52 protein-coding genes, 2 tRNA genes, 1 rRNA gene and 1 riboswitch (1 of these 56 running past the window's edge) are annotated in these 57,671 nt (G+C 55.9%); of the genes, 20 read left to right on the top strand and 35 right to left on the bottom strand.

Features of this window, described 5'->3' with window-relative positions; all coding sequences use genetic code 11:
* The 3 genes from C7433_RS18710 to C7433_RS18700 form a co-directional block, all read left to right on the top strand.
* Window positions 1-413: the final stretch of an extracellular solute-binding protein gene (locus C7433_RS18710; RefSeq protein WP_033738282.1), read on the top strand. The gene continues 691 nt to the left of window position 1, outside the view; the window shows 413 of its 1,104 coding nt (coding positions 692-1,104); its start codon lies beyond the left edge, outside the window; it ends in the stop codon at window positions 411-413.
* A 37-nt stretch (window positions 414-450) separates the two neighbouring features.
* Window positions 451-1,197, top strand: a complete 747-nt coding sequence (locus tag C7433_RS18705; protein WP_110268704.1) for a glycerophosphodiester phosphodiesterase family protein — start codon at window positions 451-453, stop codon at window positions 1,195-1,197.
* Window positions 1,198-1,387: 190 nt separating this feature from the next.
* Complete coding sequence (locus C7433_RS18700; RefSeq protein WP_050504762.1) at window positions 1,388-2,467, top strand: porin; 1,080 nt, start codon at window positions 1,388-1,390, stop codon at window positions 2,465-2,467.
* Window positions 2,468-2,584: 117 nt separating this feature from the next.
* Here C7433_RS18700 and C7433_RS18695 read toward each other — a convergent pair whose 3' ends face one another.
* The 4 genes from C7433_RS18695 to C7433_RS18680 all read right to left on the bottom strand — a co-directional run bounded on the left by C7433_RS18695 (window position 2,585) and on the right by C7433_RS18680 (window position 6,676).
* Complete coding sequence (locus C7433_RS18695) at window positions 2,585-3,523, bottom strand: alpha/beta hydrolase (RefSeq protein ID WP_110268703.1); 939 nt, start codon at window positions 3,521-3,523, stop codon at window positions 2,585-2,587.
* Between the two features lie 170 nt (window positions 3,524-3,693).
* Complete coding sequence (locus C7433_RS18690; RefSeq protein ID WP_006121127.1) at window positions 3,694-4,032, bottom strand: hypothetical protein; 339 nt, start codon at window positions 4,030-4,032, stop codon at window positions 3,694-3,696.
* A 30-nt stretch (window positions 4,033-4,062) separates the two neighbouring features.
* Complete coding sequence (locus C7433_RS18685; RefSeq protein WP_006121128.1) at window positions 4,063-5,406, bottom strand: sodium:proton antiporter; 1,344 nt, start codon at window positions 5,404-5,406, stop codon at window positions 4,063-4,065.
* Window positions 5,407-5,467: 61 nt separating this feature from the next.
* Entirely contained in the window at window positions 5,468-6,676 is a 1,209-nt protein-coding gene (locus tag C7433_RS18680; protein ID WP_110268747.1) for an MFS transporter, read from the bottom strand.
* A gap of 94 nt (window positions 6,677-6,770) precedes the next feature.
* Between C7433_RS18680 and C7433_RS18675 the strand changes: the two genes are divergently transcribed.
* A complete protein-coding gene (locus C7433_RS18675; protein WP_006121130.1) occupies window positions 6,771-7,703 on the top strand; it encodes a LysR family transcriptional regulator in 933 nt (310 codons plus the stop codon).
* 60 nt (window positions 7,704-7,763) lie between these two features.
* Here the strand turns inward: C7433_RS18675 and C7433_RS18670 are convergent, their stop codons facing one another.
* From C7433_RS18670 to C7433_RS18635, 8 genes are all read right to left on the bottom strand, one after another.
* A complete protein-coding gene (locus C7433_RS18670) occupies window positions 7,764-8,267 on the bottom strand; it encodes a TIGR00645 family protein (RefSeq protein ID WP_006121131.1) in 504 nt (167 codons plus the stop codon).
* Window positions 8,268-8,321: 54 nt separating this feature from the next.
* Entirely contained in the window at window positions 8,322-10,997 is a 2,676-nt protein-coding gene (gene kdpD, locus C7433_RS18665) for a two-component system sensor histidine kinase KdpD (protein WP_110268702.1), read from the bottom strand.
* A gap of 13 nt (window positions 10,998-11,010) precedes the next feature.
* Window positions 11,011-11,580 (bottom strand): potassium-transporting ATPase subunit KdpC, encoded by a 570-nt coding sequence (kdpC, locus tag C7433_RS18660; protein WP_006121133.1) that lies wholly within the window; start codon window positions 11,578-11,580, stop codon window positions 11,011-11,013.
* A gap of 10 nt (window positions 11,581-11,590) precedes the next feature.
* Window positions 11,591-13,636 (bottom strand): potassium-transporting ATPase subunit KdpB, encoded by a 2,046-nt coding sequence (gene kdpB, locus C7433_RS18655; protein ID WP_110268701.1) that lies wholly within the window; start codon window positions 13,634-13,636, stop codon window positions 11,591-11,593.
* Window positions 13,637-13,638: 2 nt separating this feature from the next.
* Window positions 13,639-15,321 carry a potassium-transporting ATPase subunit KdpA gene (gene kdpA, locus C7433_RS18650; RefSeq protein ID WP_110268700.1) on the bottom strand — a complete coding sequence of 561 codons (1,683 nt, stop codon included), beginning with the start codon at window positions 15,319-15,321 and terminating at the stop codon, window positions 13,639-13,641.
* Entirely contained in the window at window positions 15,321-15,410 is a 90-nt protein-coding gene (kdpF, locus tag C7433_RS18645) for a K(+)-transporting ATPase subunit F (RefSeq protein ID WP_033738296.1), read from the bottom strand. The genes kdpA and kdpF overlap by 1 nt, the downstream gene beginning before the upstream one ends.
* Window positions 15,411-15,521: 111 nt before the next feature.
* Window positions 15,522-16,688, bottom strand: coding sequence for an HD-GYP domain-containing protein (locus C7433_RS18640; RefSeq protein ID WP_110268699.1), 1,167 nt, complete (start codon window positions 16,686-16,688; stop codon window positions 15,522-15,524).
* A 159-nt stretch (window positions 16,689-16,847) separates the two neighbouring features.
* A complete protein-coding gene (locus tag C7433_RS18635; RefSeq protein WP_058708212.1) occupies window positions 16,848-17,348 on the bottom strand; it encodes a GNAT family N-acetyltransferase in 501 nt (166 codons plus the stop codon).
* A 73-nt stretch (window positions 17,349-17,421) separates the two neighbouring features.
* Between C7433_RS18635 and C7433_RS18630 the strand changes: the two genes are divergently transcribed.
* Window positions 17,422-19,254, top strand: coding sequence for an ABC transporter ATP-binding protein (locus C7433_RS18630; RefSeq protein ID WP_006121138.1), 1,833 nt, complete (start codon window positions 17,422-17,424; stop codon window positions 19,252-19,254).
* On the opposite strand, the gene C7433_RS18625 is transcribed toward C7433_RS18630, so the two are convergent.
* Window positions 19,251-20,375, bottom strand: coding sequence for a GNAT family N-acetyltransferase (locus C7433_RS18625; RefSeq protein WP_110268698.1), 1,125 nt, complete (start codon window positions 20,373-20,375; stop codon window positions 19,251-19,253). The two genes, C7433_RS18630 and C7433_RS18625, sit on opposite strands and share 4 nt — an antisense overlap.
* Window positions 20,376-20,567: 192 nt before the next feature.
* Between C7433_RS18625 and C7433_RS18620 the strand changes: the two genes are divergently transcribed.
* Window positions 20,568-21,173 carry an alpha/beta hydrolase gene (locus tag C7433_RS18620; protein ID WP_110268697.1) on the top strand — a complete coding sequence of 202 codons (606 nt, stop codon included), beginning with the start codon at window positions 20,568-20,570 and terminating at the stop codon, window positions 21,171-21,173.
* A 23-nt stretch (window positions 21,174-21,196) separates the two neighbouring features.
* Here C7433_RS18620 and crcB read toward each other — a convergent pair whose 3' ends face one another.
* Window positions 21,197-21,574: a fluoride efflux transporter CrcB gene (gene crcB, locus C7433_RS18615; protein WP_006121140.1), complete on the bottom strand. Its 378-nt coding sequence runs from the start codon at window positions 21,572-21,574 to the stop codon at window positions 21,197-21,199.
* A gap of 93 nt (window positions 21,575-21,667) precedes the next feature.
* Window positions 21,668-21,744, bottom strand: a riboswitch (Fluoride riboswitch).
* Window positions 21,745-21,977: 233 nt separating this feature from the next.
* Between crcB and C7433_RS18610 the strand changes: the two genes are divergently transcribed.
* A complete protein-coding gene (locus C7433_RS18610) occupies window positions 21,978-22,901 on the top strand; it encodes a nucleoside hydrolase (RefSeq protein ID WP_054632907.1) in 924 nt (307 codons plus the stop codon).
* 36 nt (window positions 22,902-22,937) lie between these two features.
* On the opposite strand, the gene C7433_RS18605 is transcribed toward C7433_RS18610, so the two are convergent.
* Window positions 22,938-23,966, bottom strand: coding sequence for a zinc-binding alcohol dehydrogenase family protein (locus C7433_RS18605; protein WP_039342818.1), 1,029 nt, complete (start codon window positions 23,964-23,966; stop codon window positions 22,938-22,940).
* A gap of 139 nt (window positions 23,967-24,105) precedes the next feature.
* Between C7433_RS18605 and C7433_RS18600 the strand changes: the two genes are divergently transcribed.
* Window positions 24,106-25,008, top strand: a complete 903-nt coding sequence (locus tag C7433_RS18600) for a GntR family transcriptional regulator (RefSeq protein ID WP_054632905.1) — start codon at window positions 24,106-24,108, stop codon at window positions 25,006-25,008.
* 169 nt (window positions 25,009-25,177) lie between these two features.
* Entirely contained in the window at window positions 25,178-26,530 is a 1,353-nt protein-coding gene (locus C7433_RS18595) for an MFS transporter (RefSeq protein WP_199227868.1), read from the top strand.
* Between the two features lies 1 nt (window position 26,531).
* On the opposite strand, the gene C7433_RS18590 is transcribed toward C7433_RS18595, so the two are convergent.
* From C7433_RS18590 to mntP, 5 genes are all read right to left on the bottom strand, one after another.
* Window positions 26,532-27,917 carry a hypothetical protein gene (locus tag C7433_RS18590; RefSeq protein ID WP_110268696.1) on the bottom strand — a complete coding sequence of 462 codons (1,386 nt, stop codon included), beginning with the start codon at window positions 27,915-27,917 and terminating at the stop codon, window positions 26,532-26,534.
* Window positions 27,910-28,830, bottom strand: a complete 921-nt coding sequence (locus C7433_RS18585) for an alpha/beta fold hydrolase (protein ID WP_172913593.1) — start codon at window positions 28,828-28,830, stop codon at window positions 27,910-27,912. Before C7433_RS18585 ends, C7433_RS18590 begins: the two co-directional genes overlap by 8 nt.
* 71 nt (window positions 28,831-28,901) lie before the next feature.
* Entirely contained in the window at window positions 28,902-29,738 is an 837-nt protein-coding gene (locus tag C7433_RS18580) for a fumarylacetoacetate hydrolase family protein (protein ID WP_110268695.1), read from the bottom strand.
* Between the two features lie 253 nt (window positions 29,739-29,991).
* On the bottom strand, window positions 29,992-30,069 hold the full coding sequence (gene azuC / locus C7433_RS24160) for a stress response protein AzuC (protein ID WP_112900613.1): 78 nt from the start codon (window positions 30,067-30,069) through the stop codon (window positions 29,992-29,994).
* Between the two features lie 109 nt (window positions 30,070-30,178).
* Complete coding sequence (gene mntP, locus C7433_RS18575) at window positions 30,179-30,751, bottom strand: manganese efflux pump MntP (protein ID WP_033738352.1); 573 nt, start codon at window positions 30,749-30,751, stop codon at window positions 30,179-30,181.
* Between the two features lie 304 nt (window positions 30,752-31,055).
* On the opposite strand from mntP, the gene C7433_RS18570 reads away from it, so the two are divergent.
* The 3 genes from C7433_RS18570 (at window position 31,056) to C7433_RS18560 (ending at window position 36,035) form a co-directional block, all read left to right on the top strand.
* Window positions 31,056-31,298: a DUF1158 domain-containing protein gene (locus C7433_RS18570; RefSeq protein ID WP_033738354.1), complete on the top strand. Its 243-nt coding sequence runs from the start codon at window positions 31,056-31,058 to the stop codon at window positions 31,296-31,298.
* Between the two features lie 617 nt (window positions 31,299-31,915).
* Window positions 31,916-33,529, top strand: coding sequence for a malate dehydrogenase (quinone) (mqo, locus tag C7433_RS18565; RefSeq protein ID WP_033738313.1), 1,614 nt, complete (start codon window positions 31,916-31,918; stop codon window positions 33,527-33,529).
* Between the two features lie 121 nt (window positions 33,530-33,650).
* Window positions 33,651-36,035 carry a phosphoketolase gene (locus C7433_RS18560; protein WP_033738315.1) on the top strand — a complete coding sequence of 795 codons (2,385 nt, stop codon included), beginning with the start codon at window positions 33,651-33,653 and terminating at the stop codon, window positions 36,033-36,035.
* On the opposite strand, the gene C7433_RS18555 is transcribed toward C7433_RS18560, so the two are convergent.
* The gene (locus tag C7433_RS18555) at window positions 36,032-36,619 is read right to left on the bottom strand and encodes a LysE family translocator (RefSeq protein ID WP_033738356.1); all 588 of its coding nucleotides are present in this window, start codon (window positions 36,617-36,619) and stop codon (window positions 36,032-36,034) included. The genes C7433_RS18560 and C7433_RS18555 overlap by 4 nt on opposite strands.
* A gap of 135 nt (window positions 36,620-36,754) precedes the next feature.
* Here C7433_RS18555 and C7433_RS18550 point away from each other — a divergent pair, with 135 nt between their 5' ends.
* On the top strand, window positions 36,755-38,245 hold the full coding sequence (locus tag C7433_RS18550) for a PLP-dependent aminotransferase family protein (protein WP_110268745.1): 1,491 nt from the start codon (window positions 36,755-36,757) through the stop codon (window positions 38,243-38,245).
* Here C7433_RS18550 and C7433_RS18545 read toward each other — a convergent pair.
* The gene (locus tag C7433_RS18545; protein WP_033738317.1) at window positions 38,212-38,835 is read right to left on the bottom strand and encodes a glutathione S-transferase family protein; all 624 of its coding nucleotides are present in this window, start codon (window positions 38,833-38,835) and stop codon (window positions 38,212-38,214) included. The genes C7433_RS18550 and C7433_RS18545 overlap by 34 nt on opposite strands.
* A 105-nt stretch (window positions 38,836-38,940) precedes the next feature.
* Between C7433_RS18545 and C7433_RS18540 the strand changes: the two genes are divergently transcribed.
* A complete protein-coding gene (locus C7433_RS18540) occupies window positions 38,941-39,795 on the top strand; it encodes a PhzF family phenazine biosynthesis protein (protein WP_033738318.1) in 855 nt (284 codons plus the stop codon).
* 32 nt (window positions 39,796-39,827) lie between these two features.
* Here C7433_RS18540 and C7433_RS18535 read toward each other — a convergent pair whose 3' ends face one another.
* Complete coding sequence (locus tag C7433_RS18535; RefSeq protein ID WP_006121151.1) at window positions 39,828-40,586, bottom strand: SDR family NAD(P)-dependent oxidoreductase; 759 nt, start codon at window positions 40,584-40,586, stop codon at window positions 39,828-39,830.
* 115 nt (window positions 40,587-40,701) lie between these two features.
* Here C7433_RS18535 and C7433_RS18530 point away from each other — a divergent pair, with 115 nt between their 5' ends.
* The 3 genes from C7433_RS18530 (at window position 40,702) to C7433_RS18520 (ending at window position 44,251) form a co-directional block, all read left to right on the top strand.
* Window positions 40,702-41,601: a LysR family transcriptional regulator gene (locus C7433_RS18530; RefSeq protein WP_033738321.1), complete on the top strand. Its 900-nt coding sequence runs from the start codon at window positions 40,702-40,704 to the stop codon at window positions 41,599-41,601.
* A 39-nt stretch (window positions 41,602-41,640) separates the two neighbouring features.
* The gene (gene yhjD / locus C7433_RS18525; RefSeq protein WP_110268694.1) at window positions 41,641-42,657 is read left to right on the top strand and encodes an inner membrane protein YhjD; all 1,017 of its coding nucleotides are present in this window, start codon (window positions 41,641-41,643) and stop codon (window positions 42,655-42,657) included.
* 262 nt (window positions 42,658-42,919) lie between these two features.
* Entirely contained in the window at window positions 42,920-44,251 is a 1,332-nt protein-coding gene (locus C7433_RS18520; protein WP_033738323.1) for an MFS transporter, read from the top strand.
* Window positions 44,252-44,322: 71 nt separating this feature from the next.
* On the opposite strand, the gene C7433_RS23955 is transcribed toward C7433_RS18520, so the two are convergent.
* Both C7433_RS23955 and ilvC read right to left on the bottom strand, forming a co-directional pair.
* Entirely contained in the window at window positions 44,323-44,628 is a 306-nt protein-coding gene (locus C7433_RS23955; protein WP_233255800.1) for a hypothetical protein, read from the bottom strand.
* Window positions 44,629-44,811: 183 nt separating this feature from the next.
* On the bottom strand, window positions 44,812-46,287 hold the full coding sequence (gene ilvC, locus C7433_RS18510; protein WP_033738325.1) for a ketol-acid reductoisomerase: 1,476 nt from the start codon (window positions 46,285-46,287) through the stop codon (window positions 44,812-44,814).
* Between the two features lie 161 nt (window positions 46,288-46,448).
* Here ilvC and ilvY point away from each other — a divergent pair, with 161 nt between their 5' ends.
* Window positions 46,449-47,330, top strand: coding sequence for an HTH-type transcriptional activator IlvY (gene ilvY, locus C7433_RS18505; RefSeq protein WP_039342836.1), 882 nt, complete (start codon window positions 46,449-46,451; stop codon window positions 47,328-47,330).
* On the opposite strand, the gene ilvA is transcribed toward ilvY, so the two are convergent.
* The 6 genes from ilvA to ilvL all read right to left on the bottom strand — a co-directional run bounded on the left by ilvA (window position 47,331) and on the right by ilvL (window position 53,887).
* Window positions 47,331-48,878 (bottom strand): threonine ammonia-lyase, biosynthetic, encoded by a 1,548-nt coding sequence (gene ilvA, locus C7433_RS18500; protein WP_006121157.1) that lies wholly within the window; start codon window positions 48,876-48,878, stop codon window positions 47,331-47,333.
* Window position 48,879: 1 nt separating this feature from the next.
* Window positions 48,880-50,730 carry a dihydroxy-acid dehydratase gene (gene ilvD / locus C7433_RS18495; RefSeq protein ID WP_006121158.1) on the bottom strand — a complete coding sequence of 617 codons (1,851 nt, stop codon included), beginning with the start codon at window positions 50,728-50,730 and terminating at the stop codon, window positions 48,880-48,882.
* Window positions 50,731-50,790: 60 nt separating this feature from the next.
* Complete coding sequence (locus C7433_RS18490) at window positions 50,791-51,720, bottom strand: branched-chain amino acid transaminase (RefSeq protein WP_033738329.1); 930 nt, start codon at window positions 51,718-51,720, stop codon at window positions 50,791-50,793.
* A gap of 18 nt (window positions 51,721-51,738) precedes the next feature.
* The gene (ilvM, locus tag C7433_RS18485) at window positions 51,739-51,996 is read right to left on the bottom strand and encodes an acetolactate synthase 2 small subunit (RefSeq protein ID WP_006121160.1); all 258 of its coding nucleotides are present in this window, start codon (window positions 51,994-51,996) and stop codon (window positions 51,739-51,741) included.
* Entirely contained in the window at window positions 51,993-53,639 is a 1,647-nt protein-coding gene (gene ilvG, locus C7433_RS18480; RefSeq protein WP_033738332.1) for an acetolactate synthase 2 catalytic subunit, read from the bottom strand. The genes ilvM and ilvG overlap by 4 nt, the downstream gene beginning before the upstream one ends.
* Window positions 53,640-53,788: 149 nt before the next feature.
* Window positions 53,789-53,887, bottom strand: coding sequence for an ilv operon leader peptide (gene ilvL, locus C7433_RS18475; RefSeq protein WP_071785161.1), 99 nt, complete (start codon window positions 53,885-53,887; stop codon window positions 53,789-53,791).
* A gap of 331 nt (window positions 53,888-54,218) precedes the next feature.
* Here ilvL and C7433_RS18470 point away from each other — a divergent pair, with 331 nt between their 5' ends.
* On the top strand, window positions 54,219-55,739 hold the full coding sequence (locus C7433_RS18470; RefSeq protein ID WP_006121162.1) for a YifB family Mg chelatase-like AAA ATPase: 1,521 nt from the start codon (window positions 54,219-54,221) through the stop codon (window positions 55,737-55,739).
* 23 nt (window positions 55,740-55,762) lie between these two features.
* Here the strand turns inward: C7433_RS18470 and C7433_RS18465 are convergent, their stop codons facing one another.
* Complete coding sequence (locus tag C7433_RS18465; RefSeq protein WP_006121163.1) at window positions 55,763-56,101, bottom strand: DUF413 domain-containing protein; 339 nt, start codon at window positions 56,099-56,101, stop codon at window positions 55,763-55,765.
* Window positions 56,102-56,222: 121 nt separating this feature from the next.
* On the opposite strand from C7433_RS18465, the gene hdfR reads away from it, so the two are divergent.
* Window positions 56,223-57,047 carry an HTH-type transcriptional regulator HdfR gene (gene hdfR / locus C7433_RS18460; RefSeq protein WP_110268693.1) on the top strand — a complete coding sequence of 275 codons (825 nt, stop codon included), beginning with the start codon at window positions 56,223-56,225 and terminating at the stop codon, window positions 57,045-57,047.
* A 110-nt stretch (window positions 57,048-57,157) separates the two neighbouring features.
* On the opposite strand, the gene C7433_RS18455 is transcribed toward hdfR, so the two are convergent.
* The 3 genes from C7433_RS18455 to rrf all read right to left on the bottom strand — a co-directional run bounded on the left by C7433_RS18455 (window position 57,158) and on the right by rrf (window position 57,535).
* Window positions 57,158-57,233 (bottom strand) — tRNA-Trp (locus C7433_RS18455).
* 8 nt (window positions 57,234-57,241) lie between these two features.
* Window positions 57,242-57,318 (bottom strand) — tRNA-Asp (locus C7433_RS18450).
* A gap of 101 nt (window positions 57,319-57,419) precedes the next feature.
* Window positions 57,420-57,535: ribosomal RNA gene (gene rrf, locus C7433_RS18445) — 5S ribosomal RNA — on the bottom strand.
* Between the last annotated feature and the right edge of the window lie 136 nt (window positions 57,536-57,671).

Genomic DNA, 57,671 nt, shown 5'->3' with positions numbered 1-57,671 from the left:
ACATTATTACCGCCTCTAACGCCGACAGCGTAACGCGACTGGTGAGCGGTGAGTTTCTGCTGGTCCCCGCCTGGGAAGACTATCTGGTGGGCTTAGAAAACCACGGCGAAGTCCCCAAAACCATCCGACTCTATATCCCCGATTTCGGCATGCCCGGCGGCGGAAATATGGTGGCGATTCCCAAGAATGCGCCGCACAAAGCGGCAGCATTACTGTTTATCCACTGGCTGACGCTGCCTACGACACAAAGGCTGTTTCAACAGGTTTATGGCATTACGCCACAAAATAAAGAAGTGAATCGCGATGCTGGTCTGATCAACAGCAAAGAACGTGTTCATGGTACCCAGTTCATGCCTAAACCGCTGGGCGACGAAGTCAGAACCGAATTTTCTAACCAGGTCTTACTTAAGTAAGCCTGTGCTAACCCGACAACAGAAGGTAACGCTGAGCATGCCGATAAAAAAACACCCTGTACGCATAGTGAATTCCCGCCTGATTGCACATCGTGGTGCGCCTCTGCTGGCACCAGAAAACACACTGCCTTCTTTTCAGGCGGCCGTTGAGCATGGCGCGACGTGGATAGAGGTGGATGTCAAACTGACCAAAGACAGGCACCCGGTCATCATTCACGATGATGCGGTGGATCGGACAACAAATGGCACCGGCTACGTCGCCAATTTAACCCTGGACCAAATCCGGTCGCTGGATGCGGGCGTCTGTTATGGCCACCTGTTCAAAGGCGTTAAAGTCCCTACACTGGCTGAAACCGTGGGATTTGTGCTGGATAAAGGTATTGGCCTTCAGCTGGAGATCAAACCAACGTCTGGTCAGGAAATTGAAACCGCGGAAATTGCCATTACGCAGCTGAAATCGCTGTGGCCTGCGGATGAAAAGAAGCTCTTTATCAGCAGCTTTTCTGAGCTCTCGCTGAAGGTTGCGGAAAGGATCATGCCTGACGTCCCGCGTGGACTGGCCGTGTGCGTTCCTCCCAGCGATCCTGTGGCATTACTGGCCAGAACCGGCTGTCAGATCCTGCACTTCCTGGCGGACTTTGCGACGGATGACGACCTGAAACGCCTGGCCGATTCCGGTATTGAATTTGCGATTGCCACAATTAATGACCCTGCTGTCGCCCGTAAATATTTACACAGTGGCGCGCAAACGATATTGAGCGATATACCTGATTTAGCCATTTAATAATAAATACATTATCAAGGCGTTATGCGCCCTGATAATCAACACCAGGGAAAACCATAAAAATACGGCCACATGATGTAGCCACGTAACGCTTTTAATTATTTCGTCATAACGAAACTGACATTTTTGAACAATGCCGCCTTGTGCGGAAATAAACCTCATGCTTCACCAACATTAAAGGGTAGATGATATGCAACGTAAAATAAAAATATGCGCGCCGCATGCACTGTGTTTGCTGATCTCATTTTCTGCATGCTCCGCTGAAATTTATAATAAAAACGGTAATAAACTTGATCTGTACGGTAAAGTCGATGCGCGTCATGTCTTTTCGGACAATACCGCCGAAGATGGTGATAACTCTTATGCGCGCCTGGGTTTTAAAGGTGAAACCCAAATTAACGATCAGCTGACAGGCTATGGTCAATGGGAATATAACTTCCAGCTGAACCACAGCGAAGGCGGCACTGACGCACAAACCGGGAATGCGACGCGTCTGGGTTTTGCAGGTCTGAAACTGGCTGACTTTGGCTCATTCGATTACGGCCGCAGCTTTGGCGTGCTGTATACCGCATCGGCTTACACCGATATGGCACCGATTTACGGTTCCGGCACCATGACCACCAACGACAACTTCCTGTCAAAACGCTCAACCGGCCTGGCCACCTGGCACTCGCCAGACTGGAACGGCCTGAAGGTCATTCTTCAGTATCAGGGGAAAAACGACCGCTCAACCGCTAAGCTGGCAAACGGCGACGGCTACGGTGCCGGTGTGACCTACAGCATTACCGATGGTTTGAGCATTGCTGCGGCCGGTATGAAAGCCAATCGTACGCTGACACAGCAAGCTGACGGTCAGGGTGACGATGCGACGGCATGGGTGACCTCGGCCAAATACGATGCGAACCAAATCTACCTTGCCGCGATGTACGGTGAGGCCAACGATGTGACCCCGTACGGCCAGCTGTCGCAGATTGCTGATAAGACGCATAACTTCGAAGCCATTGCGCAATATCAGTTCCTCAACGGCTTACGCCCTTCCATTGGTTTTGTCACGCAGCGTGGGGAAAACCTGCAAGGCGCAGGCAACTTTGCCGGTGGAAGCCAGACCATGCAGAAATATATTGCGGTGGGCACCTATTACTACTTCAACAAGAACATGCTGACCTATGTGGATTACCGCATTAACCTATTGAAAGATAATGACTTTACTCGTGCTACCGGTATCACTACGAAAGACAGCGTCGGGATGGGCCTGACCTATCAGTTTTAATCGCAGTGACCGTGCTTTATCACATGCTTTGCCCTGTGTCGCTTCAATCCTGAGAATCGCTGTTTTAGCGAGGCCGGCAACTGCCGGCTTTTTTTATGACCGGCGTCGCCAGGATAACTAAAGGACAGTGGCAGACCGATGCGTCAACGGTGAGGGGTTCTGATCAAGGTTTTCCAGCCATTTCACATAGGCCTGATCCCACAGCGCAGCCGGCGTGCCCGCTTTACCCAGGCCAAAACCATGCCCGCCGCTGGAAAGCTGAATCAACTGAACCGGCACGCGATTGCGGCGACAGGTATCGCGCATTAACTGCGTGTTAAAGGGTTTCGAAGTGTGGTCGTCACCGGCCTGCGCCAGGAAGGTTGGCGGATAAGCGTGCGTGACATAATTTTGCACAGACCAACTGGCTTCTTCCTGTGGGCTGGCATCATTACCGACCATCATCAGATGTGTATTGGTATGTTGATAAGGGGCTTCCAGGGTAATGACCGGATAAATCAGCCCGACACTGTCCGCTTTGGGGATTTCCTGATCCACTCTGTCAATGGGGGGATAGGACTGAAAGTCCGGACGCGCCGCCGCCATCCCCAGCAAATGTCCACCGGCCGAAAATCCTAATACATGCACTTTTCGTTCGAATGAGCGAAGCAGACGCAGCGCGCGCTGGGCATCCTGTAAAGGCGCCATATTCCCGGCCTGCCACTTTTCACGCGGCAAACGGTAGCTGAGAACATAGGCGGTATAGCCGTTGGCATTTAACCAGTGTGCAACGGGCCAGGCTTCACGTCCCATACCGATCCAGCGGTAGCCGCCGCCTGCCGCGATGAGCACCGCTTCACCGTTGGGGTTTTCAGGTCTGAAACGCTGAATCGCCGGGCTGACGATATTCGACCAGGAGCCCCATGCATCAACACGTAATTTTCCGCCAGGGCCGCCACCGCCGGGCGGTTCGTCCGGCCAGAGGGGAATAATATCATCGCGGGCAAACAGTTTGCTGGTAGCCAGTGAAAGCGCAAGCGCTCCTGTGCCGAAAATAAAGCGTCGACGCGTAATCATGATGCCTGTTAAATCTATGCCAGAAAGGTCAGACGGCCCTGTCGGTCCGCTGCGTTTTTATTATGTATCGCACGTTTGGTGAAGACGCTGGCGATTATGTACGCAATCGGGCATGAAAATCCATTAAAAAACGCGCCATTTTAGCGCGTTTATTGACGATTTAACTGCGGTTAATCTTCTTGCTGGAACTGCGTCATCACCGTTTGCTCACACTGCTGCGTATTTTTACGCAGTTTAGCGCGCTCTTCGTCACCCAGCTGCAGCCATGCGCTGGCGACTTCATTCGCCAGTTCCTCGTCAAATTCAGGTTTATTGAAGGCGGATGAGGACTGCGATCCTGCGACGCTGGATTTCATTTTTTCGACATACTGATCGGCTGTCGATACGCTTTTTTCACTGCTCACGATGTGACACAGCTGGCTGGCGTAAGCACTTTGTTCCGTGTCGTCTGCCGCCAGCGCACTGCCAGAGGCCAGTACGCTCAGCAACAGTATCTGAGATATCTTCATCGTCTTCTCCTGTTATCAGTTAACCCACTTTCATGACTGGCGCTGCTTTGCATCCAGTCGGGCCTGGCGCCAGTTTAGCAGCGGCGTTACTGACACGCCGTGCACCACGATGCTGCATACCACCAGCGTCAGCGCCATATCAACCATCATCGTTGCCTGCGAGCCGCCCATACCATGGACCCAGGCAAACGCAATATAATTAAGACTACCTATACCGCGAATCCCCAGCCAGCCGATGAGCAAACGGTGAGGAAGCGATACGCCGCAACGCAGCGTGACCAGCCATACGGCGAGTGGCCGGACGACCACAAACAGCAACAGGCCGAGCATCACGCCCTGCATGTTCCAGTGATGGGCCAGCGTCACGCCGAGGACCACCATCATTGTGGCCGCCAGTAAACGCTCAATAGTATCGCCAAAAGACAGCGCGTCGCCTACCACTAAACCGACCGATTTCACCATACCGCTACCGTGTTGCTGTAAACGCTGGTTGGGATTGACCAGTGCTTCCGCAGGCAGCACCCGATCGTCATCCGGCATATCATCAGGCTGATAACGTTTGAACACACCCAGTTCAGCCCGACGTAATCCCAGGCCTGCCGCAAAGGTAGCCAGAAAGCCCGACGCGCCCAGCGATTCAGCAAGGGCATAGCTCAACGCAATGAGCGCCAGCGCCAGAAAGTCATTGGGTGCGACATCACCATGCGCATGACGAAGCCGTGCGGCCAGCAGGCCGACTAACCGCCCCAGACCAAACCCCAGCAGAATGCCGCCGCCAATGGCCCACACCACATCAATGGCTGCCCAGCGTGCCAGCATGCCCGTGCCCAGACTTTCACCGTTAAACAGCAACAGGGCCAGAATGAGTAACGGCAGCGCCGAACCATCATTCATGCCCGCCTCACTGGATATCGCAACGCGCAGGGCATCATCGTCCTGCGCATCGCTGACGGAAATCAGGCTGGCCAGTACAGGATCGGTGGGCGCAACAATAGCACCAAAGGCCAGCGCAATCGGCCACGACAGCCCCACCAGCCAGTGAGACAGCAGCGTCATTGCGGCGACCGTCAACAACATGGCCGGAAACGCCAGCAGGCTGCCCGCGCGCCATTGCCTGGCTTTCAGCGGCAGACGCAGCTTGAGCCCGGTGATGAACAGCGACGCGGCCATCGTTATCTCGGTAATATGCGCGACCAGTTCAGCATGGCGGAGGATATCGATTTCAATCACATCAAATCCCCACGGCCCACAGGCGATCCCGGTTAATAAAAAAAGACCAAAAGAGGTCACGGGGCCGCGGTGGATCCACCCTGATGCCAGCGACATTAATAACAGCAGACAGCCCGTCGCAGCTGTCCAGGCAATGAAGTTCATAACGCACCGTTTTAATTGAGTTTATGACTAAGCCTGGCACATTTGCTGGCGGGCGGAAGAATCAGTCCCTGAGGTGACGACTGGCGAGGCGGATCAACAGGCTGACAGCGGCGGCAACGGTGGATAACACGACAACGCCATTCCAGTCCCAGTGCGCCAACGCCAGGCTACCCAGTGCCGCCCCGCTGGCCATACCGATAAACACCACGGTAAACAGCAGGGCATTTAGCCGGCTACGCGCCTCGGGAACCAGACCGTAAATCAATGTCTGATGGGCCACCAGGGTCGCCTGCACGCCTAAGTCAAAACCTATTGTGCTGATAATAATGACGGCCAGTTGAGCAGACAGCGGCAGGAAAGGCAGTAAAAACATCAGCGCGAAAGAGAGCGTCACCAGACCGGCACCAAACTGGGTGACGCGCGCCGGGCCAATACGATCCGCCACGTTCCCGGCCAGCGGCGCCGCCAGCGCGCCTGCCGCCCCTGCCAGACCAAAAGCACCGGCAATGGCACTGTCAAAATGGAAGCGGTCGCTAAGCATGATCGCCAGCGTTGACCAGAACGCACTAAAACTCACGGAGAGCAGTCCCTGTGCCAGCGCCGCACGCCGCAGGGTTTGATGCGCACGCCATAAGTGCACCAGTGACAACAGCAGGCGGGGATAGCTTACCGACGTACCCGGCGTAAAGCGCGGCAGTACGCGCCACAGCGTCAGGCTGATCAGCAACACGGCCACAGCCGCAATCATGTACATGGTGCGCCAGCCAAAATACTCCGCCACCACACCGCTAACGACACGGGATAATAAAATGCCGACCAGTAAACCCGTCATCACCGTGCCAACCGTTTTACCCCGGCTGGCCACCGGGGCGAGCGCGGCCGATGCCGGAACAATATCCTGCGCCACGGTCGCCGTCAGGCCAGTGATAAAACTGGCGATAAGCAGTGCGCTGATGCCGCCGGAAAAGCCGCACAGCAGAAGCGCCATGACTAGCAGTAACCCTTTGATCAAAATAATGGTGCGACGATCGTGGCGATCGCCGAGCGGGGCCAGCAGCAGGATCCCCAGCGCATAACCCGCCTGGGTTAACATGGGCACCATACCGACGCTGCCGACGCTTATCTGGAACTGCTTGCTGATGATGTCGAGCATGGGCTGACTGTAGTAAATCGATGCCACGCTCAGACCCGCACCGGTTGCTAACGTAAAAACAAGGGGCGCAGGCAGGCGCTCAGTTGAATGCCGGTTCAGGTTATGTACCACTGTCATAGTGAAATCCTCGAAAAAAGCGTGTGGCAAGTAAAGCCTGTTTTTGGCATACGCGGTAGACTGATAAAAAACAAAAAGGTTATACGTGGGGCGCATGAGCAATTTCAGCAATAACGATCGTATCGCATTGATGCATACCTTTATTCGCATTGTCGAAAGCGGCAGTTTGTCTGCCGCCGCAGTGCAACTTGGCACAACGCAGCCCACTATCAGCCGTCGGTTGCAGGCGCTTGAGCACGGGCTCGGCGTGAAGCTGATACTGCGCACGACTCACGCGCTCAAGCTCACCGATGATGGCGAACGCTGTTATGCACAGGCACGTCAACTGCTCGCCACCTGGCATGCGCTGGAAGACGATCTGACCGGCGCAGGCAGCGATCCCGTCGGGACACTGCGGGTACGCGCGCCGCATGCATTTGGTCAGGATCAACTGGTCGCCCCGCTGGTGGACTTTATGCGCCGCTATCCCCGTTTACGCATAGAGTGGATGCTGAACGACAGAACACCCGATTTTGTGGCCGAGAACGTTGACTGCGCCATTCAGGTCGGCGCGCCTACCGATCCTTCGGTCGTGGCGGTGCTGCTGGCCGAAGTGCCGCGCATTGTTGTCGCGGCCCCTGAACTGCTCCGGCAGCATGCACCGATCACCCGGGTCGAACAGCTGGGCGCGTTGCCCTGGCTCGCGTTAACCAGCTTCTACCGTAACGAAATCGCGTTACAGCATCAGGACAAAGGTGAACCGGTGAATCTGCCGATCGCCCCTGTTTTAAGCAGCGACAGCCTCTATGCGGTACGCAAAGCTGCGCTGGCGGGCCTGGGGGCCGCCATCGTCTCGTCGTGGGTGATACAAGAGGATTTAGCAGAGGGCAGGCTGGTCCAGCTCATGCCGGAATGGCAGGCTCCGGCGTTACCGGTATGGCTGACCTATCCCTGGGCGAGCTATTATCCTGCCCGGCTGACTGCGTTTTTTGCCATGATCAAGGCGGTGTTGCCTCATCTGGCGGGGGCACGGCCGGCGTCAGGCTGACGCCGGCATCTCGCGGGAAAAGCGACGTCAGTCGCCGGCGCGGATAACGCATGCCGTCGGTTACACGTTTTTCTTCTCTGCCCGCGACATGCTGTCCAGCCAGCCCATCACAAAGGCCGACAAAACGAAGGTCAGATGGATGATCACGTACCACATCAGCTTATCATTTTCGACATTGCGCGCGTCCATAAACACCCGCAGCAGGTGGATGGAGGAGATAGCCACAATCGACGCCGCCACTTTGTTTTTCAGCGAGCCGGAATCCATCTTACCCAGCCAGCTCAGCTTCTCTTTGCCCTCATCAATATCGAGTTTGGAGACAAAGTTTTCATAGCCAGACAGCATCACCATCACGAGCAGCCCGCCGACCAGCGTCATGTCCACCAGTGACAGCAACAGCAGGATCAGATCGTTTTCTGCAATGCTAAAAATGTTGGGCAACAGGTGAACAATTTCCTGGAAAAATTTGATGGTCAGTGCCAGTAATCCCAGCGAAAGTCCAATGTAAACGGGAGCCAACAGCCAGCGCGATGCATACATCAGGTTTTCGGTAAAACGTTCCATAATTTCCCAGTCATAAGCAGTAAAGTCGCGCATTATAACCGATCATCTGTGAAGTTATTTCAGCCCTTCAGGAGAAATTTCAGGTGCGGGCGGCAAGGGTAAAGAAAGGCGGAAACAGGCCCCACCTTCCGGGCGATTTTCCGCCCAGATCTGACCGCCGTGACTCTCAATGATGGTTTTACAAATGGCCAGCCCCAGTCCGACGCCAGGCACGGCCGACTCTTTGTCGCCACGCGAAAACTTATCAAAAATACGGGTCATGTCCTGTTCCGCGATGCCCGGACCGCCATCCCAGACGGCAATTTCCAGGCGGGCATGATCACACCAGGCGCGGATCCCGCGCGGCACGCAGTTACCGGCGTATTTGAGGCTGTTTTCGATCAGGTTGGTAAACACCCGCTCCAGCAAGGTGCTGTCTCCCTTAATCAGGACGATATCCGCAGGCAGATCGAGTTCGACCGCCTTTCCTTTCAGCGACGGTGCCATGCTACTGAGCGCCCCGCCGATCACCTCTTCGAGAGCCAGCCACTCTTCCCGTAAATTCAGACCGCCGGACTGAATACGCGCCATATCCAGCATATTGCTGACCAGACGAATCGTGCTCAGGGTCTGTTCGCGAATCTGGCTGGCCTGGGGCACATATTTTGAATTATCACTGGCCAGGTCGAGCATCAGCATTTCCGCCTGACCAAACAGCACGGTTAAGGGCGTGCGTAAATCGTGAGACAGCGCCGACAACAGGGCATTGCGTAACTGTTCACGCTCGGCGGCCAGCCGCGAAGCCGCTTCACTCTGCGACAGCGCCAGACGTTCCAGCGCGTTCGCAATCAGGACGGTGAAGGTTTCTAACAGCCGCTGCTGTTCGGGAATCATCAGCTGGCGCACGTTTTCTGGCTCGACGACCAGCAGCCCGCGACAGGATTCTCCTACCTTCAGCGGCAGAATCTGGTAGGGCACGGCCGGTAACGTGTCTGTGCCTGCGCCGGCTGGCTGGCCTTTGCTGTAGCTCCATTTGGCGATAGCCCAGTCCGGTTCATTTCCCGGCAGCGCGTTGCCCAGGGTTTGCAGCTCGCCCTGCTCATCCGGCAGCAGCAGCAGGGATCGGGCCTGCAATGTGGCGTCGAGCACGCGCTGACTGGTGGCCGCGATATCCTCGGGTGTCAGACCGCTGCCCAACGATTTAGCCATTTCATACAGTTGCCGGGTGCGCTGTTCGCGATAACGGGCGACGCGCGCCTGGTAGCGCACGCCCGCCGTCAGGTTACCCACGATCACGCCGACCGCCAGCATTACGCCAAAGGTCACCAGGTACTGTAAATCGGAGACGGCAATCGTGCCTTTCGGTGCCACAAAAAACAGATCAAAGGCAATGATGTTGATGACGGTGGCGATCACGGATGGCCATCGGCCATAACGCAGGGCCACGATCACCACCGCCAGAAGGTAGATCATCACGCAGTTGGCCGGATCAAAGCTGATCAGCACCGATTGTCCGGCGGCGGTGACCAGAATACACAGCACCAGCGCCATCATGACGCCGCGCAACTGCATGCGCCATTTGTCGCTGTTAACCCGTTCGCTGGCTAAGGGATGCGGCGCATCCTGCATGGGCTCATTGAGTGCCACTACCAGCAAATCCAGATCCGGGCCCAGTTGCCCCAGCCGCTCAGCAAAACTGTCGCGTCGCCAGCGTCGCACGGGACGCCGTCCGGTCACAATCTTGCCCAGATCGTGTTCCCGCGCGTAGCGCAGCACCGCCTGGGCGTCGTCGGGATCGGAGAGCGTTGCCGTTTCCGCGCCCATCTCCTGCGCCAGTTTGAGCGTCCGCAAAATGGCGCGGCGACGGGCCTCCGGTAAGCGGTTGAGGCGCGGCGTTTCAACATAGACAGCATGCCATTCGCTGCCGAGCCGGGCGGCCAGCCGTGCCGCCGTACGAACCAGTTTCTCGCTGCCCGTATCGTCTCCGATACAGAGCAAAATCGCGTCGCGCGTGTGCCAGACCTTGTCCCGTCCCTGGCTGTCGCGCCAGGCGCGCATCTGGTCGTCTACCCGATCGGCTGTGCGGCGCAGTGCCAGCTCACGAAGCGCAAACAGGTTGCCTTTGCGGAAGAAATTTTCGATGGCCCGCTCGGCGCGATCGCCAATGTAGACCTTGCCCTCTTTCAGACGTTGCCGGAGATCGTCAGGCGGCAGATCCACCAGCACCACTTCATCGGCGCTGTCAAAAAACGGGTCTGGTACGGTTTCACGCACCTGAATGCCGGTAACGCCGCCGACCACATCATTCAGGCTTTCCAGGTGCTGAACGTTCACTGTGGTCAGCACATCGATGCCCGCATCCAGCAGTTCTTCAATATCCTGCCAGCGTTTGGGATGTCGCGAGCCTTTCACGTTGGTATGAGCCAGTTCATCCATCAGGATGACCGCCGGATGACGTGCCAGCGCGGCATCCAGATCGAATTCAGCATGGCGGGATCGGCCGGTAGCGCGACGCGGCAGCACCACCAGTCCGTTAAGAAGCTGGGCCGTTTCCGGCCGCTCGTGGGTTTCCACCACGCCGACCAGCACGTCGAGTCCCTGGGCACGGAGCCGCTGCGCCTCCTGCAGCATGGCGTAGGTTTTCCCTACCCCCGCACAGGCACCAAAATAGATCTTGAGCTTACCGCGATGGCTGTCACTGTTGGCCTGTAACAGCGCATCCGGATCGGGGCGCAGCGGTTCGTGATTCATAGCGTCCTTTTACTTATTTAAGATCGTTCAGCGCCAGATTGAGTTGCAGCACATTCACCGTGGGTTCGCCGATAAATGGGAGCAGCGGACGTTGGGTCAGGCTGTCCACCAGCGCATCCACTTTCGCCAGCGGCAACTGACGGGCCGCCGCCACGCGCGGTGCCTGCCACAGCGCTGCCTGTGGCGAAATCTCTGGATCAAGCCCACTGGCTGAACTGGTCACCAGATCCACCGGCACCGGCCCATTGGCCTGCGGATTGGCTGCACGTAACGCGGCAACGCGTTCAGCCACCGCTTTGTCGAGTGCCGGATTACTCGCGGCCAGGTTACTGCCACTGGATGCCAGGGGATTATACGGTTTGTCGCCGGTGGCAGAAGGACGGCCCCAAAACTCGCCAGGCTGGCTAAAAGCCTGCCCAATCAGTGCAGAGCCCCGTTCTTCACCTTCTACCTTTAACAGCGATCCGTTAGCCTGCCAGGGAAACAGCCACTGCGCCAACCCGGTCGTGAGCAAAGGATAAACTACGCCACATACAACCGTTAGCAGCAGCAGCAGAAAAATTGCCGGACGTAACTGACTCATTTTATTCTCCTCAGGCCATACCAAACAGCACAAGCAACATATCGATCGCTTTGATACCGATAAACGGCACCAGCAGTCCACCTAATCCATAAATCAGCAAATTACGGCGCAGCAGTGATGCGGCGCTTAATGGCCGGTAGCTCACGCCTTTTAAGGCCAGCGGAATCAGGAAGACGATTACCAGGGCATTAAAAATCACTGCCGACAGAATCGCGGAGGACGGTGAGTGCAGCTCCATCACGTTGAGCATATTGAGCTGAGGATACGTAGCCGCAAACGCCGCCGGAATAATGGCGAAGTATTTGGCTACGTCGTTGGCGATACTGAACGTGGTTAACGATCCGCGCGTCATCAACATCTGTTTACCGATATGGACCACTTCCAGCAGCTTGGTCGGGTTGGAATCCAGATCGACCATGTTGCCTGCCTCTTTTGCGGCCTGCGTCCCCGAGTTCATCGCGACCGCGACATCGGCCTGCGCCAGCGCAGGCGCATCGTTGGTGCCGTCACCGGTCATCGCCACCAGGCGGCCTTCGGCCTGATACTGACGGATCAGCGCCAGTTTGGCTTCGGGTGTCGCTTCCGACAAAAAGTCATCCACGCCCGCTTCGGCTGCAATCGCGGCGGCGGTCAGCGGGTTATCACCGGTAATCATCACGGTTTTAATGCCCATTTTGCGCAGTTCGGCAAAGCGCTCTTTGATCCCGCCCTTGACGATATCTTTCAGCGCGACCACGCCCAGCACTTTCGGGCCTTCAGCGACCACCAGCGGGGTGCCGCCCGCCCGGGCAACCTCTTCTACCCGGGCGTTTACTTCTGCCGGGAACGCACCGTGACTGGCTTCAATATGACGGCGCACCGCATCGACCGCCCCTTTACGAATCAGGCGGTTCTGCACGTTCACACCGCTCATGCGCGTCTGGGCTGAGAAGGGAATAAAACTGGCTCCCATGCTGCTCAGGTCCCGCTCACGCAGATTAAATTTTTGCTTCGCCAGGACCACGATACTGCGACCTTCCGGCGTTTCATCCGCCAGCGAGGCCAACTGGGCGGCATCGGCAAGCTGTTCTTCTGTGACGCCGGGGGCCGGTAAAAACTGGGTCGCCTGGCGGTTACCCAGTGTGATGGTGCCGGTTTTGTCCAGCATCAGCACGTCCACATCCCCGGCCGCTTCGACAGCACGACCACTGGTGGCAATCACGTTTGCCCCCAGCATTCGGCTCATCCCCGCAACGCCGATGGCGGAGAGTAAACCACCAATCGTGGTAGGGATCAGGCACACCAGTAACGCAACCAGCACGGTGATGGTCACCGGCGTACCGCCCCAGGCGGAGAACGGCCACAGCGTGACGGTAGCTAACAGAAACACAATCGTCAGGGACACCAGCAGAATCGTCAGGGCGATTTCATTGGGCGTTTTACGGCGCTGTGCGCCTTCCACCATCGCGATCATGCGATCCAGGAAGGTTTCGCCGGGGTTTGCACTGCAGGTGATGACCAGCCAGTCGGACAGAATACGCGTCCCGCCGGTTACCGAGGCAAAGTCACCGCCCGATTCACGAATCACCGGCGCGGATTCCCCGGTGATGGCACTTTCATCAACCGATGCACCCCCTTCGACCACCTCACCATCGCACGGGATAACGTCACCCACTTCCACTAATACCGCATCCCCTTTGCGCAGCTCATCGGCCGCAATCTGCTGCCATTTTGCACCGTAATGCGCAGCCGACAGTTTTTTCGCAAAGCTGGTTTTTTTGACGCCTTTCAGGCTGTTCGCCTGGGCTTTACTGCGCCCTTCGGCCAGCGCTTCTGCCATGTTCGCAAACAGCACGGTAAACCACAGCCAGACAGACACCGCGCCGGTAAAACTGGCGCTGCCGCTCTGATAGCCAGTAGACATCAGCACCGCCAGTACCGTGGTCAGGAGACTGCCCAGGTAGACGACAAACATCACCGGATTACGAAACTGAACGCGTGGGTCGAGTTTTTTCACGGCATCGATTGCTGAAGTGCGCAAGAGCGCTGCGTCAAACACCTGTTGTTGACGACTCATGATTAATGTCCCTGAATAAGTTGCAGATGCTCGGCTACCGGACCCAGAGCCAGAGCGGGGATAAAGGTCAGTGCGCCCACCAGCAGGACGGTGCCCACCAACAACGCGATAAACAGCGGACCATGCGTTGGCAGCGTCCCGTTACCGACCGGCTGAATTTTTTTACCGGCCATAGAACCGGCAATCGCCATTACCGGCAGGATGATGCCAAAGCGCCCCAGGAACATGCAGATGGCCAGCAAAACGTTCCAGAACGGCGTGTTCGCGCTCAGACCGGCAAAGGCACTGCCGTTGTTGTTAGCGGCCGACGATACGGCGTATAACACTTCACTGAAGCCGTGGGTGCCTGGGTTAGCCATACCGGCCCGGCCAGCGTCGGTCATCATGGCGATGGCTGTACCGATCAGCACCAGCGCGGGCGTCACCAGAATGGCAAGGGCGGTCATTTTCATTTCCCAGACTTCGATTTTTTTGCCGAGAAACTCGGGAGTACGGCCAATCATCAGTCCGGCGATAAACACCGCCAGCAACACGAACAGCAACATCCCATACAGGCCCGCACCGACACCGCCGAAGATCACTTCGCCCAGTTGCATCAGCAACATAGGTACCATGCCGCCCAGGGCCGTGAACGAGTCATGCATCGCATTCACCGCACCACAGGACGCGGCGGTGGTGATAACCGCAAACAGGCTGGAATTGAGAATGCCAAAGCGCGTTTCTTTTCCTTCCATATTGATGGCGCTGTCCGCGCCCAGCGTCAGGAAGTGCGGATTCCCGTTCACTTCCGCCCACATCACGAAGGCCGCCGCCACAACAAACATCAGCGTCATTGACCACAGCAGCATGTTGCCCTGACGACGGTCTTTCACACATTCGCCAAAGGCAAAGCACAGCGCGGCCGGTATCAGGAAGATACTGAGCATCTGCACGAAGTTGGTCAGCGCGGTGGGGTTTTCAAACGGGTGAGCAGAGTTCGCGTTAAAAAAGCCGCCGCCGTTGGTGCCCAGCATTTTGATGGCTTCCTGCGAGGCCACCGGGCCCATTGCCAGCGTTTGCTGCGCCCCATCCAGGCCGGTAATCGTCTGATAAGGCAGGACGTTCTGAATGCTGCCCTGGCTGACAAAAAACAGCGCCATCAGCAGACTGACGGGCAATAACACGTAAAGCGTCACGCGCGTCAGATCGCGCCAGGCGTTACCCAGGGTTGCAATCGAGCGATTCGCAAAGCCCCGAATCAGGGCAAAGGCGACAGCGATACCGGTCGCGGCAGAGAAAAAGTTCTGCACGGTCAGGCCCACCATCTGGCTGAAATAGCTCAGGGTGCTCTCGCCTGAATAAGCTTGCCAGTTGGTGTTAGTGACGAAGCTAATCGCGGTGTTAAGCGCCAGATCCCAGCTCAAGGCCGGAAAGTGTTGTGGATTGAGCGGGAGCTTGTCCTGAAGCAGCAGTATAGCCATCAGGAGGATCAGGCCGAACAGGTTGAACAGCACAATGGCCAGCAGGTATTGCGGCCAGCGCATATCGCCTTGCTGTACCCCGGCGACGCGCCAAAACAGCGCTTCGGCACGGGTAAAAAGGGGTTTGTCCGCCACCAGCGCTGCCAGACCACGTCCCAGCGGCTGTGCCAACACCATCAGCACCAGCAGATACACCGCGATCAGTAAAAATGCATTGGCCGCCATCAGAAGGCCTCCGCATTCAACAGGGCATACACTAAATAGCCCAGCAACAACACGACCAGCACAATGCCGGTTATCACGCCTGCACTCACAGCAACCTCCAGAGGTTTGGATTTGCTGAATAGCTTGCGCTGAGTCACATAAAGAAAGGGTTAAAAAGCACTGGCACGCTGTAAAAAAGGTATAAAAATGGCGACGTTGGCTCAGGCAACGTCCAGCAACCAGACCCGGTTGAGGTCGATCGTTGGCCAGGCCGCGAGACTCTCCGAGCAGACAATGCTGTCCGTGCAAAAACTGTCCCCCAGATCGACCACTTCTGGTCTGACGGGGCGCTTAGCGTGCAACGACCAGAAAACATGTACGCGCGGCTTCTGAAGCGATTGTTCGCCCGCCTTGACCACCAGTGCAATACGTCCCGATGCCAGCCGCACCAGCGACCCCACCGGATACAGACCGATTGTCGTAACGAACGCATGCAGCAGCGTTGTGTCAAAATGCCCGCGCCAGGCCAGCATCGACTGTAAAGCCTGTGCGGGTGTCCAGCCCTCGCGGTAAGGACGCGTTGAGGTCAGGGCATCGTACACATCACAAATGGTGGCCATACGGGAATAGACGCTAATCTCATGGCCTTTATGGCGGTAGGGATAACCGCTGCCGTCATATTTTTCATGATGATGCAGGGCAATATCGACCAGGTCATCCCCTGCGTTCGCTTCCATCAGCATCTGTGCACCCGCTATCGGATGCTCGCACATGATGGCAAACTCGTCGTCGCTCAGCTTATCCGGTTTATTCAGGATACTGAGCGGTACGGCCGCTTTGCCAATGTCATGTAACAACCCTCCCATGCCAACGCGCTGAAGTTGCTGCGCATCCAGGCCGAGCTTTTTACCCAGGGCGATCATCAAGCCGCAGACCGCCATGGAGTGCAGGTAGGTGTAATTATCGTGATCTTTCAGTTGTGCCACGCGCAGAAGTGCGCTGGGCTCGCGCTCAATCGAACCGGCTATTTTATCCACAATATCAATCATACTGCTCAGATCGAGGCCGCAACCCATTCGCGCTTCGTTAAACAGCGCCAGGACCTTGATTTTGCCTTGTTCAAACAGCTGCTGTGCCTGTTCACGTTCCTGCGTAAAGGGAGCCTGCTGGCAGGGTGCGGTATGGACTGGCTCAGGAGGTGGTGATGAAATCGATTTCTCTTCATCAATCCATAACCGCTGAATACCTTCACGCCGGAACATCGCAACCTGCTGCGGATCGGTGATCAGCATCTGATTACGAATACGTTTGTCTTTAAACCACCAGACCTCAAGTTTGTGGACGAACATGCCCGTTTTCAGTTCGTCGATCGTTATTAGTTTTATCACAATCGCCCTCCAGAGCATCAGTGGGTGATACCGTCATATCGGCAGGCGATGGGTTTTATGCAGGGCATTTTGTGCGAACTGTGGCACAGAACAACGTTTAAACATGTTGCGCGACTTTTGACCTTAACGCCGCGCGCAAAAACGGGCAATGCGCGGTCGTTACGCCACGTTGAGCAGTTTGGCCATCATCACCACATCATGAAGTTTACCTTCACGTAAGGATGCCTGACGACGCACCCCTTCGCGCTCAAAACCCAGCCTTTCATACAGCGCCAGCGCCCGATGATTGTCATGAAACACCTCAAGCTCTATGCGGGTAATGCCCAGCCAGTTACGTGCATAATCCATTGCCGTGCGGATCAACAGCTCGCCAATGCCGCGCCCTGAGAACGCCGGATTGACACCGATACCGAAGCTGATGCAGTGACGCGTACGCGGATTATGATTTGTAAACAAGGTCAGCTCACCAACCATTTCGCCGTCTACTTCGGCAACAAAATTGATGAAGCCCTCGGCATCCATTTTTGCGAATTTCTTTTCCCAGGTGGCGACGCTGGGAAACGGCAATTGCAGCGTCCAGGGGAAAACCGCCGGATGGCCATAAAGACGTTGGTAAGCCGCTGCATCATGCGGTTCACGGCCGCGCAGAGTGATATCCATAGAGAATCCTTTTTTTAATCGGGCGTACACATGCACTAAGCTGTAATTCTTATCGAACGGAAAGAGTAACTGTATGTTGTATCGTCGTTTCGAACGTTTTATCAATATTTTTCAGGATGCCCCCACCGATATGCCGCCCTCACGGGTCTGGCCTTTTTATTTTTACTACCTGCGCCAGGTGTGGCCGAGCTTCGCCGCACTGCTGGTGGTGGGGCTGGTGGGCGCGCTCATTGAGGTGGCGCTGTTCAGTTATCTGAGCCGCATCATTGATCTGGTTAACCATTCCACCCCGGCTACGCTGTTCCACGATAACTGGCCAACCTTACTCTGGATGGGCTGCGTCGCCCTGATACTGCGGCCGGTGTTTATTGCGCTGCACGATATGCTGGTTCACCAGAGCATTAATCCCGGCATGACCAGCATGATTCGCTGGCAGCACCACAACTACGTTCTGCGTCAGAGCATGAATTTTTTCCAGAACGATTTTGCGGGCCGGATTGCGCAGCGCATTTTGCAAACCGGTAACTCGCTCCGCGATTCTGCGGTGCAGTTGGTCGATGCCATCTGGCATGTGCTGATCTACGCCGCGACGGCGCTGGTGCTGTTCGCCGAAGCGGACTGGCGTTTGATGATTCCGCTCATTATCTGGATTGTGCTTTACAGTGCGGCGCTGCGCTATTTTGTGCCGCGCGTAAAGGCCCGTTCCGTGGTGTCCTCAGAAGCGCGCTCGAAACTCATGGGCACGATTGTGGATGGTTACACCAATATCGCTACCATCAAGCTGTTCGCCCATAGCGACCTGGAGCGGCAGTACGCACGTGAGGCGATTCAGGAGCAGACAGACAAAACGCAGCAGGCTAACCGCATGGTAACCAGCATGGATTTGACGCTGTCGACGCTGAACGGCGTTCTGATTGTCGCCACGTCCGGCCTGGCGCTGTGGCTGTGGAGCGCATCGCTGATTAGCGTCGGTGCCATTGCCCTGGCGACCGGCCTGGTTATCCGTCTGGTTAATATGTCCGGTTGGGTGATGTGGGTGGTGAACGGCATTTTTGAAAATATCGGCATGGTGCAGGACGGACTGAACACCATTTCCCAACCGCTTAGCGTGCAGGATGCGCCCCAGGCGAAACAGCTCAGAGTGACGCAGGGGGAGATTCGCTTCGACAACATCCGTTTTAACTATGGTGGCGAGCGGCAGGTGATTAATGGCCTGAACCTGACCATTAAACCGGGGGAAAAGATTGGCCTGATTGGACCTTCCGGTGCCGGAAAATCGACGCTGGTCAATCTGCTGTTGCGTCTTTACGACCTGAACGGCGGGCGCATCCTGATTGACGGTCAGTGTATTGCCGAGGTGACGCAGGAAAGCCTGCGCAGCCAGATTGGCATGATCACCCAGGATACCTCGCTGCTGCACCGCTCTATCCGCGAAAATCTGCTCTATGGCCGGCCCCATGCCAGCGAGGAAGAACTGCAACTGGCTATCCGTCGTGCCCGCGCCGACGAATTTATCCCGCTGCTGTCGGATTCCCAGGGCCGGACAGGGCTGGATGCGCATGTCGGTGAGCGCGGCGTAAAACTGTCTGGCGGGCAGCGTCAGCGTATAGCCATTGCGCGCGTGTTGCTGAAAGACGCGCCGGTTCTGATCATGGATGAAGCCACTTCCGCCCTTGATTCAGAGGTGGAAGCGGCGATTCAGGAAAGCCTGGAGTCGCTGATGCAGGGTAAAACGGTGATTGCCATCGCTCACCGTCTGTCCACGATTGCAAAAATGGACCGGCTGGTGGTGCTGGAACACGGCCAGATTGTCGAAATCGGTAGCCACCAGGAACTGCTGGCACAAAATGGCCTGTATGCCCGGCTCTGGCAACACCAGACCGGCGGGTTTGTCGGGGCGGACTAGTCGCCGCGTCGGTAGGGCAAGGCGTCCCTCGCTTCCTCGGCCCACAGGTGAACGCCCTGCCGCTCCTGCTGCAAAAAATCGTCAACGGCGGCGCGCAGGCCGGGATGACACAGGTAGTGCCAGGAGTGGGTAATCTGCGGTTCGAAACCACGCACCAGCTTGTGTTCGCCCTGCGCGCCCGCATCGAAGCGTTGCAGGCCTTCGGCGATGGCGAAATCCATCCCCTGATAAAAACAGGTTTCGAAGTGAAGCTGGTTAAATTCCGCCAGGCAGCCCCAGTAGCGGCCATACAGGCTTTCCCCGCCTTTAAGGTAAAAAGCCATCGCTGCGGGCTGCTGCTGCAAACGGGCAATGACGACGCGAATGTTTTCCGGCAGACGCGCGGCCAGCAAGCTAAAAAAGGCACGCGTCAGATAAGGACGCTGACCGCGCACCGCGTACGTGTTGGCATAGCAGGTGTACACAAAATCCCATTGATCTTCACGCAGTTGATCGCCGCGATACCAGTCAAATTCAAAGCCGTTCAGGGCGACCTGCTCCCGTTCCTTGCGCAGCTGTTTGCGCTTGCGTGACATCAACGTATCCAGAAAGTCCTGGAAGTCGCGATAGCCGCGATTGTGCCAGTGATACTGGCAGCCCAGCCGCGCCAGCCAGTCGGGTTGTTCCGCCAGCAGCGCGTTAGCGTGAGAGTCGGTGAAATTGATATGCGCGCCACTCAACGCCTGGCGCTCCAGCCAGTCTGGCAGCCTCGACAGCAGACGGATAGCGGCATCGGATTTGCCCAGCACGCGCGCGCCCGTTACCGGGCTGAAGGGAATGGCACCGAGCCATTTCGGATAGTAAGCGATACCGGCTCGCTGACAGGCATCGGCCCAGGCGTGATCGAACACGTATTCACCCTGTGAATGGCTTTTTTGGTAGCCGGGTAGCGCGGCGCAGAGTTCACCCTGCTCACGCCAGACCAGATGGGCTGGCTGCCAGCCCCGTTCCGGCCTGACGCTGCCGCTGTCTTCAAGGCTCAGCAAAAAGGCATGGCGCAAAAAAGGCTGATCATCAGGCAGCAGCGCATCCCATTCAGCGGCGGGAATGTCGGATAATGTGCTCAGGGTAAACAACGACATGCATAACTCCAGACGGCAAGCGGTGACGTTTCAGTCAAGCAGGTTTTACGTTACAGGGAAAGGGAGACGGCACGTAATGTTTGCCTTTTCCTGTACGACAGGCGGCCTTCCCGGCGGTCAGTTTGATTTTGACGTTAACCGGTGTAACTGTTCAAATACCTGTCAGACAACACAACTTTTACAGGAACCGGCATGGCAAAAGCACTGGTGATTTTTCTGCACGGCGTAGGCAGTAACGGCGACGATCTGGCACCTGTCGGCGATTATTGGGCAACCTTGTTACCCGATGTGGTCTTTGCCTCACCGGATGCGCCTTATGCTTTTGAACAGGGCATGGGCTATCAGTGGTTCAGTCTGGCGGGCATTACGTCGGAAAACCGTCCAGGGCGGGTTCGCGAAGCTCGTGAGGCGTTTGACCGCGTTCTGCGTGACCTGATGGCGCAGCATGATATGGCAGAATGCTGGGAGAAGGTCATCCTGGTGGGCTTTTCTCAGGGCTCGATCATGGCGCTAGATCTACTGGCCTCTGGCCGTTATCCCCTGGCGGGCGTGGTGGCATTTTCCGGCCGACTGGCCTTTGACGGCCCACTGACACCACTCGCGCATACGCCAGCCCTGCTGATCCATGGCCGGGCTGATGCGGTGATCCCCGTCAGCGAAAGTGAGTCAGCCGCGGCCCGCCTGAAAGCCGCGGCGGTTCCGGTCGAGGCATTGATTGAGCCACAGACTGGCCACACGATTTCAGCCGAGGGCGCCCTGCACGCCGCCAGCTTCATCGCTCAGTGTCTGCAGGACTGATGGCATCCGGTTTCGCGGCGGCGTTAACCCAACAGGTTAATCAGCGCGAAACCGGCAAAACTCATCAGCAACGAGCCAATGACATGCACCAGCGCGCTGCTCATCGCCCAGAGATATTTTCCGGACTGCAACAGGGTCATTAATTCTGCGGTAAACGTGGAAAACGTGGTGAGCCCGCCACATAAGCCTGTAATGATCAGTAACCGCCAGGCGGGATCGAGCTGGGGATTTTTAATAAACCAGGCCATGGCCCCCCCGATCACAAAGCCGCCAATCAGATTTACCAGCAACGTACCCGGTGGAAGATTGGGGAAAAACGCATTGAAACGCATACCGAACCACCAACGCAGTACACAACCTACGCTGCCGCCCACAATCACAGCGAATAGCGGTTTTAACATCTTATACTCCCGTTAACAGGCATTGTGCAGAAGACGGTGGAGGGTCAGCAAATACCGGCACCTGACGCTCCCGCTCCCACGAAAGGATAAAGGATAGTGTCAGGCGTCATCAGCCGCAGGTGAAACCTGCTGGCGGTTGGGGAAGGTGGAACGCCATCACCTTGCGCAGGCAATCATACGATGCCGTTTTCTGACTGGCAACTCAGACCATGTGAACGCGCGCCCGTGATGTGCGGCTGACATGTAGTGTTAAAAACCCGACGCGGGTAGCCTTAAAAGGGGAGAGAATTCAGGTTTCCCCTTTTTCCGTTTTCCGCTTAAATAAATGACGGCTTTTACGCTTGCCGCGCCCACACAACGATTGTCGCCCCGGGTGAGGCGCTCACGCTTTCTGGAGAATCCTGTGCGCACTGTCATTTTTGATACTGATATCGGCGTGGATGATGCCTTTGCGCTGGCCTATGCCGCGCGGACGCAACATCTGCTGGGCATTACCACGGTATTCGGCAACGTTGCCGTGGGCCAGGCGGTGAAAAATGCGCGGCTCTTTTGCCAGAAAATGGCGATTGACGTGCCGGTGTACCGCGGCTGCGCCCGTCCGCTGGCACGGGAACCGAGCGCACCTGCCAGGCTGCATGGTGAAGACGGTTTAGGGGATGCGTTTGATAATCCGTTTAGCGACGACGCGCCCGGTGCCGTGCAGTTTATTATCGACAGCGTTCGTGCTAATCCCGGCGTCATTACGCTGGTGGCAATCGGCCCCCTTACCAATATCGCCAGCGCCATCAACCAGGCACCGGATATTATCCCGCTGGTCAAAGAACTGGTCATCATGGGCGGCGCCTTTGGTACCGATGGCCACAGCGGGAATGTGACACCGTTCAGTGAATTTAATATCTGGAAGGATCCTCATGCTGCGGATCAGGTCCTGTCCTCGGCCTTGCCGGTTATGCTGATCCCGCTGGATGTTACCCATAAAGTGTTGATCAATAGCGATGAGGTGGATCAACTACAACAGCCGATCCTGCGGGCGATCTGCCGCCCTTATCTGGCGTACAGTCTTGAGAAGGAAGGATTTGCGGGAATGGCGTTGCATGACACGCTGACGATATCCTGGCTGTGTTTGCCCGAGGCATTTACGCTGGTGGAAAGCCCACTGCGGGTGATTACCGAAGGCATCGCCTGTGGTCAGACGGTGCGCCAGATCAGCACGCTGGCTTCCCGTCACAACCCTTTTCGCGATTTGCCCCGACAACGCATCGCATTGGGCGTGGATGCCGACGCCGTGCGTCGCCACTTTTTCCAGTCGCTCTCCGGAACGGCGTAGCGCGTGCGGAGACAGCGCCCCCCGTTGTCTCCGGCTTCAGCGATCAAAATCGATAACGCCCTTAATTAACGCTCGATTGTTGATGACCTGCGCCTCAAAGTGTTCTGCCAGCGTCGAAAACGCGAAACGCCGGTTGAGCATCATATCGGCACGTAACGTCCCGGCCGCCATGAGTTCACGCACCCGATCAAAATCCTCACGGGTGGCGTTACGGCTACCCATGATCGTGCTCTCCTTCTTGTGAAACTCACTGTCAGGAATCACCAAATCCCCTTTATGCAGACCGACATACACGACTGTTCCGCCATGGCGAATCAGGCTTACGGCCGCGTTCATCGCCGCAGGATTGCCTGTGGCATCAAGCACCTTCAACGGCAGCCTGCCATCAAATTCGTTTCGCAGTGAGGTTATAAACGCCGCATCAGCCGGATTGAGTGCACAGAGGCCCAACTGCTGACTGACGTGCTGACGGCGGTAATCACTGGTATCCGCGACCACCACCTGCGCGCCGTTAGCAGCGGCAATGGCGGCAGCCCCCAGGCCGATCGGCCCCGCCCCCACGACCAGCACCTGCTCGCCCTGCGCCACCGCCGCTCGCCGCACCGCGTGGGCGCTGATGGCAAAAGGCTCAATGAGCGCTGCGGCTTCTGGCGCAAGATCGTCCACCACCAGCAGGTTAGCTGCCGGTACGCAAAGATAGTCGCTAAAGCCGCCATCCTGATGGACACCCATCACCGAAATGTTTTCGCAGCAGTTGGTTTTACCGCTGCGGCAGGCATCGCATTCAAAACAGGAGAGATAGGGAATCAGTGCCACCCGCTGTCCTGCGGCTAAATCGTGAACGGCAGCCCCTGTCTCCACCACCTCCGCACAGAGTTCATGGCCGAGGACACGCGGATAGCTAAAAAAGGGTTGGTTTCCTGCCCAGGCGTGAATGTCGGTGCCGCAAATGCCTGCGCTGACGATTTTAAGCAGCGCTTCAGTCGCGGCAGGCCGGGGTTGAGCGCGTGTAGCCCAGACCAGCGAACGCGGTTCTGCGATGACTAAGGCTTTCATAGTGGTCATGGCTACTCTCCGGTTATCAAAAGCGCAGTTATGGCGAATCTGGCTGCGGCACCGTATTCCCCTCTTCTCACTTTGTGAACCAGAACGGCTTTTTTGGGCCTTCAATGGTTTTTAATGCATAAAAAACCGGAGCCCCCGCATGAGCCGCAGCCAAAATTTACGCCATAACGTCATCAACCATATGCTGGAAAGCATCGCCCAGGGCCACGTTCAGTCACCGCTACCACCGCAGGCCGCCCTGGCCGAAATGTTCACAGTCAGCCGCACGACCGTGCGTCATGTGCTGAGTTATCTGCATGAGCGAGGCGTGCTGGAAAAAGTCAAAGACAGCTGGGTTATTGTGCGCGCGCCGGAGGCGCAGGACAGCCTGAACGCGGTGATGCCGCCGATTGATCAACAGGCCAGTCTGGTTGAAAAGCGTTTTTTCGATCTGATCAATCAGCGACAGTTGCAGCCCGGCGATACCTTCAGCGAGCTGCAACTGGCAAAGCAGGCCAATGTCAGCCCGGTGGCCGTGCGCGAATTCTTACTGCATTTTATGCGCTACAACCTGCTGGAACCGGTCAAACGCGGCCACTGGCAGATGAAAAAGTTTTCGCAGACGTATGCGGAAAAGCTGTTTGAGCTACGTGAAATGCTGGAAACCCATGCCCTGACGCGTTTTTTAAACTTGCCCATGGACGATGAACGCTGGATTCAGGCGCGCGATCTACTGGATCGGCACCGATCGATGCGTGAGACCATTGCCAGCAACTATCGCCATTTTGCGGCGCTGGATAAGCAGTTGCACTCGCTGATTCTGTCTGCCGCCAATAACCCGTTCTTTAATCAGTCGCTGGAGATTATTTCCGTTATTTTCCATTCGCACTATCAGTGGGATGAAAGCGATCTGAAGCAGCGCAACATCGTTGCCCTGGAGGAGCATATGGCGATTTTGTCTGCGTTAATCGGTCGCCGGGATGTGGATGCGCTTTGCGCCCTGCACAGTCATCTGGCCACAGCCAAGCGATCCATGATCCGCAGCATTAATCAGTACAATTAAAAACCGATTAAAAACCGCAAAGCATTAGCTCTCGCACGATTTTGAAACAACTTTACAACATCTCTGCTTTATCGCCCTTACTCTTCATCGCAACGCGCCGGCGGCCCTGTGCCGTCGGGCATCCTTAATGCTCACAATAATGATAAATCGCCTGCTCAGGGAGATTGCCATGGAAAACAGATCGGTTATTGATCGTTCAACCTCGCCCGCCGCCGCTGCACCTGATGAGGCGTTTGTGCCGTTGCGCAGTGATATCGTGCGCTCGCCGCGCATCCGTAAAGTTCAGATTACCGCCATGCTGTTGCTGCTGCTTGCCGCCATCATTAACTACCTTGATCGCAGCTCGCTGTCGGTGGCCAATATGACGATTCGTGAGGAGATGGGGCTGAGCGCGACGGAAATTGGCGTGCTGCTCTCGGCATTTTCGCTGGCTTACGGGCTGGCACAACTGCCCGCTGGCGCCCTGCTGGACCGCAAAGGCCCACGTATTATGCTGGGCGTGGGCATGTTCATCTGGTCACTTTTCCAGGCCGCGTCCGGACTGGTGCATAACTTTACTCAGTTCGTGTTGGTGCGCATTGGCCTCGGGATAGGTGAAGCGCCCATGAATCCATGCGGCGTAAAGGTCATCAATGACTGGTTCAATATTAAAGATCGCGGGATGCCGATGGGGATGTTTAACGCCGCCTCGATGATCGGATTATCGGTAGCGCCGCCGATCCTGGCGGCCATGATGCTGCTGCTGGGCTGGCGCGGCATGTTTGTGACTATCGGTATTTTAGGGATTTTCCTCGCGATCGGCTGGTACATGACTTATCGCGACCGTGATAACAACACCTTAAGTGCGGAAGAGATCCATTATCTGCAGGCGGGCAGCGTGGCATCGCGTAAAGCGCCGATCAGCTTTCGTGAATGGCGAGGCCTGTTTAAGCAGCGCACCATGTGGGGCATGATGATTGGCTTCAGCGGCATTAACTACACCGCCTGGCTGTATATTGCCTGGCTGCCGGGTTATCTGCAGTCGACCTATCACCTTGATCTTAAGAGCACAGGCTTACTGGCGGCGATTCCTTTCCTGTTTGGCGCAGCCGGCATGTTGCTCAACGGCTATGTGGTGGATGCGTTAGTGAAACGCGGCTGGGATGCGGTTAAAACCCGTAAGGTGTGCATTGTCAGCGGCATGGTTCTGTCTGCGGGTTTTACCGCCTTCGTCACGCGCGCCACTGAGACCACCAGCGCCGTCACCCTGATTGGCATGGCCCTGTTTTGTATTCACTTTGCGGGGACCTCATGCTGGGGCCTGATCCACGCTAACGTGACCGCGCGCATGACGGCCTCCGTAGGCAGCATTCAAAATTTCGCCAGCTTTATCTTCGCGTCCTTTGCTCCGGTGATTACCGGCTGGATACTGGACACCACGAAGTCCTTCAGCCTGGCGCTGATGATTTGTGCCTGCGTAACCCTGATGGGCGCACTGGCCTATCTGGTGCTGGTTCGCAAGCCCATCACCGACGGAGCCTGACTCAGGTCAGCGCCCTGATGCTCACGCCATGACGGGCGCCGTAACGCTGAATACCGGCGATCGCTGTCCCGACAGTGAGCGGCGGCGGCGCAGGCAGCAGCGGTGCCCGCTCACGGAGCGCCGCGTCAAACTGCGAAACACTGGTGACATCATGAGGAAAACGCGTTTCATCCACACCGACCAGCGCGCCTTCGTCTTTGGCGAAGGTAAGCAACTGCTGCCAGCGGGCGATGTCGGCCAGCCCGATGCTGTCGGCCCCTTGTGAGTACAACAGCATATCGATGTAGCGGAACGGCGGCTGTTTTTCCAGAAAACGCTGCAGCGCATCTGCCGAGGCGGCAGAGGGGAACATCAGCCAGAAGGGAATCGCCTGTTGCTGCATACTGCACCAGGGATCCAGCAATATAAAGCTGTCTACCGTAAGCCGGGTGGGCAGCACGCCTGCCGCCAGATACCAGTCACGGTAGATTTCCGCCACCACAAAACTCAGCGCCTCCGGTTGCTCATAACGAATTTCCATCAGCGTCCAGCATTGAGCTTCTGCCAGTTTTTTCAGAGGAGAGATCAGGTAACCATCCAGCCCCCATTCGGCTTCAGGGACATGATCGGTGATGGCAGGCGGCGTCCAGCTCGCGCGATCAACCCCTGCCCGCGCCAGATATTCCGCAACGCGGGGGCCGCCCTGCAAATACTCGCTTTCCGTTGCCCCACCGGGTGCGCCAAACTGGAAAAACGAACGGTCGCTGGTGCGGGTGACCGGCCACTGGCGCGTGCAGTGATTGATAAACAGGGTCGCGCCTGCGGGCAATCCTCCCAGCAGAAATTCATTAAAGGCGAGTGGCATATCGCGTAATTTAAGCCGGAAAGCCTGCATATTTTCGAGCAGCAGCCGGTCCTGACTCGGATCCTGCCTGTGATGGACCGCCAGCCTTGGCCAGGTGGCCAGCAGCGCCGCGGCCACCGCTTTGCCTTGCTCAAAGCCGGCCTGGGCATCGTCCGGATCGCTGGGTTCCACGCGCACCGGGCACAGAAACGTTTGCGGTAGCCAGGGCGTTCCCATCGCCGCCGCCAGATGGACCAGCGCACCGTTCGATGCGCCGATAAATGCCGCCGGATACTCGCGCTGCGGGTAGGCACTCACCATCCATTCGGCGATGCCTTCCACATCCAGCTCACCCGCCTGTTTCGGGCTGATTCCGTCCGCCTGGCCACTTATCGCATGGCCCCATTCACGTAACCGGCTCGGTAGTCGATCCAGTGAAGGCAGTAACCGGTCCAGCATCGATGACGAACGGGTAAGGGGCTCATCGCGTAGTGCACTTGCCAGAGCCAGCAGCATGGTTGCTGCGGAATCAAAGCGGGCGATGCCCTTCGGCGGTTTACTCATCGGCGTTCTCCTGCTGAATACGGGCCAAAAAGGGTCGGATCGCATGGCAGAAGCTCCATGGATAGACATAGTGCAGCCGGTGGGTACCGCCGCGCAGGGTGATTTTTTCACACTGAGGCAACAGCCCCGCCAGCTCATCCAGCCAGCGCGCCGGACAAACCGGGTCCCGCGAACCCCGGAGCAACAATGTGGGGGCCGTCAGATACGTCAGATGGTATTCAATCGGATCGTTAAGCATGGCGCGCAGCGTGCCAAATACACGGGGGAGACCGGCTTTCGCCCAGTCGATGCGGGCCAGCGGGTCAGGTGAACGGTGGGCTTCCAGTCGGCTGTTGCGCCAGCCGCGCCAGAGCTGGCGCAACAGGCTTCGCGCATGGCGATCGGCTGTGGGTCCCTGTAGCACCAGTCCGGCCACGGCGTCCGGGTGTTTATCCGCCAGCGCCGCCAGCACCTGACAGCCAAAGGCGCTGCCGACCCAGATTGCCCGCCGGAAACCATTGTGCTGGAGCCACTGCCACAGGATATCGGCCAGTTCACTGACGGAAAGCACCGGTGCCGATGCGGGCAACGCGCTACCGCCAAAGCCGGGCAGGTCGGGGACCAGCACGTGATAGTCCCGACCCAGCGCGAGGGCCAGCGCCTCCATCGAACGGCCTGACATCGCCAGACCGTGAAGCAGGACGACAGGTAAACCATGAGGTGCGTCGGGCGTCACGCGGGTGAACATGCGCCAGTCACCGATCTGTTGATAGTAACCCGCCAGCCCCGCATGGTGACTACGCGGTGAAACAGGCGGCGTTTGTTTCATTTGCTGCCAGCGCTTCGCGCCCCACAGCACTGCGCCTATACCTAAACCAACCCCTGCGGCCACGGCTATGCCCTGTCGCCTTTTACACCGGATGGTACGCCTCATCAGCTGCTCCTGTTCCTGGGTACTTATTGAGTGTAGGACGGGATCGGCAGAGAGGCAGTGAATACACTGCGTCAGGCGACAGGGTTACGCAGGCAACCGATTTTTTCTATCTCGACTTCCACCACGTCCCCACGGAACATGAACAGGGGCGGCATCCGTTTTTTCCCTACGCCGCCGGGGGAGCCGGTGATAATGACATCGCCGGGTGATAGCGGACTGAAGGCAGAGATATATTCGATAATGCTGGCGACCGGATGCACCATGCTGGCGGTGGTATCGTTTTGCACTTCACGACCGTTCAGTCGGGTTTTAATCGATAACTGTTGGGGATCAGGAATCTCGTCCGCAGTCGTCATCCAGGGGCCAAATCCTCCGGTCTGCGGCCAGTTTTTCCCGGCGGTAAACCAGGTAAACTGCATGTCGCGCACGGTGGCATCCATAAAGCAGCTGTAACCCGCAATGACGTCCAGCGCGTCGGCGGCCTTAACCCGATGCGCCGGTTTACCAATAATCACCGCCAGCTCACCCTCGTAATCGAATTCCTGGGTAGTCAGCGGTTTTTGCAGCGGTTGCTCATGGCCGGTCAGTGAATCAGCAAAACGGATAAATAAGGTTGGCGCGTCCAGCGTTGCGGCAAACTCCTGGCGTTTATCTGCGTAGTTCATTCCTACGCAGAAAATTTTTCCAGGCTGCTCAATAACGGGAAGAAACTGCACGGCGGAAAACGCGTGATCGACGGGCATGTTCTGAAAGGCGGCAAGATCGGCCAGAGAAGAACGTGTCAAAAAGGTTTTTAAATCCGGGCAGGCTTTGCCCAGGCGCATCCCGACATCGATCACGCCCTGTTCCCGTACGATACCCACGCTTTTTTTCCCCTGAGCGGGAAGATAAAAACTGCATAACTGCATTGCTGCCTCTTTTATTATGTCGGGCGATCCACCCGTGTTGAGAATAAATCGGCGCGCAGAGTAGCAAAAAACATGACGGAAATCGTACTGCGATTGGCACAGTGGATGTCCAGATGTATCACAGTATGTCAGGCGGAATGCGAGACCAGTGCAGGCTGAACAGAGAGGCGGAGACAGGCGAGAAGAACGACAAAATGAGGTGATAATCACCGGTCATTCCCTGACCGCGACTATCGAGGGTAAAACGTGGCGCTTAGTTCAGCGCACCGGGTGGTACGTGTTTAAAGGTTTCCACATACGCGTGAAACACGTACTTAAAAAAACGTTTCATACAGCATCCAGTTAAAAATTTGTTGAATAACTACAGGAAAAGTATAGCCCCTGCTGTTTTAATCAGCAATAAATTTTGAACCAGATCACAAAATACGATTTTGCGGGCGTTACTGAAACAGCCCGAGATGCTCGGTGAGGATGGTGGAGCCGATGGCGATGAGGACCAGTCCGCCCAGCACTTCGGCCCATTTACCTAAAACAGGCCCAATGAAGCGGCCGACCAGCACACCAGTGGTAGCCATAACGGTAGTGGCGGCACCGATTGTCAGAGCCGTGGTGACGATATTAACCTGAAGGAAGGCCAGCCCCACGCCAACCGCCAGCGCATCCAGGCTGGTGGCAACGGCGGTCGCCGCCAGGACCATAAAACCATGGCTTTGCGGCGCTTCGCACGGTTCAGACGCCGTTTTACGGAAGCCTTCCATCATCATTCGGGCACCCAGGAAAGCCAGCAGGAAAAAGGCTATCCAGTGATCCCACGCGGCAACATACTGGCTGGCAGCAAGACCCAATGCCCAGCCGATCAGCGGCGTCAGGGCTTCGATACAACCGAAAATCAGACCGGTGCGCACGGCTTCTTTCAGGCCCGGGCGATGCAAGGTCGCACCCTTGCCCAGCGCAGCAGCAAATGCGTCCATCGACATTCCAAAAGCAAGAATCAGGGTGGCGATAAAGGTCATGATTTGTTCACTTGGGATGAAAAGCCAGCATTTCGTGCTGAATTCATCACACATATGGCTCGGTTATTAAAAAGTGCGCGCAGTCTATCACGCAATAATCGTTATAAAAAGACAATAAAATCAGGGATTTAAGTATAGCAAAGGCTATAACTCATAACAATCGCTATGAATGTCTCTAAGTTAATGTCATTTAAGCCTTTTCTTTGCAATGCACAGCGTGACTTCCTGCCCTGAACAGTCCGTCATTGAACCTTCCCGCGGAATGCCGGAAAATGGCGGGCTGGTAAATACGGAATTTTTGTCCATGACTAACCCCTTCGAATCCCTGATCATTCCCGGCGGCATTTTACTGTTGGGCTTTCTCTCTGCCCTTCTGCTTCCCGCTCCCGCGTTTAGCCTGGCCGTCGCGCAGCACCTGCAACAGATGTTCCATCTGCAGGACCTTAATCAGCTTTATACCGTGGTCTTTTGCCTGTGGTTTTTACTTCTGGGCGCGCTGGAGTTTTTTGTTATTCGCTTTATCTGGCGCCGCTGGTTTCGGGCGTAATCACGCCGTCAGGGCGACATCTGCCTGCTGCCCCTCTTTTTTTAAAAGACTGAATTACTGAGAGGCTGGCGGTGGTGAACCTTTGATCATGCAAAGCGTCAGCGATGCGGCGCGCTTCCTTGCCGTCGGTCAGTCACCTGGCTGGCTCTGAGGTCACAAAAATGTAACATTTGTTTTACAAGATAGCCTTCGCCGCCTTATCGATTAAAAATTCAACGCAAAGAATAAATTTCAATAATCCCTTTTTTTCATTAGGTTAGATTATTCCTTTCGCTAAGTGACATTTTCATACCGCACCATCATGGGGCAATCCCGCAACATCCTCTTTTACTTAACCCGTTGAGTTAGCTGCAAAAAAGGCTTATGGCGCGCCTGTTATTATGATTCTTTCTTATGCTGAATCATTTCTGCATTTAAAAAATAAACAAATGTTTAATTCGAACGCGAGAATGTTATATTTGGGCAACAAAGCATAACGTTCAGTTAACTCGTTATCGTCGCTTTAACCTATACCTGAGTCTTAACCCGGAAATAGCGCAACGCGCTCGACAGAAGCGTGACTATTTCGCCTGCAACACTGTTGAGCTTCAGGTCAACAGAAGAGGAGATGTCGCCTCATGTGCAAATCAGCTGTAAATCTTGCGCTCACAATGAGTGTTAGCGGAAAGGACACCACCGGGGCGCAGGAGCGTAAAGACGTCGATGTGCTACTCATTGGCGCTGGCGTCATGAGCGCCACCTTAGGCACCTGGCTGCAGGATCTTGAGCCAGACTGGTCCATTGAAATGGTGGAACGGCTGCCGCATGTGGCGGAAGAGTCCTCTAATGGCTGGAACAATGCCGGTACAGGCCATGCCGCGCTGGCCGAGCTGAACTATACGCCGCAGAGAGCTGACGGCAGTATCGATATCGCGAAAGCCATTGCGATTAACGAAGCCTTCCAGATTTCTCGCCAGTTCTGGGCCTATCATGTCCAGAAAGGCAATCTGCATACGCCAAAAAGCTTTATCCACAGCACACCGCATATGAGCTTTGTCTGGGGCGATGACAACGTTAACTTCCTGCGCAAACGCTTTAACGCATTACAGAAAAGCACTTTGTTCCGTGGCATGGCTTACTCTGAAGATCCACAGCAAATCGCGAAGTGGATTCCGTTGGTGATGAAAGGCCGTCCCGCCAGTCAAAAAGTGGCCGCGACCTGGACCGATATGGGCACCGACGTCGATTTCGGTGAAGTGACGCGTCAGTTGATTGCCTCACTGGAGAAAAAAGCCAGTTTCCGTTTGCGCATGAGCCAGGAAGTTCGCGACATTACACGCCTGAACGATGGTCGCTGGCAGGTTACCCTTGTCAGCCTGACAGACGGTTCACGTCGTACGTTAACCGCCGGTAAGATTTTCATTGGCGCAGGCGGTGCGGCGTTGCCGTTGCTGCAGAAGGCTGGCGTTCCCGAAGCCAATGGCTATGCGGGCTTCCCGGTCGGCGGCTCTTTCCTGGTGACCGAAAATCCCGATGTTGTGAAACAGCATATGGCGAAGGTCTATGGTAAAGCGAGCGTCGGTGCGCCGCCAATGTCCGTGCCGCATGTGGACACGCGCGTTCTGAACGGCAAACAGGTTCTGCTGTTTGGGCCGTTCGCGACCTTCTCGACCAAGTTCCTGAAGCAGGGTTCGCTGCTGGACATGTTTGCCTCGCTGAACAGTACTAACCTTATGCCGATGATCAAAGTCGGACTGAAAAGCTTTGATCTGGTGAAGTACCTGATGGATCAGGTTCTGCAAAGCGACCGTGACCGGATGGACGCGCTGCGCGCCTATGTTCCGCAGGCGAAGCAGGAAGACTGGCGTCTGGTGACCGCAGGTCAGCGCGTGCAAATCATCAAGAAAGATGAAAAAGAAGGCGCGGTATTGCGTCTGGGCACAGAAGTGGTGTCGTCGGAAGATGGCTCGATCTCGGCACTGCTGGGTGCTTCGCCGGGCGCCTCAACAGCGGCACCGATCATGCTGGAACTGCTGCACAAGGTCTGTCCAGAGCAGATGGCGTCACCGGAATGGCAAAATAAAATTCGTGCCGTTGTGCCGTCCTGGGGCCGCAAACTTAACGGTGACGTCGCCCTGACTGAAAAAGTGCTGGCTGAAACCAGCCGCGTCCTGCAACTGCCGTATACGCCTGTAACGCCGGTGGCCGCGAATGACGAAGGCCGTGAAACTGCCTACGTCGTCGGTAAATAACCGTCTTCTACCTGTCTGAGGCCTCGCTTGCGAGGCCTTTTTGTTTGCCGCTTGCCTGGTTGACTCCCCCATTCTCTATTAGGGTTAGTGCATCGTCTGACGTAATGCAGGAGAAAATGGCATGGCTCAACCGAACACGGCACACGAACTCACGTTACTTGATCGCTACTGGCGCGCCGCTAACTATCTGTCTGTCGGGCAGATTTATTTGATGGACAATCCGCTGTTACGCGAGCCATTGAAGCCAGAGCATATTAAACCGCGCTTACTGGGCCACTGGGGCACCACGCCCGGACTGAATTTTATCTATGCCCATCTGAACCGGATTATTCGTCAGCGCGACCTCAACCTTATTTATGTCTGTGGTCCCGGCCATGGCGGGCCTGGCATGGTTGCGAATACCTGGCTTGAGGGGAGCTATAGCGAAATCTATCCGCATATCCGTCAGGATGCCGACGGCATGCAGAAGCTGTTTAAACAGTTTTCCTTTCCGGGCGGAATTCCCAGTCATGCGGCACCCGAAACCCCGGGCTCGATCAATGAAGGTGGAGAGTTAGGCTACTCACTTTCTCATGCCTTTGGCGCTGTCTTTGATAACCCCGATCTGATCGCGCCCTGCATCATTGGCGACGGCGAAGCCGAAACCGGGCCGCTGGCCTCCAGCTGGCACGGGATTAAGTTTCTTAATCCCCAGCGCGACGGTGCCGTGCTGCCCATTCTGCATCTGAATGGTTATAAGATTGCGAATCCAACGATTCTGGGCCGCGCCAGTGACGACGATCTGCGTCAGCTGTTTCGCGGTTACGGGTATGAACCGCTGTTTGTCTGCGGTCATGAACCTGAAGAGATGCATCCGTTGATGGCCGACACGCTGGATCGCGCTTTTTCAGAGATTGCCGGCTTTCAACAGGCCGCCCGGCAGGGCTCACCAATGAAGGCCATTCCCCGCTGGCCGATGATTATCCTGCGCAGCCCTAAAGGCTGGACCGGGCCGAAAACGGTAGACGGCAAGAAAGTGGAAGGTTTCTGGCGGGCGCACCAGGTGCCCGTAGCGGCCTGCCGCGAAAACGAAGACCACCGTAACATTCTGGAGAACTGGCTGCGCAGCTATCAGCCTGACGATCTGTTTGATGAACAGGGGCGGCTTAAGCCGGAACTGCAGGCGCTGGCCCCACAGGGCGACAAACGTATGGGCGCGTCCCCGTTTGCCAACGGTGGTTTACTGCGCCGTGAATTAGTTACGCCTGATATTCGCGAATTTGCTTTCGATACACAGCAGCCCGGCTCGCAGGCCGGACAGGCAACTGAACAGTTTGGCCGTTATCTTAACGCCCTGTTCCAACGCAATCGGGACAATTTCCGCGTGTTTGGTCCGGATGAAACCGCCTCTAACCGTCTGACGCCGGTATTTGACACCACCAGCCGCACCTGGCTTGAAGCTATTGAGCCTTATGATGAGCAGTTGGCCCCCGATGGTCGGGTAATGGAAATTCTCAGTGAACATCAGTGTCAGGGCTGGCTGGAAGGATATCTGCTTACCGGCAGGCACGGATTATTTAACTGCTACGAAGCCTTTATTCACATCATTGACTCGATGTTCAACCAGCATGCCAAATGGTTAAAGGTGACACGCAAGCTGGGCTGGCGTCAGCCCATCTCCTCGCTTAACTATCTGCTGTCTTCTCACGTCTGGCGTCAGGATCATAACGGTTACAGTCATCAGGATCCGGGCTTTATCGATCACGTTGCCAATAAAAAAGCCGACATCGTGCGTATTTACCTGCCGCCCGATGCAAATACGTTGTTATGGGTGGGCGACCACTGTCTGCGAACATGGGACCGCATCAACGTGATTGTGGCCGGCAAACAGCCTGCGCCGCAGTGGCTGGACATGGACAGCGCCATCGCCCATTGCGAGGCCGGAATGGGTGAATGGCACTGGGCCGGCACAACCCCGCAGGGCGCAGAGCCGGATGTGGTGATGGCCTGCGCGGGTGATGTGCCCACCATGGAAACGCTGGCGGCCGTCGATCTGCTGCGAAGTTATCTGCCGGACCTGCGCATTCGGGTGGTTAACGTGGTAGACCTGCTGGCGCTGCAAACGCAGAAACAGCATCCTCACGGCAAGTCAGAAGAGGCGTTTGATGCGCTGTTTACCGCAGACAAGCCGGTGATTTTTGCCTTCCATGGTTACCCCAGTCTGATCCACCGGCTGACCTATCAACGCAATAACCATCGTAATTTCCATGTGCATGGCTTTAATGAAGAGGGCACAACTACCACGCCTTTCGACATGACGGTGCTGAACGAGCTGGATCGCTATCATCTGGCGCTGGCGGCTATCAGGCATATCCCGGGACTTGCCGATCGCCATCCTGAACTGCCTGACGATCTGCAGCAGCGCCTGGCAGAGCATCATCGCTATGTACGGGTCTATGGCGAAGATGTGCCGGAGGTGCAGAACTGGAAGTGGCCCTCCGCCAGCGCCCCCGGCGCACCGGACTAAACCGCTTTCAGGGCATCGGCCAGCATCCAGATCGTCGTTACCACCAGTGACAGCGCCATCAGGCTGTTGAACAGCTGGCGTTTCCAGGCGATTTGCAGGTGACCGCGCAGGCGGTCACCTAACGCCGCCCACAATAATATGCAGGGCAGGTTGAGCAGCATAAAACTCGCCATCACGATCAGGACGTGACTGTTGGCGCTGTACAACAGCGCCACGTTGCTGGCCATTAACCAGGCTTTAGGATTCACCGCCTGAAAGCAGGCACCGCCGAGAAACGTCATCGGCTGAGGCTTGTGCCGGGCCTCAGGTGCAGCTGCACGAAATATTTTCCAGGACAGCCACAGCAGATAGCTACATCCCACCAGCGTAAGCGGCAAGCGGATGGATGCCATCCAGTGCAGCAACAGCTCCAGTGTCATGCCCGCAATAACCGTTTGCAGGCCGCATCCAAGTAAAATGCCAAACACCATCGGCAGCGTCCGGCGCATACCAAAATTCACGCCGGAAGTGGCAAGCAACAGGTTGTTAGGACCCGGCGTAATCGACATCACGGTGACATAACTGAAAAAAGAGGGATCAAGCATCATGGTATTCCTGACAGGGAGACAGAGCACCATGCTACGTTGCGAAAAGTGATGGTAACAGGGACAGGAAATGGCTATTTTGATGGGTACAATCACGCTGATGTCAAACTGTACCTGTCGTGCCAGGAGGCAATTGTGTCCCTTGAAATTCAGCCTGAACAAACGCTTTACCAGCAACTGGCCGATAGCTTCGCAGAGGCCATTCATCAGGGTACTCTCAAGCCTGGTAAGCGCTTACCGGCTATCCGTCGCGTCGCCCAGTCGCACCAGGTGAGCGTGAACACCGTGCTGAATGCCTGGCAGCTGCTGGAGAACCGTGGCCTGATTGAGGCACGACCGCAATCAGGCTATTACGTGCGCGGCGTCCTGCCTGTGGTCACCCGGCATACTCAGCACGCTGCTCGTGTGATACGCGATCCCAGCAACGAAAAGCTGGATTTGATCGATAAAGTGTTCGCCGCGCAGAATCATCCTGATTACATCAATATCTCGCTGGCCTGCCCGCAGGACAGCGAACTGTTCCCCTCGGCCCGGTTAGCCCGCATCACCGCCTCATTGCTACGACGCAATCCCAACCTTATCGGTCGCTATGCGCTTCCGCCCGGTAGTGAGCGCTTACGGGAGGAGATTGCGCGACGCGCATTACATGCGGGTCAGTCACTCACCGCCGATGATATCACCCTCACCCATGGTTGTATGGAGGCGTTGCAGCTGGCATTGCGCGCGGTGACGCAGCCCGGCGACTGCGTAGGGCTGGAATCACCTACCTACTTTTTTTTGTTCCCTTTGCTGGCTTCACTCGGCCTCAAAGCGCTGGAAATCCCCACCGATCCGCAGCGTGGTTTGTCGCTGGATACGCTGGAAATGCTGCTGCAGGAAGAGCGACTTCAGGCGATTGTGGCGATGCCCACGGCACAAAATCCGCTGGGTTACTGTATGAGCCTGCCCGACAAGAAAAGGCTCGCAAGGTTGGTAAATACTTACAAAGTGCCGCTCATTGAAGACGGCCTTTACGATGAATTGCAGTTTGACTGGCCGCTTTCCCCTGCCGTGAAGGCCTTTGACGAGCAGGGCTGGGTTTTATACTGCACCAGCTTTACCAAAACCGTTGCGCCGGATTTCCGTGTCGGCTGGATTGCGGCCGGACGCTTCCACGATGCTATCGCACGGCTTAAAGCCGTGTCATCGATGGCGGAGTCCGCTCTGCTGTCAGAGACGCTGGCAGAGTTTCTTGCCAATGGCGGTTATGACCATCATCTGCGTAGCCTGCGGCGCTGTTATGCCAGCAATCTGGATGAGGCGCGAGGGTTAATTGCCCAGCATTTTCCCCAGGCCACGCAGGCCACGTTGCCGCGCGGCGGCTTTGTTTTTTGGGTGGAACTGCCGGGCAACGTGAACACGACCGAGATGTTCTCTCGTCTGCTGAAAGAGCAGATCTGCGTGACGCCCGGCGCGCTGTATTCGCTGAGTGAGCGCTATAACCATGCACTGCGCCTCTCGTGCTGCTATCCGTTTACCGATCGCTACATTCGCGCTATCGCCCGCGTCGGTGCCATCGCCTGTGAACTTGCGGGCCTGCCGCCGGGTCGGGCTCAGGGCGTTCCGTTCCGTCCCCAGATTGTATAACCATGACGTTCAGTCAGACGCTCGTAATAGGTCCGGACAGCCGGCAGGTCGGGATGATCCAGCGGGGTTTCAAACCAGCGGTTCACGGCAAGGCCAATCGGGATATCCGCCAGCGTGAAGTTGCGTCCGGCGACATAGCGACCGGTGTGCTCCAGCTGCTGGTTGAGAATCCCCATGGTATGGGACCAGCCTTTGCAGGCCGCAGCTAACAGGCGGGGATCCTGATGCGCGGGCGAATGGCGCACCAGCGACATAAAGGCATAGCGCCACGAGGTGTTAAGTTCGGTTGATTGCCAGTCCATCCACTGATCCACCGGCGCGCGCGCGCGCGGATTTTCCGGGTAAAGCCACTCGCCGCCATAGGCCGTGGCCAGATAGCGCAAAATAGCGTTGGATTCCCACATGACAAAGTCGTCGTCGAGTAATACCGGGATCATGGCATTGGGATTAAGCGCCATAAATTCTGGCGAGTGAGTGGATTTGAAACCTTCGCCCCACTCTTCGCGTTCGTAAAGCAGGTCCAGCTCGTCACACAGCCATAATACTTTGCGCACATTGATTGAGGAGGCGCGTCCAAGAATTTTTAACATAGCAGGCTCCATCCGGTTGCTTAACTTATTCATAGCCCTGTTAACTGACATAAGCAATTGCCCGGGCATGAAAAAACCGCTTTATCCCAATGAAAAGGAGTGACAATGAAGGTTGCGTTTAAACAAGTGGACGTTTTCACCTCGATTGCGTTCAACGGCAATCCGCTGGCCGTCATCATGGATGCGCAGGGCCTCGACGACAGCCAGATGGCGGCGATTGCACGCTGGACCAACTTATCCGAGACGACCTTTGTCCTGCCGCCAGAAGACAGCCAGGCTGACTACCGCGTGCGCATCTTCACCGTACAGGGCGAGCTACCGTTTGCAGGTCATCCCACGCTGGGTACCGCCCATGCCCTGCTTGAGGCGGGCTGGAAAACCAAAACACCAGGCAGGATGGTGCAGCAGTGCGGCGTCGGCAATGTGGTGGTGACAATCGCATCCGATGGTACGCTGGCTTTTGCCGCGCCCAGCGCCACCCTGACGCCCTACCACGATGCCCTGATCAGCACAGCATTAAACAGCGACGCGCTGGATCATTCACAGCCTGTCACCGTGGCGGATATGGGCATTCGCTGGTTGCTTATCCCGATGGTCAGTGCCGAGGCGGTGCGCGCCGTCATACCCGACGTCAACGATCTTGAGCGGTTAATTACCCACGCCAGCGTGGATGGTGTAATGCCCTTTGGCCCGCTGCCCTCGGGAGAAACAGAACAGTATGAAGTGCGGGGATTACTGGTTGAGCACGGCAGCCTGACAGAAGATCCGATTACCGGCAGCGCAAATGCCTGCCTGGCGCGCTACTTCGCGGCTCAGGGTAAACCGCACAATTACCGCGTTCGTCAGGGCACGCAGGTCAGACGTCAGGGCCGGGTGAACGTGGCTTATGAGGGCGAAACCATCTGGATTGGCGGAAAAACAGTGACGATCGTTGAGGGCACAATTGACGTTACGCCCTGAGACACGACAGGGCGACGGAGTCGCCCTTACTGTTACAGTCCCTGCCCGCCCGATGCTTCGATGCGTTGCGCGGTGATCCAGCCGGTTTCCTCGCTCAGAATGGCGCAAATGGCGTCGCCAATATCATCAGGTAATCCGACCCGCCCCAGAGCGGTCAACGCAGCGATGCTTTCATTCACGGCTTTATCGTCACGCACCCGTCCACCGCCAAAATCCGTTTCAATCGCGCCCGGCGCCAGGATATTAACGCGGATTCGACGTTCCCCCAGCTCTTTGGCCTGGTAACGGGTCAGCACTTCCATCGCCCCTTTCATCGCCGCATAGGTGCCCGAGCCAGGATAGGTCAGGCGCGTTAATCCACTGGAGATATTCAGAATGCGCCCGCCGTCGCTGATAACAGGCAGCAGTTTTTGCGTCAGGAAGTACGGCCCTTTGAAATGCACATTCATCAGGGCATCAAATTCCGCTTCCGTCGTCTCGGCAAAAGGTTTGTAGTGACCATGCCCGGCATTGTTCACTAAATAATCAAATGTCTCACGCTGCCAGTGCTGCTGTAAGGTATTTTTGACATCAGAAATGAAGCGGTCGAACTGGCTAACATCACCCACATCCAGCTGTAGCGCTATGGCGCGGCCGCCTGCGCGCTCAACAGCGTTGACGACGTCCTGTGCTTCGTTTTGATGATTGCGGTACGTCAGGATGATATCCCGGCCTTTTGCCGCCAGTTTTAGCGCTGCATTCTTGCCTAAACCGCGATTTGCGCCCGTAATCAAGACGATTTTACGATTCATGTTGATTTCCTGTTGCAAAATTGAACACAGATTCAGGATATTCGTTAAAAATTGTTCTATAAACGCTTAAGAATGCGCAGCACTGTTCCACTTACAACAACAATCGGCAGGCTATATGGATAAAATTCATGCAATGCAGGTGTTCGTCAGAGTTGCAGAGATGGGCAGTTTTACGGCGGCGGCTGACAGCCTTGGGTTACCAAAAGGCAGCGTATCACGGCAAATTCAGGCGCTGGAGAATCTGATGGGCACACGGCTGCTGCATCGTACTACCCGCCGCGTGCAGCTTACTCAGGATGGCCTGGTATACTATGATCGCTGTCTTGATTTGCTGGCGATGATTGGCGATATGGACAGCCTGTTTCAGCACGATCCCGCGACGTTAAGTGGCAAACTGCGGGTCGACATGTCCGTGGCAATGGCGAGCGATCTTATTCTTCCGCGTCTGCCTGAATTCCTTCAGCACTATCCTGGCGTGGAAATTGAACTCAGCAGCAACGATCGCCAGGTTGACGTCATTCGCGAAGGTTTTGACTGTGTGATTCGCGTTGGCGAGCTAAAGGATTCGGGACTGATCGCCCGCCGTATAGGCACGCACACCTTGATTAACTGTGCCAGTCCTGACTATCTTGCGCGTTTTGGCAGGCCGATTCGGCTTGAGGAGCTGTCGCAGCATGCAATGGTGCATTACAGCCAGCCGTTAGGTCAGGCGGCGCAGGGCTTCGAATACTTCGATGGTAAGCAGTGCCACTATGTGCACACGGGCGGCGTCGTGACGGTGAACAGCACCGAAACCTACCGCGCCGCCTGCCTTGCGGGCCTGGGCATTATTCAGGTGCCGACGGTGGGCATCCAAAAATATCTGGAAAGCGGTCAACTGGTCGAGGTGCTCCATGCGTTCCCGGCCAAACCGATGCCCATTCACTTGCTCTATCCCCATCGCCGGAATGTCGCGCGTCGGGTTCGGGTGTTTATGGAGTGGTTAAGTCAGGTGCTCCAGGAGTATGTCACCTGACAGGCTATAATGTGATTTTAAGGTTCAACAGGAAAGTGAATGTCTATGACAGACGAGCAGGACAACGTAAAAGACGCCAAACCGCTGATCGATATTAAAACCGGCAACAAGTCCGTCGATCGTTCCATCGTGCGCGTATCACGCTTCGCCGCCTGGTTCCAGGCGATACCGGCGGTAGCCCACTTTATTCGCGCGCTGGATCGGTTTAACGATCGCCTCGGCAGCCAGTTTGGTGCCGCCATTACCTATTTTTCGTTTCTGTCGCTCATCCCCATTTTAATGGTGTCTTTTGCTGCCGTGGGTTTCGTGCTGGCCTCGAATCCGGACCTCCTGACCGATATCATCAACAAAATCGTCAGCAGCATCAGCGATCCGTCGCTGGCGACCACGTTAAAAAACACCGTGAACACGGCCATTCAGCAACGCGCAACCGTGGGCATCACCGGTTTGTTGCTGGCGTTGTATTCCGGTCTCAACTGGATGGGGAATTTACGCGAGGCTATTCGCGCGCAGTCACGCGACGTCTGGGAGCGTCAACCCGACGATAAAGAGAAGATCTGGAAACGCTATATTCGCGACTTCTTGTCTCTGACCGGCCTGATGCTGGCGCTGGTGATTACTTTGTCACTGACCTCCGTCGCCGGTTCCGCCCAGGCGACTATCGTTAATGCGTTAGGGCTGGATGGCATTGAATGGTTGCGCCCGGCACTGACGATCATCGCGACGTCCATCTCTGTACTGGCAAATTATCTGCTGTTTCTGTGGATTTTCTGGATTCTGCCTCGCCATAAACCGCGCAAAAAAGCCCTGCTGCGTGGCACCTTACTGGCGGCCATCGGGTTTGAAGTCATTAAGTTTGTGATGACGTTGACGCTGCCGAAACTCGCCAGCTCGCCCTCGGGTGCGGCTTTTGGCTCGGTGTTGGGGCTGATGGCGTTCTTCTATTTCTTTGCCCGCCTGACATTGTTCTGCGCGGCCTGGATTGCCACCGCCAAATACAAAGACGATCCACGCATGCCTGAAAAAGGCGCAATGGCCACCCACGAACAGCAGTAACCAGCGAAAAATCCCTGCCCCCGGTTATTTATCAGCCACTTTACAGCATGAATAACCAGGGGGTCACTTTTCTTCAGCGCTTTCACAGAGTATCTCGCCATGTTTATCTCTGTTAACGCTGCCATTCTCCGACATTTCACATCAGGCAAAGATTTTCTACTTTTAGGCAGAGAAAGCCGCGGCTGACGCGGTTTCCAGCCATTGAATGCCGCTATACAGGTGCGTAAGATTCCTTAACGGTATTTAAAAATAAGAAACATTTATGCAAGCCTCCATCTCAGAAACTCTTGATAAACAACATGAGCCAACGCCAGTGAACTCACGCAGTAAAGTCGTTATTGCTTCACTGGTTGGCACCGCCATCGAATTTTTCGATTTCTATATTTATGCCACCGCCGCGGTCATTGTCTTTCCGCATATCTTTTTTCCTCAGGGTGATGCCACTGTCGCCACGCTACAGTCACTGGCGACCTTCGCGATTGCGTTCGTTGCCCGCCCTATCGGCTCAGCGCTGTTTGGTCACTTCGGTGACCGTGTCGGTCGTAAAGCCACCCTGGTAGCCTCGCTGCTGACCATGGGGATCTCTACCGTGGTCATCGGTTTGTTACCCAGCTATCAGAGCATTGGCGTTCTGGCCCCGCTGCTGTTAGCACTGGCCCGCTTTGGTCAGGGCCTGGGACTCGGCGGCGAATGGGGCGGTGCGGCCCTGCTGGCCACGGAAAATGCGCCAGCCAAAAAGCGTGCGCTGTACGGTTCCTTCCCGCAGTTGGGTGCGCCCATTGGATTCTTTTTTGCCAACGGCACCTTCCTGCTGCTCTCCTGGTTGCTGACCGACGAGCAGTTTATGCAGTGGGGCTGGCGCGTGCCTTTTGTACTGTCTGCCGTGCTGGTCCTGATTGGCCTGTATGTGCGCGTGTCGCTACATGAAAGTCCGGTCTTTGCCAAAGTGCAGAAAGAGAAGAAGCAGGTGCGCGTGCCGATTGCCTCACTTCTGAGCAAACATCTGACGGCGACCATTCTGGGCACCTTCATCATGCTTGCCACCTACACGCTGTTTTACATCATGACGGTTTACTCAATGAGTTACGGCACCGCCGCCGCGCCTGCGGGGCTGGGCATCTCACGTAACAGCATGCTGTGGATGTTGATGATGGCGGTCATTGGCTTCGGCGTGATGGTCCCCATCGCGGGCCTGCTGGCTGACCGCTTTGGTCGCCGGAAAACCATGATCACCATTACGCTGATGATTATTGGTTTCTCATTCCTGTTCCCTGTGATGCTGGGTTCCGGCTCTCAGGCGCTGGTGATGGCCTTCCTGCTGCTGGGATTAAGCATTATGGGCCTGACATTTGGCCCGATGGGTGCGCTGCTGCCCGAGCTGTTCCCGACAGAAGTGCGCTATACCGGCGCGTCGTTCTCATACAACCTCTCGTCGATTCTGGGTGCCTCCGTTGCGCCATATATCGCAACCTGGCTGAACGTGCACTACGGCTTATATGCCGTCGGATTGTACCTGGCCTCTATGGCCTTCCTGACGCTGATCGCCCTGATTGCCTGTAAAGAAACCCGGCATCAAACGCTGTATGAAGTGTGATCTCAGGTCACGCTCATAAAAAAACCCGGCTCAGGCCGGGTTTTTTTATGCGTTTCCGCGGCGAAAGCGCGCTATTTCGACTTAAGCCAGGCCATAAAATCGTCGATAAAAACCCGGGTTTTTAGCGGCAGCAGACGGTTGGGTAAGGTGATGGCCCAGAGCGTCATCGGTGTTGTGTTTTCACTGTGCCAGTCTGGCAAAACACGACGCATTGGACCATCAAGCAGATAGCCGTTTGCGATAAATCTACACACATTGCGCAGCCAGACTCTTCCCGAAGCGCATTTGGGGGAAAAGGCGGGGACTGACTGAATGCCGACCCGCAGCGCACGGCTGTCGCTTCTGTCGCCGTATGCTATGCCCTCAAACATCATCACGAGTATTTTGCTGGCAACCTTACGGCTGGCGTGTTCCTTATTCTTGCCGGGTGTCAGTATGTTGGTTACAGGAGCCTTTTACCGCCTGTTATCGTGTCGCCAGGCGCATGCTAAAACAAAAAGGCGCAGCCAGATGGCTGCGCCTTTTTGTCTTACATTTGCTGAAAACGGTGGCGGTGCGACTTAGCCTGCAACCGCGATGCGTTTCATATCGGTCATGTAACCACGCAGTTTGCGGCCAACCTGCTCGATAGGATGCTGACGAATGGCTTCATTAACGTCGCGCAGTTGGGCGTTATCCACCTGCGTGCCGTCAATAGCTTTACCCAGATCGCCCGGCTGCAGTGAGGCCATAAACTCTTTCAGCAGCGGCACCGCCGCAAAAGAGAACAGGTAGTTACCGTACTCAGCGGTATCAGAAATGACCACGTTCATTTCATACAGGCGTTTACGGGCAATGGTATTCGCGATCAGCGGCAGCTCGTGCAGTGACTCGTAGTAAGCCGACTCTTCGATGATGCCAGCATCTACCATGGTTTCAAATGCCAGCTCAACGCCCGCTTTGACCATGGCAACCATGACAACGCCTTTGTCGTAGTATTCTTGCTCTTCGATTTTGCCGTCGAACTGAGGGGCGGTTTCGAACGCGGTTTTACCGGTCTCTTCGCGCCAGGTCAGCAGCTTCTTATCGTCATTCGCCCAGTCCGCCATCATGCCAGCAGAGAAATCGCCTGAAATGATGTCATCCATATGCTTCTGGAACAGAGGAGCCATGATGGTTTTCAGCTGCTCAGACAGTGCGTAAGCACGCAGTTTCGCCGGATTAGACAGGCGATCCATCATCAGCGTAATGCCGCCAAATTTCAGGGATTCGGTGATGGTTTCCCAGCCAAACTGAATCAGTTTCTCGGTGTACGCCGCATCGTGACCTTCAGCCACCAGCTTATCGAAGCACAGCAGAGAACCGGCCTGCAGCATGCCGCACAGAATGGTCTGCTCACCCATCAGGTCAGATTTCACTTCCGCAACGAAAGAGGATTCCAGCACGCCAGCGCGGTCGCCACCGGTGGCAGAAGCCCAGGCTTTGGCGATAGCCATACCTTCACCTTTCGGATCGTTTTCCGGGTGAACCGCGATCAGCGTCGGTACCCCGAAGCCACGCTTGTATTCTTCACGGACTTCGGTGCCCGGACACTTCGGCGCCACCATAACGACGGTGATATCTTTACGGATGGTTTCGCCCACTTCGACAATGTTGAAGCCGTGTGAATAGCCCAGCGCGGCACCGTCTTTCATCAGTGGCTGTACAGCCTGAACAACGGCGGAGTGCTGTTTGTCTGGCGTCAGGTTAACCACCAGGTCCGCCTGAGGAATCAGTTCTTCGTAAGTGCCCACTTTGAAACCGTTGTCGGTGGCTTTGCGATACGAGGCACGTTTTTCGGCGATGGCTTCTGCACGCAGGGCATAAGAAACATCCAGACCGGAATCGCGCATGTTCAGGCCCTGGTTCAGGCCCTGCGCACCACAGCCCACAATCACAATCTTTTTGCCTTTCAGGAAGCTGGCGCCATCCGCGAACTCGTCACGCCCCATAAAACGACATTTGCCCAGTTGCGCTAACTGGTTGCGCAGATTCAGTGTGTTGAAGTAATTAGCCATGGGTACTCCGGTTAAATGTTGTGTTTGCTTTTGTCTGTTGACGGCGTGAGATTCAGCGCCGCGAATGACCCCATCATATGACAGGATTTCTGTTGCTTAAATTGATATATTAACAACATTACATTGCAATAATCGCAATGCATTCCTGAGGTGGAACCTGTATGGATTTACGCGATCTCAAATTGTTTTTACATCTGGCAGAAAGTTGCCATTTTGGCCGCACCGCACGGGCCATGCACGTCAGTCCGTCCACGCTGTCACGCCAGATTCAGCGGCTGGAAGAGGATGTCGGCCACGCGTTGTTTCTGCGTGATAACCGCACCGTCACGCTCACCGAAGCGGGCGAAAGACTGAAATTATTTGCACAACAAACCTTACTGCAGTATCAGCAATTGCGCCATGCCATGGATCTCAACGGTCCGTCACTCAGTGGTGAACTGCGCCTGTTTTGCTCGGTGACCGCCGCGTACAGCCATCTGCCGCCCATTCTGGATCGCTTCCGCGCCGAGCATCCTCAGGTGGAAATCAAACTGACTACCGGCGATGCGGCCGATGCGATTGAAATGGTCCAGTCGGGCAATGCCGATCTGGCGATTGCCGGTCGACCTGAATCGCTGCCTGCCAGCATTGATTTCACCACGCTGGGACTGTTGCCGCTGGGGCTGATTGCACCTGCACTGCCCTGTCCGGTGCGCAGTCAGGCGACAGAAGAGGCACCGGACTGGTCACAGATTCCGTTTATCCTGCCCGAGCAGGGACCGGTCCGGCGGGCGATCGAGCTATGGTTCCGCCGTCATCGCATCGTTAACCCATTGATTTATGCGACCGTTGCCGGTCATGAAGCAATCGTGTCGATGGTAGCGCTGGGCTGTGGGATTGCGCTGCTGCCGGATGTGGTGCTGGAGAACAGCCCTGAGCCGGTACGAAACCGTGTGCTGCCGCTGGAAAGCGTGGCGTCCGTCGCACCGCTGGAGCTGGGTGTTTGTGTACAAAAAAAGCGGCTCGGAGAGCCGCTTATCAGTGCATTCTGGCACCAGCTATAGTTACTGGCCTGCCAGGAAGAAGCGGAATGCCGGGTTATGCGTTTCGTCGTGGAAATCGTAACCCAGGTCGGCAAGGTGCTCTTCAAAACGCGGTTCGTCGTTGCCAAGCTCGAAGGCCGTGAGGACCCGGCCGTAGTCCGTGCCGTGGCTACGGTAATGGAACAGTGAGATATTCCAGTGCGTGCCCAGCGTTTGCAGAAACTTAAGCAATGCGCCGGGCGCTTCCGGAAACTCAAAGCTGAACAGGCGCTCACGCAGCGGCTTGGAAGGCCGTCCGCCCACCATGTAACGCACGTGCAGCTTCGCCATCTCATCGTCAGACAGATCCACCACCTGATAGCCGTTTTCCGTTAACTGGCTGATGATCTCTGCGCGCTCATCCATCCCGCGCGTCAGCCGCACGCCCACAAAAATGCAGGCTTTGTCGGTGTCGGCATAGCGATAGTTAAACTCGGTAATCGAGCGACCACCCAACGTCTGACAAAACTTCAGGAAGCTGCCCTGCTGTTCCGGGATCGTGACCGCCAGCAGAGCTTCGCGTTGTTCACCCAGCTCACAACGTTCAGAAACGTAGCGCAAACCATGGAAGTTAACGTTAGCCCCCGACAACACGTGTGCCAGGCGTTCGCCCTGAATATCGTGCTGCTGGACGTATTTCTTCATGCCCGCCAGCGCCAGCGCGCCTGAAGGTTCTGCCACGGCGCGCACATCTTCAAACAGATCTTTCATTGCCGCGCAGATCGCATCGCTGTCCACGGTGACGATATCGTCGAGATATTCCTGGCACAGGCGGAAAGTTTCGTTACCGATGCGCTTCACGGCCACACCTTCGGCGAACAAGCCCACGCGCGGTAAATCCACCGGCTCACCAGCCTCCAGCGCCGCTTTCAGGCAGGCCGAGTCTTCTGACTCAACAGCGATCACTTTGATTTGCGGCATCAGCTGCTTGATGAGCACCGCCACGCCCGCGGCCAGACCGCCGCCGCCCACCGGAACAAAAACCCGATCGAGATGTGCGTCCTGCTGCAGCAGTTCCATCGCCAGCGTGCCTTGTCCGGCGATGACCGCCGGATGGTCAAACGGTGGAACAAAGGTGTAACCCTGCTGCGTCGCCAGTTCAATGGCTTTGGCTTTCGCCTCGTCAAAGTTGGCACCATACAGGAAGGCTTCACCGCCAAATGCACGCACCGCATCCACCTTGATGTCCGCTGTCGCCAGCGGCATGACGATCAGCGACTTGATGCCCAGCTTCGTCGCTGATAACGCAACGCCCTGGGCGTGGTTACCGGCCGACGCGGTGACAACACCGCGTGCTTTCTGCTCTTCATCAAGGCCAGCAATCATCGCGTAGGCACCGCGCAGTTTAAAACTGTGCACCGGCTGGCGATCTTCTCGCTTCACCAGAATGGTATTGCCCAGACGTGCAGAGATTTTTTCCATCTTCTGCAGTGGGGTAACCTGTGCCACTTCGTATACCGGTGAACGTAACACCGCACGCAGATACTCGGCACCGCAGGGCGCCTCGGGTAGCGGTTGAGCCTCAGCCATCTTAGCCTCCCAGCTTACTCTTATCGCGCACAGCACCTTTATCGGCGCTGGTCGCGAGCGATGCATAGGCGCGCAGGGCAAACGACACGTCGCGCTGACGGTTCATCGGCGTATAAGCTGCGTCGCCACGGGCTTCCTGCTCTTCACGGCGGGCATGCAGTTCATTATCCGGTACGGCCAGTCTGATACCGCGGTTTGGGATATCGATATCGATGATATCGCCATCTTTCACCAGCGCGATGGTGCCGCCGTTAGCGGCTTCAGGTGAGGCGTGACCAATTGACAGGCCAGAGGTGCCGCCAGAGAAGCGACCGTCGGTGATCAGAGCACAACTTTTACCCAGCCCCATCGACTTCAGGTAAGTGGTGGGATACAGCATTTCCTGCATGCCCGGCCCACCTTTTGGCCCTTCGTAACGGATCACAACCACGTCACCCGCTACCACTTTGCCACCGAGGATAGCTTCCACAGCGTCATCCTGGCTTTCATAAACTTTGGCCGGGCCGCTGAACGTCAGAATCTCTTTATCGACGCCCGCGGTTTTTACGATACAGCCATCTTCGGCAATGTTGCCGTAGAGCACGGCCAGACCACCATCCTGGGAATAGGCATGTTCGCGCGTACGGATACAGCCTTCAGCGCGGTCATCATCCAGCGTGTCCCAACGGCAACTTTGCGAAAACGCCTGAGTCGTTCGAATACCGGCTGGACCCGCACGGAACATGTCCTTCACCGCCTGATCCTGAGTCAGCATGATGTCGTACTGATCGAGCGTTTCACGCAGGCTCTGCTGCAGAATGTTACGGGCGCTGGTGTCAATCAGCCCGGCACGATCCAGCTCGCCGAGAATACCGATGACGCCACCCGCACGGTGCACATCTTCCATGTGATATTTCGGCGTGCTCGGTGCCACTTTGCACAACTGAGGAACTTTGCGTGACAGGCGATCGATATCAGAGATGTTAAAGTCCACCTCACCTTCCTGCGCGGCAGCCAGCAGGTGCAGAACGGTATTTGTAGAGCCGCCCATAGCGATATCCAGCGTCATGGCATTTTCAAACGCGGCTTTGGTGGCGATGTTGCGCGGCAGCATATTCACATCATCCTGCTCGTAATAGCGTTTGGTCAGGCTGACGATGCGCTTACCGGCGTTAATGAACAGCGCTTTACGGTCGGCATGGGTGGCCAACAGTGAACCGTTACCCGGTTGTGACAGGCCGAGGGCTTCGGTCAGGCAGTTCATTGAGTTTGCGGTGAACATGCCCGAACAGGAGCCGCAGGTTGGACAGGCGGAGCGTTCAATCTGCTCGCTGTCAGCATCGCTGACGTTCGGGTTAGCCCCCTGGATCATGGCATCCACCAGATCCAGCTTGATGATCTGATCGGACAGTTTGGTTTTACCGGCTTCCATTGGGCCGCCGGAAACAAAGATCACCGGAATATTCAGGCGCAGCGCGGCCATCAACATGCCGGGGGTGATTTTGTCGCAGTTTGAAATGCAGACCATGGCATCAGCACAGTGCGCGTTCACCATGTACTCGACAGAGTCGGCAATCAGCTCACGTGAAGGCAGAGAATACAGCATGCCGCCATGGCCCATGGCAATACCGTCGTCCACCGCGATCGTGTTGAACTCTTTGGCCACGCCACCTGCCGCTTCGATTTGCTCGGCAACCAGCTTACCCAGGTCACGCAGGTGTACGTGGCCCGGCACAAACTGGGTGAATGAGTTAACGACGGCGATAATCGGTTTGCCGAAATCATCGTCGGTCATTCCTGTTGCGCGCCAGAGGGCACGGGCACCAGCCATGTTGCGGCCGTGGGTGGTGGTAGCGGAACGGTACTTAGGCATGCTCTTTACTCCAGTCAAAATAAGATCGCGGACATCCAGCGACATCCGCGCAAGGTCTGGTTATGCGTTAACCGGGTCCAGCCAGCCCCATTTGTCTTCGGTCTCGCCGGTAAACAGGCCAAAGAATGCCTGCTGAATGCGTTTGGTGACGGGCCCACATTTGCCTTCGCCAACCTGAATGCGATCAACGCTGCGTACCGGGGTGATTTCTGCCGCCGTGCCGGACATAAAGACTTCGTCAGCCAGGTACAGAGATTCACGAGACAGTGCCTGTTCACGCACTTCGATGCCCATATTACGCGCCAGCGTGATGATGGCATCGCGGGTGATGCCCGGCAGTGCAGAGGAGGTAAACGGCGGGGTAAACAGCACGCCATCTTTCACTTCAAACAGATTTTCGCCTGCGCCTTCTGAAATCAGGCCATTGGTATCCAGCGCAATGCCTTCCTGATAGCCATGGCGGCGCGCCTCACTGCCCACCAGCAGGGAAGACAGATAGTTGCCGCCCGCTTTTGCTGCGGTTGGCAATGTGTTTGGCGCAACGCGGTTCCATGAAGACACCATGGCATCAATGCCGTTTTCCAGCGCTTCAGCGCCCAGGTAAGCGCCCCACGGGAACGCTGCAACAATCACATCCGTGGTGAAGCCATCCGGCGGGTTCACGCCCAGACCGACATCGCCCACGAAAGCCAGCGGACGGATGTAGGCGCTTTTCAGGTTGTTCACGCGAATCACTTCACGGCAGGCTTCCATCAGTTCATCAACGCTGTGCTTGATCGGGAAACGGTAAATTTTGGCGGAATCGTGCAGACGCTGCATGTGCTCGCGGTGACGGAAGACGACCGGGCCTTTGTGTGAGTCGTAGCAGCGCACGCCTTCAAATACCGAGGTGCCGTAATGCAGAGCGTGAGACATCACGCTGACTTTCGCCTCTTCCCACTTAACCATTTCGCCGTTGAACCAAATGAAATCTGCTTTCTTGGTGCTCATTATTATTTCCTTTCGCGACTACGCGCGGATTTGTTGTGATGTCTGTTGTTGAATCTGGACGCAGGCGACATCCATCAGTTTGCTTAACTGGGAAGACAGTAAATCGACAGAGCGCTGGCTGGCAACGGTCATTTCGATATTAATGTTTTCGGCGTTAGCCACAGTCGCCATGTTCATTGAACACACCTGAAAGCCACGATGGCGTACTACACGTAAAATGCGTTCCAATATTTCAGGTCGAAAGCGCGCTTCGATAGACAATTGATGCTGGTTCATACGGTTTTCTCCATCATGTTGGCGTTGCTGGCACCGGGCGGTACCAATGGCCAGACGTTTTCATGCTCATCAATTGACACGTGCAGGAAATAAGGACCTTCACTGTTCAGCAGAGCATCGATTGCGGCGTCGACCTGATCTTTACGGGTGATTCGCTGGCCCGGGATATCAAATGCGCTGGCCAGCGTGAGGAAGTCGGGGTTGTCGGTCAGGATGGTTTCACTGTAGCGACCGTCAAAAAACAGCTGCTGCCACTGGCGAACCATGCCCAGACGCTGGTTATCCAGCAGCAGAATTTTCACAGGCAATTTGCCACGCTTAATGGTGCCCAGTTCCTGAATATTCATCATGATAGAGCCGTCGCCCGAGACACAGATGACGGTATCGTGAGGGCGCGCAACCTGTGCGCCGATTGCCGCAGGCAGGCCAAAGCCCATGGTGCCTAAGCCACTGGAGGTGATGAAATCTTCAGGGGCGTCACAGGCTATATGCTGGGCCGCCCACATCTGATGCTGACCTACGTCGGTGGTAACAACAGTGTTTGCCGGTTTGCGATCGGACAGTTGTTTCAGTAATAACGGCGCATAGATGGCTTCACCGGGATGATCGTAGCGCCACGCATGCTGTGCTTTCAGCGCCATGACTTCGTCGCGCCACGCCTGTATCTGTAAAGGCTGGCTCAGGGCCGGCAGGACATGGTTGAGATCGCCTTGCAGCGACACATGTGCACGGCGCAGCTTGTTCAGCTCTGCAGGATCCACATCCAGATGGATCACGCTGGCCAGCGGGGCGAAGGTGTCCAGTTTACCGGTGACGCGGTCGTCAAAACGGGCACCCACCGCGATTAACAGGTCGCAGGACTGGACGGCCAGATTAGCGGCCTTAGTGCCGTGCATGCCCAGCATGCCCAGATAACATTCGCTGTCGGCATCCACACTTCCCAGGCCCTTCAGCGTGGCAACAGCGGGAATGCCGGTTTCCTGCATCAACGCGCGCAGTGCCGGCACCGCTTGCGCCATGCCGACGCCACCGCCGACATACAGCATAGGTTTTTTGGCCTGCGCCATCATTGCCCGCGCGTCAATAATTGCCTGATGCGGCATCGACATCGCTTCTTCCACCGGCATCAACTGCGGTGAAGGTTCCCCTTTTGCCAGCTGAATATCCTTTGGGATATCGACTAATACCGGCCCGGGGCGACCCGACTGCGCAATGGCGAACGCCTCGGCCATCACGGAAGGCAAATCATCCAGCGATTCAACTATGAAGCTGTGTTTGGTGCAGGCTAACGACAGACCGAGAACATCGATTTCCTGAAAGGCATCCGTACCGATGAAGGCAGAAGCGACCTGACCGGTCAACGCGACAACCGGCACGGAGTCCATCATGGCATCAGCCAGGCCGGTGATCAGATTTGTTGCACCGGGGCCCGAAGTGGCAATGCAGACACCGGTTTTACCGGTTGAACGGGCATAGCCGATTGCGGCCATCACCGCGCCCTGCTCGTGACGGCACAACAGGTGTTCGACGCCGCCGTCGTATAGCGCATCGTACACTGGCATGATGGCGCCGCCAGGGTAACCAAATACGGTATCAACGCCTTGTGCGCGTAAAGCCTGAACTACCCATTGTGCACCTGTCATCGTTATTCTCCTGTCGCCTGAGGGGAACAACAGAATTTTATGCTACTGTTCATTGTTTGTTCCTTGCAGATTTACTGAATTTTGCCAGGTCAAAAAAAAACCCCCGGACCTTTCGGTGCGGGGGGTTTTTTAGAGTTCTGGCTTGATTTTTAAGCCTTTCTTGCTCCAAGCGTTGCCCCGCACAGTGGGTTAATAATCACCACCACGCTAATCACGACAAGGCTAATCACTAGTAGAAGGGCTTTCATAACGTATTCGATTCTTTAACTCGTTCGAAGTAATGCCTACAGAGTTATCATAGTTAGTAGGCTAATTACAATATTTTTTATCAGGTTTTTTATTGCGGCCCATTGCGTTCTTTCGTTATCAATTTGTAATTAAAAGATTATTTTATTGAGCCCCGACTTTGACAAAAAAACCATGCCGATGCGGTTATACCGCGTTCAAAGTCCGGTTCCACAAAAAAAAGCGTGCGGATGTATAGTGCGCAAATAAATCACGGCGCAGCTTACATTTTGTCCTTTTGGCCCTCGCCGTCATTGAAGCGCCAGGGCAGACTTGCCGCATTTGGGAGCGGCCATGTCTTTGTCAAAAGTTCTGACACGTGCAGCCATCGGGGTTGATGCGCCGCTGGTGACTATTGAAGTCCATATCAGCAACGGATTGCCTGCCCTGACGTTGGTGGGCTTACCGGAAACTACCGTCAAGGAGGCACGCGAACGTGTCCGTAGCGCCATCATTAACAGCGGCTTTGACTTCCCTGCCCGGCGAATCACCATCAATCTGGGCCCGGCCGATCTGCCTAAGGAAGGCGGGCGCTACGATTTGCCCATGGCTGTCGCCATTCTGGTCGCGTCTGAACAGCTCCCTGCAGAGAAGCTGGGCGGATATGAGTTTCTGGGCGAGCTGGCGCTAAACGGCGCTCTGTGTGGTGTACAGGCCGCCATTCCGGCTGCCCTTGCGGCGATTAAAGCTGGCAGGCAGTTGATTCTCTCAGCAGAAAACCAGACTGATGTGGGTTTAATCCGTAAAGGCTCAACGCTGGTAGCCGCCCATTTGATCGACGTTTGTGCTTTCTTACACAACAGGGGTGAACTCACGATTGCCACCGCCCACGCCGATAACACCGACGAAATCACAGACGATCTTCGCGATATTGTCGGGCAGGAACAAGGACGCCGTGCCCTGGAGATCACGGCGGCCGGTGGACATAACCTGATGCTGATCGGACCGCCAGGCACAGGCAAAACCATGCTTGCCACTCGTTTACCGGGCATCATGCCGCCATTAAGCGATCAGGAGGCCTTAGAATGCGCAGCGATAGCCAGCCTGAGTAATGCGGGCCCTGTGCATCATTCATGGCGTAAAAGGCCGTTCAGGGCCCCTCATCATAGTGCTTCACTGTATGCGCTCATTGGCGGTGGCGCATTGCCCCGTCCCGGCGAGATCTCGCTGGCCCATAATGGAGTGCTTTTTTTAGATGAATTGCCTGAATTCCAGCGCAGCGTTCTGGATGCATTGCGCGAACCCATTGAGTCCGGTGAAGTCGCGATTTCGCGAGCCAGGGCTAAGGTGGTTTACCCTGCACGTTTTCAGTTAGTCGCTGCGATGAATCCCAGTCCGACAGGACACTATCAGGGACAGCATAACCGCACCTCACCGCAGCAGATTTTACGCTATCTCAGCAAACTTTCCGGCCCCTTCCTTGATCGCTTTGATCTGTCGCTGGAGGTGCCATTGCTACCGCCGGGACTGTTAGGCCAGCAACAGCAGACGGGAGAAAGTTCTGTGGCGGTACGCGAGCGCGTGCTTGTTGCCCGGCAAAGACAGATTGCGCGTTCAGGAAAAATCAACGCTCATTTAGCTAATGCGGAGGTATTACGGTGGTGTGCGCTTTGTTCAGCGGATGCGAAGTGGCTGGAGTCTGTTTTAAATCAGTTGGGCTTATCAGTACGGGCTTGGCAGCGGATCCTGAAAGTGGCGCGCACGGTGGCCGATTTGGCCGGTGAAGAGACGATCAGCCGTTATCATTTGCAGGAAGCCGTCAGTTACCGAAGCATTGACCGCCTCATGACCTATCTTCATAACAACCTGCAGTAAAAAGGGGCTTTCGCCCCTTTTCATTAATCGTCGCTTTCTGTGTAGTCTTCAACGGTATCCATTTGTGGCTTACCGCCTGACAGCGTGTGAAAACGCTTAGGACGCTTGATACGGGTCATGTATTTGGACCAGACACGTTCTGCTTCCGTCTGCGGCTCACGGACACCACGACATACCTCGATGAACAAACGCTCTTCTTCTGTCGCTGGTTCACGTTTGGCAAGATCCAGCTCATTAAACGCGACGCCGTGGCGTTCAAGTAGCTGTGCTTCTTTAATCGTAAAGTCCCCATGACGCGAAAATCCGCGTGGGTAATGTTTGTTATCAAAGAAACGATTTTCCGTTGAGAAGCTTTCCGCCATGTTACACGCTCCTGTTTCTCTTATGGCCGTGCTATTTATGGCGCGGAGTATTAGATACGCTTGACAGAGTGTAAAACAAAACATTTAAATCTATACGACAAACAAATTTTGGGAGAAGGCTGTGGATACGGAATTACTGAAAACTTTCCTGGAAGTGAGCAGAACTCGCCATTTCGGGCGTGCTGCAGAAGCACTTTACTTAACGCAGTCTGCTGTCAGTTTTCGCATCCGCCAGTTAGAAAACCAACTGGGAGTGAATCTTTTTACCCGACACCGCAACAACATCCGTTTGACCTCGGCAGGTGAGCGTCTTTTGCCTTACGCGGAAAGTCTGATGAATACCTGGCTTATGGCGAAGAAAGAAGTGTCGCACACGCAGCAGCATCATGAGCTGTCCATTGGTGCCAGCGCCTCACTTTGGGAAGCCTATCTGACGCCATGGCTTCAGACACTCTACGAAAACAGGGAAAGTCTGCACCTGGAAGCGCGTGTGGCGCAGCGTCATTGGTTAGTTAAACAGTTGCATGAACGCCAACTGGATTTATTGATTACGACGGAAGCACCAAAGATGGATGAATTGACCAGCCAGCAGATAGGTCATATTTCGCTGGCCCTGTTTCGTTCCCGGCAGACCGAAAAGCGTGAGAAATATGACTATATTAAGCTGGAATGGGGCGCGGACTTTCATCAGCACCAAAGTTATCTTTCCGGCGGGGACGATGTTCCGGTATTAACAACGACATCAGCACAGGTGACGCGTGAATTGTTGCACACGACAGGAGCCTGCGCGTTTCTGCCCGAGTTCTGGCAAAGCTTGTACAGCGACCTGATAGTGATGCCCGATACGTCTGTGGCGGTGCGGCCTTTGTATGCGGTATGGCTGCAAAACAGTGATCAGCAGACGTATATCCGTCAGTTGCTGAAGTTTCCAGTCGTACCGAATTAAAGAGAGGGAAGAAAGCGAGGATTAAGCCAGTCTTTGCTGGCTGGTTTTCTGTTTTGCTTTTCTTAAGGCAAAAAAAAATCCTTCGCATACGCAAAGGATTTTTCTTTTTCTGGCAGGGGCGGAGGGACTCGAACCCCCAACACCCGGTTTTGGAGACCGGTGCTCTACCAATTGAACTACGCCCCTAAAAAGGGTGGCGGAACGGACGGGGCTCGAACCCGCGACCCCCTGCGTGACAGGCAGGTATTCTAACCAACTGAACTACCGCTCCACCGATTCTGTACTGAGCGCAGAAAAACGTTCTGCTGTCAGGTGTTTCGCCCTTCCGCGTCACCGGTAAGGTCATGACCAGCGTGCTGGTCTTAATTTAATGCCTGGCAGTTCCCTACTCTCGCATGGGGAGACCCCACACTACCATCGGCGCTACGGCGTTTCACTTCTGAGTTCGGCATGGGGTCAGGTGGGACCACCGCGCTACAGCCGCCAGGCAGATTCTGTCTGCCGCACCGCCCTCTCGGGCCGCACGGCGTTATCCGGTAAACAAGGCTGAAAATTCTTTTGTCTCTCAACCCAAAACGCCTCTGGCGTTGTAAGGTTAAGCCTCACGGGTCATTAGTACCGGTA

This window comes from Pantoea sp. PNA 03-3 (genome assembly GCF_003201175.1).
Taxonomy (GTDB): Bacteria; Pseudomonadota; Gammaproteobacteria; order Enterobacterales; family Enterobacteriaceae; genus Pantoea; species Pantoea stewartii.
This window is presented reverse-complemented; position numbering and strand designations above follow the sequence as displayed.

Coding starts and splice junctions, on each gene's coding strand:
- C7433_RS18530 (WP_033738321.1), top strand. CDS start 40,702: ATGGATAAAATTCATGCAATGCAGGTGTTCGTCAGAGTTGCAGAGATG.
- C7433_RS18675 (WP_006121130.1), top strand. CDS start 6,771: ATGAGCAATTTCAGCAATAACGATCGTATCGCATTGATGCATACCTTT.
- C7433_RS18635 (WP_058708212.1), bottom strand. CDS start 17,348: ATGGATATCACTCTGCGCGGCCGTGAACCGCATGATGCAGCGGCTTAC.
- C7433_RS18570 (WP_033738354.1), top strand. CDS start 31,056: ATGACTAACCCCTTCGAATCCCTGATCATTCCCGGCGGCATTTTACTG.
- C7433_RS18685 (WP_006121128.1), bottom strand. CDS start 5,406: ATGAACTTCATTGCCTGGACAGCTGCGACGGGCTGTCTGCTGTTATTA.
- C7433_RS18590 (WP_110268696.1), bottom strand. CDS start 27,917: ATGAGTAAACCGCCGAAGGGCATCGCCCGCTTTGATTCCGCAGCAACC.
- C7433_RS18605 (WP_039342818.1), bottom strand. CDS start 23,966: ATGACCACTATGAAAGCCTTAGTCATCGCAGAACCGCGTTCGCTGGTC.
- C7433_RS18535 (WP_006121151.1), bottom strand. CDS start 40,586: ATGAATCGTAAAATCGTCTTGATTACGGGCGCAAATCGCGGTTTAGGC.
- kdpC (WP_006121133.1), bottom strand. CDS start 11,580: ATGAGTCAGTTACGTCCGGCAATTTTTCTGCTGCTGCTGCTAACGGTT.
- C7433_RS18520 (WP_033738323.1), top strand. CDS start 42,920: ATGCAAGCCTCCATCTCAGAAACTCTTGATAAACAACATGAGCCAACG.
- kdpA (WP_110268700.1), bottom strand. CDS start 15,321: ATGGCGGCCAATGCATTTTTACTGATCGCGGTGTATCTGCTGGTGCTG.
- C7433_RS18560 (WP_033738315.1), top strand. CDS start 33,651: ATGGCTCAACCGAACACGGCACACGAACTCACGTTACTTGATCGCTAC.
- mntP (WP_033738352.1), bottom strand. CDS start 30,751: ATGACCTTTATCGCCACCCTGATTCTTGCTTTTGGAATGTCGATGGAC.
- azuC (WP_112900613.1), bottom strand. CDS start 30,069: ATGAAACGTTTTTTTAAGTACGTGTTTCACGCGTATGTGGAAACCTTT.
- kdpB (WP_110268701.1), bottom strand. CDS start 13,636: ATGAGTCGTCAACAACAGGTGTTTGACGCAGCGCTCTTGCGCACTTCA.
- C7433_RS18555 (WP_033738356.1), bottom strand. CDS start 36,619: ATGCTTGATCCCTCTTTTTTCAGTTATGTCACCGTGATGTCGATTACG.
- ilvC (WP_033738325.1), bottom strand. CDS start 46,287: ATGGCTAATTACTTCAACACACTGAATCTGCGCAACCAGTTAGCGCAA.
- C7433_RS18470 (WP_006121162.1), top strand. CDS start 54,219: ATGTCTTTGTCAAAAGTTCTGACACGTGCAGCCATCGGGGTTGATGCG.
- C7433_RS18705 (WP_110268704.1), top strand. CDS start 451: ATGCCGATAAAAAAACACCCTGTACGCATAGTGAATTCCCGCCTGATT.
- C7433_RS18545 (WP_033738317.1), bottom strand. CDS start 38,835: ATGTTAAAAATTCTTGGACGCGCCTCCTCAATCAATGTGCGCAAAGTA.
- ilvG (WP_033738332.1), bottom strand. CDS start 53,639: ATGACAGGTGCACAATGGGTAGTTCAGGCTTTACGCGCACAAGGCGTT.
- C7433_RS18695 (WP_110268703.1), bottom strand. CDS start 3,523: ATGATTACGCGTCGACGCTTTATTTTCGGCACAGGAGCGCTTGCGCTT.
- C7433_RS18680 (WP_110268747.1), bottom strand. CDS start 6,676: ATGACAGTGGTACATAACCTGAACCGGCATTCAACTGAGCGCCTGCCT.
- C7433_RS18700 (WP_050504762.1), top strand. CDS start 1,388: ATGCAACGTAAAATAAAAATATGCGCGCCGCATGCACTGTGTTTGCTG.
- C7433_RS18490 (WP_033738329.1), bottom strand. CDS start 51,720: ATGAGCACCAAGAAAGCAGATTTCATTTGGTTCAACGGCGAAATGGTT.
- C7433_RS18465 (WP_006121163.1), bottom strand. CDS start 56,101: ATGGCGGAAAGCTTCTCAACGGAAAATCGTTTCTTTGATAACAAACAT.
- crcB (WP_006121140.1), bottom strand. CDS start 21,574: ATGTTAAAACCGCTATTCGCTGTGATTGTGGGCGGCAGCGTAGGTTGT.
- C7433_RS18540 (WP_033738318.1), top strand. CDS start 38,941: ATGAAGGTTGCGTTTAAACAAGTGGACGTTTTCACCTCGATTGCGTTC.
- yhjD (WP_110268694.1), top strand. CDS start 41,641: ATGTCTATGACAGACGAGCAGGACAACGTAAAAGACGCCAAACCGCTG.
- C7433_RS18670 (WP_006121131.1), bottom strand. CDS start 8,267: ATGGAACGTTTTACCGAAAACCTGATGTATGCATCGCGCTGGCTGTTG.
- C7433_RS18580 (WP_110268695.1), bottom strand. CDS start 29,738: ATGCAGTTATGCAGTTTTTATCTTCCCGCTCAGGGGAAAAAAAGCGTG.
- C7433_RS18595 (WP_199227868.1), top strand. CDS start 25,178: ATGGAAAACAGATCGGTTATTGATCGTTCAACCTCGCCCGCCGCCGCT.
- C7433_RS18585 (WP_172913593.1), bottom strand. CDS start 28,830: ATGAGGCGTACCATCCGGTGTAAAAGGCGACAGGGCATAGCCGTGGCC.
- ilvM (WP_006121160.1), bottom strand. CDS start 51,996: ATGAACCAGCATCAATTGTCTATCGAAGCGCGCTTTCGACCTGAAATA.
- C7433_RS18625 (WP_110268698.1), bottom strand. CDS start 20,375: ATGTCGTTGTTTACCCTGAGCACATTATCCGACATTCCCGCCGCTGAA.
- ilvL (WP_071785161.1), bottom strand. CDS start 53,887: ATGAAAGCCCTTCTACTAGTGATTAGCCTTGTCGTGATTAGCGTGGTG.
- C7433_RS18690 (WP_006121127.1), bottom strand. CDS start 4,032: ATGAAGATATCTCAGATACTGTTGCTGAGCGTACTGGCCTCTGGCAGT.
- C7433_RS18630 (WP_006121138.1), top strand. CDS start 17,422: ATGTTGTATCGTCGTTTCGAACGTTTTATCAATATTTTTCAGGATGCC.
- kdpD (WP_110268702.1), bottom strand. CDS start 10,997: ATGAATCACGAACCGCTGCGCCCCGATCCGGATGCGCTGTTACAGGCC.
- C7433_RS18600 (WP_054632905.1), top strand. CDS start 24,106: ATGAGCCGCAGCCAAAATTTACGCCATAACGTCATCAACCATATGCTG.
- ilvA (WP_006121157.1), bottom strand. CDS start 48,878: ATGGCTGAGGCTCAACCGCTACCCGAGGCGCCCTGCGGTGCCGAGTAT.
- mqo (WP_033738313.1), top strand. CDS start 31,916: ATGTGCAAATCAGCTGTAAATCTTGCGCTCACAATGAGTGTTAGCGGA.
- C7433_RS18620 (WP_110268697.1), top strand. CDS start 20,568: ATGGCAAAAGCACTGGTGATTTTTCTGCACGGCGTAGGCAGTAACGGC.
- ilvD (WP_006121158.1), bottom strand. CDS start 50,730: ATGCCTAAGTACCGTTCCGCTACCACCACCCACGGCCGCAACATGGCT.
- ilvY (WP_039342836.1), top strand. CDS start 46,449: ATGGATTTACGCGATCTCAAATTGTTTTTACATCTGGCAGAAAGTTGC.